This window comes from Sphingobacterium allocomposti (genome assembly GCF_008124885.1).
In the GTDB taxonomy this organism is placed as follows: Bacteria; Bacteroidota; Bacteroidia; order Sphingobacteriales; family Sphingobacteriaceae; genus Sphingobacterium; species Sphingobacterium allocomposti.
The window spans coordinates 1-57671 of record NZ_VNHX01000017.1 but is presented as its reverse complement, the minus strand read 5'-3'; the positions used below and the strand labels follow the sequence as shown (position 1 = coordinate 57671).

The 57671-nt window shown below is 46.9% G+C and carries 50 protein-coding genes and 1 pseudogene (1 of these 51 running past the window's edge); 20 read left to right on the top strand and 31 right to left on the bottom strand.

Annotation, left to right across the window (positions count from 1 at the left end; genetic code table 11):
- The 3 genes from BC792_RS12635 to BC792_RS12625 all read left to right on the top strand — a co-directional run.
- Positions 1-1454: the 3' portion of a RagB/SusD family nutrient uptake outer membrane protein gene (locus BC792_RS12635; RefSeq protein WP_148909380.1), read on the top strand. It extends 235 nt beyond the left edge of the window; only the last 1454 of its 1689 coding nucleotides appear in the window; the start codon falls outside the window, past its left edge; its stop codon occupies positions 1452-1454.
- A 128-nt stretch (positions 1455-1582) separates the two neighbouring features.
- Positions 1583-1873 carry a DUF202 domain-containing protein gene (locus tag BC792_RS12630; RefSeq protein WP_148909379.1) on the top strand — a complete coding sequence of 97 codons (291 nt, stop codon included), beginning with the start codon at positions 1583-1585 and terminating at the stop codon, positions 1871-1873.
- A gap of 42 nt (positions 1874-1915) precedes the next feature.
- Positions 1916-2521, top strand: coding sequence for a GrpB family protein (locus BC792_RS12625; protein ID WP_148909378.1), 606 nt, complete (start codon positions 1916-1918; stop codon positions 2519-2521).
- A gap of 125 nt (positions 2522-2646) precedes the next feature.
- On the opposite strand, the gene BC792_RS12620 is transcribed toward BC792_RS12625, so the two are convergent.
- From BC792_RS12620 to BC792_RS12610, 3 genes are all read right to left on the bottom strand, one after another.
- Positions 2647-3408 (bottom strand): SDR family NAD(P)-dependent oxidoreductase, encoded by a 762-nt coding sequence (locus tag BC792_RS12620; protein WP_148909377.1) that lies wholly within the window; start codon positions 3406-3408, stop codon positions 2647-2649.
- 89 nt (positions 3409-3497) lie between these two features.
- Positions 3498-4436: a helix-turn-helix domain-containing protein gene (locus BC792_RS12615; RefSeq protein ID WP_148909376.1), complete on the bottom strand. Its 939-nt coding sequence runs from the start codon at positions 4434-4436 to the stop codon at positions 3498-3500.
- 37 nt (positions 4437-4473) lie between these two features.
- The gene (locus BC792_RS12610; protein WP_211357537.1) at positions 4474-5562 is read right to left on the bottom strand and encodes an MBL fold metallo-hydrolase; all 1089 of its coding nucleotides are present in this window, start codon (positions 5560-5562) and stop codon (positions 4474-4476) included.
- A gap of 364 nt (positions 5563-5926) precedes the next feature.
- On the opposite strand from BC792_RS12610, the gene BC792_RS12605 reads away from it, so the two are divergent.
- On the top strand, positions 5927-6775 hold the full coding sequence (locus tag BC792_RS12605) for an SMP-30/gluconolactonase/LRE family protein (RefSeq protein WP_148909374.1): 849 nt from the start codon (positions 5927-5929) through the stop codon (positions 6773-6775).
- 37 nt (positions 6776-6812) lie between these two features.
- Here the strand turns inward: BC792_RS12605 and BC792_RS12600 are convergent, their stop codons facing one another.
- Positions 6813-7205: a hypothetical protein gene (locus BC792_RS12600; protein WP_148909373.1), complete on the bottom strand. Its 393-nt coding sequence runs from the start codon at positions 7203-7205 to the stop codon at positions 6813-6815.
- 206 nt (positions 7206-7411) lie between these two features.
- Between BC792_RS12600 and BC792_RS12595 the strand changes: the two genes are divergently transcribed.
- Together BC792_RS12595 and BC792_RS12590 are read left to right on the top strand one after the other, a co-directional pair.
- Positions 7412-8095, top strand: coding sequence for a DUF421 domain-containing protein (locus BC792_RS12595; protein ID WP_148909372.1), 684 nt, complete (start codon positions 7412-7414; stop codon positions 8093-8095).
- A 268-nt stretch (positions 8096-8363) separates the two neighbouring features.
- Positions 8364-10094, top strand: a complete 1731-nt coding sequence (locus BC792_RS12590; protein ID WP_148909371.1) for an MGH1-like glycoside hydrolase domain-containing protein — start codon at positions 8364-8366, stop codon at positions 10092-10094.
- Between the two features lie 604 nt (positions 10095-10698).
- Here the strand turns inward: BC792_RS12590 and BC792_RS12585 are convergent.
- The gene (locus BC792_RS12585) at positions 10699-11967 is read right to left on the bottom strand and encodes an ATP-binding protein (RefSeq protein ID WP_148909370.1); all 1269 of its coding nucleotides are present in this window, start codon (positions 11965-11967) and stop codon (positions 10699-10701) included.
- Between the two features lie 460 nt (positions 11968-12427).
- Between BC792_RS12585 and BC792_RS12580 the strand changes: the two genes are divergently transcribed.
- Both BC792_RS12580 and BC792_RS12575 read left to right on the top strand, forming a co-directional pair.
- Positions 12428-12754 (top strand): hypothetical protein, encoded by a 327-nt coding sequence (locus BC792_RS12580; RefSeq protein WP_148909369.1) that lies wholly within the window; start codon positions 12428-12430, stop codon positions 12752-12754.
- 161 nt (positions 12755-12915) lie between these two features.
- Positions 12916-15351: a TonB-dependent receptor gene (locus BC792_RS12575; protein ID WP_148909368.1), complete on the top strand. Its 2436-nt coding sequence runs from the start codon at positions 12916-12918 to the stop codon at positions 15349-15351.
- A gap of 6 nt (positions 15352-15357) precedes the next feature.
- On the opposite strand, the gene BC792_RS12570 is transcribed toward BC792_RS12575, so the two are convergent.
- A complete protein-coding gene (locus BC792_RS12570; protein ID WP_148909367.1) occupies positions 15358-16161 on the bottom strand; it encodes a helix-turn-helix domain-containing protein in 804 nt (267 codons plus the stop codon).
- 334 nt (positions 16162-16495) lie between these two features.
- On the opposite strand from BC792_RS12570, the gene BC792_RS12565 reads away from it, so the two are divergent.
- Positions 16496-17242 carry an FRG domain-containing protein gene (locus BC792_RS12565; RefSeq protein ID WP_148909366.1) on the top strand — a complete coding sequence of 249 codons (747 nt, stop codon included), beginning with the start codon at positions 16496-16498 and terminating at the stop codon, positions 17240-17242.
- A gap of 28 nt (positions 17243-17270) precedes the next feature.
- On the opposite strand, the gene BC792_RS12560 is transcribed toward BC792_RS12565, so the two are convergent.
- Complete coding sequence (locus BC792_RS12560; protein WP_148909365.1) at positions 17271-17663, bottom strand: tetratricopeptide repeat protein; 393 nt, start codon at positions 17661-17663, stop codon at positions 17271-17273.
- Positions 17664-17918: 255 nt separating this feature from the next.
- Between BC792_RS12560 and BC792_RS12555 the strand changes: the two genes are divergently transcribed.
- The 8 genes from BC792_RS12555 to BC792_RS12520 all read left to right on the top strand — a co-directional run bounded on the left by BC792_RS12555 (position 17919) and on the right by BC792_RS12520 (position 27769).
- Positions 17919-18248 (top strand): ArsR/SmtB family transcription factor, encoded by a 330-nt coding sequence (locus tag BC792_RS12555; RefSeq protein WP_148909364.1) that lies wholly within the window; start codon positions 17919-17921, stop codon positions 18246-18248.
- A gap of 55 nt (positions 18249-18303) precedes the next feature.
- The gene (locus BC792_RS12550; protein WP_148909363.1) at positions 18304-18771 is read left to right on the top strand and encodes a DUF6428 family protein; all 468 of its coding nucleotides are present in this window, start codon (positions 18304-18306) and stop codon (positions 18769-18771) included.
- Between the two features lie 16 nt (positions 18772-18787).
- Positions 18788-19405 (top strand): low molecular weight phosphatase family protein, encoded by a 618-nt coding sequence (locus BC792_RS12545; RefSeq protein WP_148909362.1) that lies wholly within the window; start codon positions 18788-18790, stop codon positions 19403-19405.
- On the top strand, positions 19405-20433 hold the full coding sequence (gene arsB / locus BC792_RS12540) for an ACR3 family arsenite efflux transporter (RefSeq protein ID WP_148909412.1): 1029 nt from the start codon (positions 19405-19407) through the stop codon (positions 20431-20433). Before BC792_RS12545 ends, arsB begins: the two co-directional genes overlap by 1 nt.
- Before the next feature lie 264 nt (positions 20434-20697).
- Entirely contained in the window at positions 20698-21285 is a 588-nt protein-coding gene (locus BC792_RS12535; protein ID WP_148909361.1) for an RNA polymerase sigma factor, read from the top strand.
- A 57-nt stretch (positions 21286-21342) separates the two neighbouring features.
- Positions 21343-22551, top strand: a complete 1209-nt coding sequence (locus BC792_RS12530) for a FecR family protein (protein WP_148909360.1) — start codon at positions 21343-21345, stop codon at positions 22549-22551.
- A gap of 203 nt (positions 22552-22754) precedes the next feature.
- Entirely contained in the window at positions 22755-26090 is a 3336-nt protein-coding gene (locus BC792_RS12525; protein ID WP_246155042.1) for a TonB-dependent receptor, read from the top strand.
- 5 nt (positions 26091-26095) lie between these two features.
- A complete protein-coding gene (locus BC792_RS12520) occupies positions 26096-27769 on the top strand; it encodes a RagB/SusD family nutrient uptake outer membrane protein (RefSeq protein WP_148909358.1) in 1674 nt (557 codons plus the stop codon).
- Between the two features lie 148 nt (positions 27770-27917).
- Here the strand turns inward: BC792_RS12520 and BC792_RS12515 are convergent, their stop codons facing one another.
- The 19 genes and pseudogenes from BC792_RS12515 to BC792_RS12435 all read right to left on the bottom strand — a co-directional run bounded on the left by BC792_RS12515 (position 27918) and on the right by BC792_RS12435 (position 52489).
- The gene (locus BC792_RS12515; protein ID WP_148909357.1) at positions 27918-28805 is read right to left on the bottom strand and encodes a CorA family divalent cation transporter; all 888 of its coding nucleotides are present in this window, start codon (positions 28803-28805) and stop codon (positions 27918-27920) included.
- A 273-nt stretch (positions 28806-29078) separates the two neighbouring features.
- Positions 29079-29228: a hypothetical protein gene (locus BC792_RS18375; RefSeq protein ID WP_170250030.1), complete on the bottom strand. Its 150-nt coding sequence runs from the start codon at positions 29226-29228 to the stop codon at positions 29079-29081.
- 580 nt (positions 29229-29808) lie between these two features.
- Entirely contained in the window at positions 29809-30612 is an 804-nt protein-coding gene (locus tag BC792_RS12510; RefSeq protein WP_148909356.1) for a hypothetical protein, read from the bottom strand.
- Positions 30613-31047: 435 nt separating this feature from the next.
- The gene (locus BC792_RS12505) at positions 31048-31872 is read right to left on the bottom strand and encodes a hypothetical protein (protein WP_148909355.1); all 825 of its coding nucleotides are present in this window, start codon (positions 31870-31872) and stop codon (positions 31048-31050) included.
- Between the two features lie 42 nt (positions 31873-31914).
- Positions 31915-32382: a hypothetical protein gene (locus tag BC792_RS12500; protein WP_148909354.1), complete on the bottom strand. Its 468-nt coding sequence runs from the start codon at positions 32380-32382 to the stop codon at positions 31915-31917.
- Positions 32383-32600: 218 nt separating this feature from the next.
- A complete protein-coding gene (locus BC792_RS12495) occupies positions 32601-33377 on the bottom strand; it encodes a WG repeat-containing protein (RefSeq protein ID WP_148909353.1) in 777 nt (258 codons plus the stop codon).
- An 83-nt stretch (positions 33378-33460) separates the two neighbouring features.
- Positions 33461-33691 (bottom strand): WG repeat-containing protein, encoded by a 231-nt coding sequence (locus tag BC792_RS18615; RefSeq protein WP_246155041.1) that lies wholly within the window; start codon positions 33689-33691, stop codon positions 33461-33463.
- Between the two features lie 126 nt (positions 33692-33817).
- A pseudogene (locus BC792_RS18800) lies at positions 33818-33886 on the bottom strand (hypothetical protein); the annotation flags it as partial.
- A 563-nt stretch (positions 33887-34449) separates the two neighbouring features.
- Positions 34450-35490 (bottom strand): discoidin domain-containing protein, encoded by a 1041-nt coding sequence (locus BC792_RS12485; RefSeq protein WP_148909351.1) that lies wholly within the window; start codon positions 35488-35490, stop codon positions 34450-34452.
- A 26-nt stretch (positions 35491-35516) separates the two neighbouring features.
- Positions 35517-36890, bottom strand: coding sequence for a discoidin domain-containing protein (locus BC792_RS12480; protein ID WP_148909350.1), 1374 nt, complete (start codon positions 36888-36890; stop codon positions 35517-35519).
- A gap of 12 nt (positions 36891-36902) precedes the next feature.
- The gene (locus tag BC792_RS12475) at positions 36903-38627 is read right to left on the bottom strand and encodes a LamG-like jellyroll fold domain-containing protein (protein WP_148909349.1); all 1725 of its coding nucleotides are present in this window, start codon (positions 38625-38627) and stop codon (positions 36903-36905) included.
- 7 nt (positions 38628-38634) lie between these two features.
- Positions 38635-40248, bottom strand: coding sequence for a DUF5008 domain-containing protein (locus BC792_RS12470; RefSeq protein WP_148909348.1), 1614 nt, complete (start codon positions 40246-40248; stop codon positions 38635-38637).
- A 5-nt stretch (positions 40249-40253) separates the two neighbouring features.
- Positions 40254-40988, bottom strand: a complete 735-nt coding sequence (locus BC792_RS12465) for a fasciclin domain-containing protein (RefSeq protein ID WP_170250028.1) — start codon at positions 40986-40988, stop codon at positions 40254-40256.
- 10 nt (positions 40989-40998) lie between these two features.
- Entirely contained in the window at positions 40999-42603 is a 1605-nt protein-coding gene (locus BC792_RS12460) for a RagB/SusD family nutrient uptake outer membrane protein (protein ID WP_148909346.1), read from the bottom strand.
- Positions 42604-42610: 7 nt separating this feature from the next.
- Entirely contained in the window at positions 42611-45751 is a 3141-nt protein-coding gene (locus tag BC792_RS12455) for a SusC/RagA family TonB-linked outer membrane protein (protein ID WP_246155038.1), read from the bottom strand.
- An 11-nt stretch (positions 45752-45762) separates the two neighbouring features.
- On the bottom strand, positions 45763-46854 hold the full coding sequence (locus BC792_RS12450; protein WP_148909344.1) for a DUF5007 domain-containing protein: 1092 nt from the start codon (positions 46852-46854) through the stop codon (positions 45763-45765).
- Between the two features lie 32 nt (positions 46855-46886).
- The gene (locus tag BC792_RS12445) at positions 46887-47984 is read right to left on the bottom strand and encodes a fasciclin domain-containing protein (protein ID WP_148909343.1); all 1098 of its coding nucleotides are present in this window, start codon (positions 47982-47984) and stop codon (positions 46887-46889) included.
- Positions 47985-48006: 22 nt separating this feature from the next.
- Entirely contained in the window at positions 48007-49512 is a 1506-nt protein-coding gene (locus tag BC792_RS12440) for a RagB/SusD family nutrient uptake outer membrane protein (RefSeq protein ID WP_170250027.1), read from the bottom strand.
- 10 nt (positions 49513-49522) lie between these two features.
- Positions 49523-52489, bottom strand: coding sequence for a SusC/RagA family TonB-linked outer membrane protein (locus BC792_RS12435; RefSeq protein WP_170250026.1), 2967 nt, complete (start codon positions 52487-52489; stop codon positions 49523-49525).
- Between the two features lie 590 nt (positions 52490-53079).
- Between BC792_RS12435 and BC792_RS12430 the strand changes: the two genes are divergently transcribed.
- Positions 53080-53361: an SDR family NAD(P)-dependent oxidoreductase gene (locus tag BC792_RS12430; RefSeq protein ID WP_148909341.1), complete on the top strand. Its 282-nt coding sequence runs from the start codon at positions 53080-53082 to the stop codon at positions 53359-53361.
- 51 nt (positions 53362-53412) lie between these two features.
- On the opposite strand, the gene BC792_RS12425 is transcribed toward BC792_RS12430, so the two are convergent.
- The 5 genes from BC792_RS12425 to BC792_RS12405 form a co-directional block, all read right to left on the bottom strand.
- Positions 53413-53889 carry an OsmC family protein gene (locus BC792_RS12425; RefSeq protein WP_148909340.1) on the bottom strand — a complete coding sequence of 159 codons (477 nt, stop codon included), beginning with the start codon at positions 53887-53889 and terminating at the stop codon, positions 53413-53415.
- Between the two features lie 59 nt (positions 53890-53948).
- On the bottom strand, positions 53949-54347 hold the full coding sequence (locus tag BC792_RS12420; RefSeq protein WP_246155036.1) for a cupin domain-containing protein: 399 nt from the start codon (positions 54345-54347) through the stop codon (positions 53949-53951).
- Positions 54348-54491: 144 nt separating this feature from the next.
- A complete protein-coding gene (locus BC792_RS12415) occupies positions 54492-54995 on the bottom strand; it encodes a GNAT family N-acetyltransferase (RefSeq protein ID WP_170250025.1) in 504 nt (167 codons plus the stop codon).
- 135 nt (positions 54996-55130) lie between these two features.
- Positions 55131-55619, bottom strand: a complete 489-nt coding sequence (locus BC792_RS12410; protein ID WP_148909338.1) for a glycosyl-4,4'-diaponeurosporenoate acyltransferase CrtO family protein — start codon at positions 55617-55619, stop codon at positions 55131-55133.
- Between the two features lie 392 nt (positions 55620-56011).
- A complete protein-coding gene (locus BC792_RS12405) occupies positions 56012-56269 on the bottom strand; it encodes a SemiSWEET transporter (protein ID WP_148909337.1) in 258 nt (85 codons plus the stop codon).
- Positions 56270-56426: 157 nt separating this feature from the next.
- Between BC792_RS12405 and BC792_RS12400 the strand changes: the two genes are divergently transcribed.
- On the top strand, positions 56427-56849 hold the full coding sequence (locus tag BC792_RS12400) for a secondary thiamine-phosphate synthase enzyme YjbQ (protein WP_148909336.1): 423 nt from the start codon (positions 56427-56429) through the stop codon (positions 56847-56849).
- A 250-nt stretch (positions 56850-57099) separates the two neighbouring features.
- Positions 57100-57525 carry a GNAT family N-acetyltransferase gene (locus BC792_RS12395; protein WP_148909335.1) on the top strand — a complete coding sequence of 142 codons (426 nt, stop codon included), beginning with the start codon at positions 57100-57102 and terminating at the stop codon, positions 57523-57525.
- The last annotated feature ends 146 nt before the right edge of the window (positions 57526-57671 follow it).

Here is a 57671-nt window from a genome sequence, read left to right as displayed (position 1 = left end):
AAGGTAGGCATTGGTACAATGGAGGTGAAAACGAGCGGTATCATTATCATCGGTGGACTGCTGATGATGGATGGATTTGGGGTAGCTGGCGTGGTACTTTGATGGGAGTTGCCTTGGCATTGGATGCTAAAAGCGATCTATCTAAGCTGGACTACGCTAGGTTTGCATTGACGCAGGACGACCAAGATGCGCATCTCGCGCAACTGGATGCCCTCATTGCGTATTTTTATCTACGGGGGCTGGACTACTTTGGCGGAATGCCCGTATTTGAGTCTTTGGAGGAAGAAGCGCTTCCCCGCAACACTGATGTAGAGCTTTTTAATCATATCGAGCGGCTGTTAAAAGAATCCATTGAGCGATTGCCAGTGAAAGCCGCTGGTGACCGAGAAGAAGGAGCGATTAGAAAAGCAGCCGCAGCAGCGATGTTAGCGCAGTTATATTTCAATGCCGAAGCCTATATCAAGAAGCCCATGTATGCCGAAGCTCGAGAAATTGCCGAAGCTATCATCAATAAAGAATACGGCGATTACACACTGGACGCGACTTGGAACGGTGTCCATGGATTTACAAATAATGCTTCGCCTGAAATTATCTGGTCTATGCCTTCGGAATTCAAAATGTTGGAGTACAACTGGTTTTACGCGGATTTTTATCACTACAATACCAGACAGTATTTTAACCAAGATATGGGAGCAAACAACGGCGCCCATTTGACTCCTTCCCGTAAACCGGACGGGACACTTTATAAAGATGAATTTAAGTTGGGGTCACCTTATGAAAAATTTACGCAGGGAGACTACAGAAAAGCTCCTTATGTCTATCATGGAAGTGGCCGATATGAGGGGATGTTCATTGTTGGGCCGCATCGTACGCCATCCGGTGCGCCGATATTGGGAGGCGAAGAATATAAAGATTTGCCCCTTAACTTTGTTGACCAGGTAGGTCGATTCTCCGAGGTTGGTCCGGGAAAGAAGTACAGCTCTGTCAACCAGTTGCCGTCCAAGATGTCAGAGGGCGAAGAAAACACAGGTGTGAGGTTGGTGAAAGTTCCTATACCAAACTTAAATGATAATACGTTACGTTGGGGCGCCGATATGCCAGTCATACGGCTTGCAGAGCTTTACTATATGGCCGCAGAATGTCGTTTCAGGGATGGGGACGCTGCGGGCGCTGCAGAGCTCATTAATAGCGTAAGAAAACGTAATTTCTCCAACGGAGCAGACCCTAACCCCGTGACAGCACAAAATCTTGATAAATACCGCTTCTTGGACGAATGGAGTATTGAGTTTCTGGGCGAAGGACGACGACGTACGGATCTAATACGTTGGAAAGCGTTCACCACAGAAGAGTGGTGGGATCATACACCGAGTAACTCCGATCATCTGAATAGGTTTCCCGTGCCAAATGAGGCCATTGCAGGTAATAACAACTTGACTCAAAACCCCGGCTATTAGCCAGGAGATTGATCGGCTTAAGTATAAAAGGAATAGAGGTTTCTATTCCTTTTATATTTTTGGTCGGTAGCCACTAAACTTATCCGGCAGGCATTGGTTATCTTTGTGTCACCCAGCTAAAACATGTAATGATGAATAAGGACTTAATCCTGCGAGAGAAACTGGCCGTGCAACGTACGCACCTGGCAAATCAAACGACATTCTTGTCCTTTCTGCGTACTTCGATGTATTTTTTTGTCGCCGGTTTGTCGATAGAGAGCTTTTTCGCATTTAGCAAAACATTACTCGTCATGTGGATTTTTTTCGGTTTAGCTTTTGCGCTTTGTGGGTATGGTGTGTTGAATTTCTTTAAAAACCGCCGGATGATTTTGGAGAACGAAAGGCACATTGGGGGGTATAAAGACGATTTTCTAAAATAACATTGATGGGGAAGCGTCAAGTATTCGTCCCAATAATTACATATGATTTTACCATTCGAGACGTATGATCCGGCCTGGAAATTGGCATTCGAGGACATTAAAGATCAGCTTAGCAGGCTTTTGTCGCCGCTGGAGCCCCGCATTGATCATATCGGTAGTACTGCCGTAGAGGGGCTTTCGGCTAAGCCCATCATCGACGTTCTGGTAGGTGTGCGCGATCAGAGCAGTTTGGATAGGGTGCCCGTTCTACTTAGCGGCGATCACTACGTGTACTATGAAAAATATAATACAGAAATGCCGTACCGCCGCTTTTTCTTATTGCTTCGTGATCGACCTGATAAACTGGGACTACCTTCTTACATTGGTCCCACTGACGAAATTCCGGCGCGGCTGCACGATTATGTCTGGCGGCAGGCCCATATCCATGTGATCCCCATCAGTTCCGTGCACTGGCTGCGGCATATCGCTTTCCGCGATTATTTACGTGCAAATCCCGAGGTTGTAAAAGCTTATCAGGCCCTGAAGGAAAAGCTGGTGAAGTTGCCATGGGAAGATGGTAATGATTACAACGCCGCGAAGGATGCTTTTTTAAAGGTGGAAGAAAGTAAAGCGCTGGACTGGTATCATGCAAACGGGAAGGGGAAGTAGACGTTATACTGGAGGCGTCTGAGCAGGCGATCATACCGAAACGTAAGCATTTTAAAAAGCCCGGCGCTGTCCAGGAGATTGCCCCCATTTCCATGGACCGCGCTGGGCCTGCAGAAGCAATGTGGCTATAACATCATGCCTCCGGACACCTCTATACGCTGTCCGTTAATCCATGAAGCTTCCGGCGAGCATAAGAAGGCCACAACGCCGCCGATGTCTGACGGAAGTCCGGCGCGCCCCAAAGCCGTCACACTAGCGATGTGGGCGTTAATCTCCTTGTTGTCCCGCGTTCTTCCGCCGCCAAAATCGGTCTCAATAGCTCCGGGTGCGACGACATTGGCGCGGATCTTCCGATCACTGAATTCTCTGGCCATATATCGGGTAAGGACTTCCACGGCAGCCTTAGCGGATGCATAAAGAGCCGATCCGGCAAATGTCATGCGTGTGAGTCCCGACGAGATATTCACAATACCTGCCCCATCCTGTAAATAGGGAAGTAGCTTCTGTGTAAGAAACAATACAGCCTTATAGTGTATGGTCAACGCTTCGTCGGCCTGCTCCTCGGTCGCATCATGGAGCGGTTGGTACATAGCTGTTCCAGCATTGTTAACCAGATAATCGATGCGATCGACTCCGAGGTCGTTCTTTAAGGTCGCTATAACACGTTGGATAAAGCTGTCGAAACTACGCAGGTCGACAACGTCTAAAGGAATGGCCCAAGCCTGGACACCGCTTTGTCTGACCAAATCCAGGACTTCTTCAGCTTTGTCTTTGTTGGTATGATAGGTGAAGACGATGTTAACGCCTTTTTTGGCAAGACTTTCGACGATGTCTTTGCCAATACCCCGGCTTCCGCCGGTAACTAATGCAATTTTTCCTGTATTCATTACGCTATCTTTTTTATGTAACAAAGATGGCCGGAAAGGCGGACGATTTATTACAGGAATCAATCCAAAAATTGTAAATTTCAAATAGTTTAGCGTCTAAACAGGTGCGGCGACGATGAAGTATGTTTTTTGAAGAAATTCGAGAAATGTGCACTTTCCTCGAACCCGAGTACGAACGCAATGTCTGAAATAGCCCAATCGGTCTGTCTGAGGAGTATCTTAGCCTCTTGTACAATACGTTGGCTAATAATCTGCGTGGTGGTCGACCCCGTTGTCTCCTTTAGTACTTTGTTGAGGTGGTTCACATGAACCGATAACCGGTCTGCATACTCTTTGGGTGTGCGTAGTTCCAGACGCTGTTGTAGCGACTCGATCGGAAACTGACGTTCTAACAATTCGGCAAAAAAAGAGGAAATGCGGGAAGCGCTGCTGCTTGTGTGTAGGAGCGAGGATGCCGGCTGTAGTTTTTGTCCGTAATGGATCAGCTCAAGAACGTAAGCGCGGATAAGGTCGTATTTAAATGGATAGTCGGACGTGATCTCTTTTTTTATTTTTCCAAAGAGCGTGGTCAATTCGTCCGCGTCGTTGTCGCAAACTTCGAAAACGGGTACCTGTCCGCTCTTAAAAAGAGGGAGCTCGTCCAGATCTACGGCTGTTTTGTTTCTTCCCATAAAGTCGCTCGTGAAAATACAGAACGTTCCGCTCTGTTTCTCGTCGAGGGGAACCCATCGATAGGGGATTTTAGGGGTTGCGAAGAGTAATGCCTGGCGTTCCACTTCAATAACTTTGTCCGCATACTCCGCCCGGTTTCTGCCTTGTATAAGGCTTATTTTATAGTATGCCCGTCGGTTATAGGGCATTGTCTTGGTCTCGTTGTGCTTACGGATGGTCTCGAAGATGTCGAATACATTAAAATGGCCGATTTCTCGCTGTATATCGGGAGGCAGCAGGTCTTGCACCTCCCGTCCGCGCGCAGACGAAGCTTCCTGATAGAAGGTGTGCAGTGAGGTGGGCTTCAGTTTATTCATATGTTTTTTTGCTGAGGATGTCTCCTTAATATATGTATCAGTTCCACCACGGTCGAAACGTCTGTACGGTGTCGCGTAACCGGACGACATCACCGATTTTAGGCGTAACCAGAGGGAAGCCTAGGTTTTCCGCGGCCGACGCTATCTTTTCCATCGGTTCGTTCCAGGCATGCCGCGCCAGCGCATACTTGCTGTGGTGTACGGTCATCAGCCGTCGGGGGCCCAACTCGTTGATTGCTTGGATCAAGTCGTCGGGTACCATATGTATGTACCGCCAATCTTCGTTGTATTGCCCGTTCTCTAAGATAGCAAAATCAATCGTTCCAAATTTCTCTTTGATTGCTTTGATATGCTTTCCGTATCCTGTGTCTCCTGACAACAATATATTGCCGGCGGAGTGCTGCAGCATATATCCTGTCCATAGTGTTTGGTTTGAGGTAAGGCCCCGCCCGGAAAAGTGTCTCGCCGGAACCGAGGTCAACAGGATTTCTTCCGTCAGGTTTGCGGATTCATACCAGTCGAGCTCATGGATTATCTCCGGGGAAAAGCCCCAATAGGCGAAATGCTCTCCAACACCTAAAGGGCATACAATCTGACCGATATTGTTCTTTAGCGCCAGCACGGTGGCGTAGTCCAGATGATCCCAGTGGTCGTGCGTGATGAGTAGAATATCTACGGGGGGCATATCGTCCGGCCTGTAAATGGAGGTGCCTCGAAAAGGCTTGTTTATAAAGGAAACGGGCGAAGCAGACACAAGGACCGGGTCGACAAGTATACGTTTTCCTCCCAGCTGTATGTACAGCGAGGAGTGGCCCATCCAGACGATCAAGTCCTCATTTAAGGAAAGTGCCTTCAGATCGGTTTTCACCGCGGAGACGTCCTGCGACGGCACTAAGTCGTTCACCTTTAGAAAGAAGAACTCCCAGAGGCTCTGCATCCGGGACTTGCCGTTGGTCAGCAGCGTGGTAGGCTCCTGATTCTGAAACTTCCCGTCGCGGTAGTTTGGTGATTGTTTTATGCGTTCTAGTCGTGCTCCACTGGGCAGTTTGCCAAAAGATGGACTATTTAAAAAAATGGCAATGCCTATTGCCGACAGTGCAAATACCGCCAGAAGGAACCATATCATAGTTTTTAGGATTCTTTTTGTTTTTAATTTCATCTATTTATCTTTCTATATGCGCCCGACATCTAAAACAGATAGCGGCGTTGTGCACCGGCCGACACGTATTCCTTGTTGTCATGACAGTACGGCCTTACGTGTAGCGCCATGTACCGCAGTGAAAGCCATGCGGGACGTTTTGTTTTTAAATTAATCTGAACAATAATCACTATATGGTGTTGTCTCTGTAAGTCGATTTTTAACGGCTAAAAGTAGGTATAAATGTGGAAAGGAAATTTCTGTTTCGTGTCAGATTTTTATTTTTCAGGAAACAGTGTATCTTCAGGTCGGCGGAAGGAGAGACCGGCCACTTTTCGAAAAACGATAATAGATGAAATATATATTACTTATTCTGACTTTACAATTTGCAGTAGCCGTGGAAGCACAAAAGAAAGGAGAACTGGTAGAGATCGCAGACCACTTTAGTTTTACGGAAGGGCCGGTAGCAGATGCCCGTGGAGATATTTATTTTACGGACCAGCCAAACAACCGGATATGGAAATACTCGGCATCGGGCGAGCTGATACGCTTTCTGGAACCCTCGGGACGCGCTAATGGTCTGGCCATGGATAACGATGGCTGGCTGGTAGCCTGCGCCGACGAGAACAACGAAATCTGGCGTATCCATCCGGAAACACGGGAGATAGAAGTGCTCGTTGGAACATACGCGGGAAAGCCTCTTAACGGGCCAAACGATTTATGGATTTCCTCTTCGGGGAACTACTACATCACGGACCCCTACTATCAACGTTCCTATTGGTCGAGGACTTCTGCCGAGCTGCCCGAAGCTTTATATATGTATCAGCAGGGGAAACTGCTACAAGTGGATAGCAATTTCGTCCGGCCCAATGGTATTGCGGCATCTCCTGATGAAAGGAAGCTGTACGTTGCCGACATCGGGGACAACAAGACATACGTTTACGATATTGCAGAAAATGGCGCTCTTCACAACAAACGTTTGTTTTGTGACCGCGGCTCTGACGGGATGACAACGGATAAGAAGGGAAACGTGTATCTAACAGGGGATGGTGTCTTTGTCTATACGCCTCAGGGCGCATTGCTTCGCCATATCAAGGTTCCCGTAAAATGGACCGCGAACGTCTGCTTTGGCGGTAAAGAGAGCGAATATCTATTTATCACGGCATCGGAGAAGATATTTAAAATATATCCGGACTGGTAGCGGATTACAACGCAGTTTTAAAGGTGGATGGAAATAGTCATCGTGTGGGGTTTGCCGACCGGCGGCCGAGATACATCTTCTGTATCCATATCAGGTGTTTGCTATCGGCGAGGTATTCCACTTTTTTTCCCTTAAAAGCCATATAGGAGGCTTTTTTCTCGCTTTCAATAACAAACTCCATAAAGGTTTGAAGGTAAATTTCCCGGTCGTCTGAAGGCAGCTCGCTCTTCTTGGAAATATAAGCTACTAAATCTTTATCAATATGGAGCCGGATGGTCTTTCCTGCATCTCGGGCAAACCATAGGAGAGGGGGCTTCAGGCTTTCTACAAAGATACCAGAGCTGACGTCTCCGTCGGGCGTTTCAACCAGATATGCCCTAAAATCGAATCCTCCTAATTCGATATGGTCGATAAGCACAAGCTTTTTCATAATTTACTGCGCTGGTGGATATAACTTTTGAATTATCCATGCCCAAAAACGATTGCTCTAGCTCAACCTGAACAAAGTATCATCAAAAATGTTTTCATAAAGCAACCTTAATCTGACCTGCCTTCGTGGCAGAAGCCCCGGCGTCCGTCTTAAACAAACAATCCCGCTTTTTGTTATCAGATAAATAATGATCTAAGCTTATCGATATGATAGATTTCGAAAAAATATTTATACATGGCGCAGAGTGGGCGTTCGTCATGGAGATTGTCGGACGGACGTTCGTTATGTTTTTGATAATTCTCTTGATATTGCGCCTCTCGGGGCGACGTGGCGTCCGGCAACTGACGCTTTTTGAGGTGGCAATCATTATTGCCTCCGGATCTGCGGCCGGGGACCCTATGTTTCAGGAAGATATTCCCGTGGTCTATTCCTTGGTCGTCTTAATAAGCATCATTATCGTGTACAAGCTGGTTACCTTGTGGGCATCGCGATCTGTCGCCGTGTCCCACCTGTTGGAGGGAAAGGCTATGGTTGTAGTGAAAGATGGTGTCTTCGATGTTAAACATGAGAACGATAACAACTACTCGAAAATGGAGTTTTTCGCAGAGCTGCGTAATCAGTCTGTCGAACATCTCGGGCAGGTGAGGCTTGGAGTGCTCGAGGTTGACGGGACACTGAGCTTATTGTATTATCGCGATGAAGATGTACGGTATGGCCTTCCGCTATTTCCGACTGCTTATAAGGAAATTGAATCCGAGAAGGAGCAGGGGCCGTTCGCCTGTATGTATTGTGGGAGGGTGGAAACGCATCTGTCCGACCGGAGGGCAAAGTGCGCACGATGCCGGCGCGATAAATGGACGAAAGCGATGAATGTACGACGTGTAAGCTGAGCTTACAAGCCGGGCAGCCGACATGTCTGTCGTCGCTACGCATAATGGATTTAGCAGCCGTTTTAGCAGGTAGACGTCTTGGTATTCTGCTGTGTGGATGCTATCTTTATACCGCTGATTGATCAACCATTTGTAAACGATGATAATTAACTATAGGCGGAAGAAGAGGGTAGTGGCACGATACATGGCTTTGCTCGTGTGTATAATCGGATGCGGTTCCTGCTCGGGGAAAAAGCTTTTACAATCATACCAGTCGGAACGAATCCGGATGAAGAGCTTAGCCGAACAGCGGCTGGCCTCGCACGTGGAAGAGTTTAATAGCTATGACGATCGGCCACCATCAGATGGCCCGTTTGACGGGTCGAATAACCTCGGTTTTTTGCGGGCCAATATTCCCTTCTTTATCAGCTCTAACGATACAATTGACAAAATCTACAACTACCGCTGGTGGATGATCAGTAAGCACCTTAAGCATTATAATGACCCGTTGGACAAAAAATCGTATTGGGTAGTCACGGAGTTTTTCGGTGTAAAACCCTGGGCTTCGCTGAGCGGCGCTATAACTTGTCCCGCCGGGCACCAGTTTTACGATGTTCGGTGGCTCCGCGACAGCCAGTACCTGCGCTCTTATGCCGATTATTTTATGCGCGGTTCTGCTTCCAGATTGCAGCAACGCGAGAATGAAAATTTCCTTACATACATGAGCCGCCCCGAAAGCCATCATTTTTCAAGTTGGATGATCGACGGCGTAGACGCGTTTTTAAGGGTTCACCCCGACGAAGCTTGGCGGGAAGACATCCTGCCTTATCTGGAGCAGCACCAGCAGGTTTGGGACAGCCTCTTTACCGTCAAAAGGACAGGAGCAAAAACAGACGGGATGTATAAAATTCTGGATTTGTATGACGGAATGGAGTTTAGTCTTTCCGCGGTGCTAGGGTTGATAGCGAGCGACGGGGCATACGCCAACTATACGGAGGACAGCTGGCGGGATCTCTACCTCGGGTGGGGCACAACCGAACGTGCTGCGGCGTCGGTTCAGGCTTCCGCTTATCCAACGGCTTATCGAAAGGGGTATCCGGATTTTTACCTGGTCCGCCCGTCCGTAAACAGCTATGCCTATGGGAACCTGCAGGCTCTTGCAACGCTCTATGGACGCAGTAACAGCGCATCGCCGGCAAGCCGGACAAAAGCCGCCCTGTACCAGAAAAGGGCCGACGAACTGCGGAATAAGGTGCTGGGCGTACTCTGGAACAACGACGACGTCTTTTTTAATACGTATAGTGCGGGGGATAATGAATTTGGTGTTCGGGATTATGAAGCGCGCGTGCGCGAATCTGTTGGATATACGCCCTGGTATTTCGGTCTGATACCGCGGGATGGCCGCCGTCCCTATGCGTCGGCCTGGGACATGTTTGGCAGCAAAGATGGTTTCTATAACCATAAGGGAATGACCACTGCCGAACGCCTGCATCCCTACTATAACGAGCAGGCCTATGCGTGGAACGGACGCGGCTGGCCGTTCCAGAATTCTGTTGTTTATAAGGCATATGCAAACTATCTCCGTGACTATAAGGAACAAGTGACACACGCCGACCGTTCGCTGCTGTACGACTATATCGAAAAGTTGGCCGTGATGCACGACTTTGCTGAACCTAATATCGGCGAATGGTATATTCCGAGTGATGGGGAGCGCTTTGGAGGCGAAAAAGATTACTTTCATTCCACCTTTCCAGATATCATCATACAGGACCTGTTGGGCTTTATTCCGTCTCATGATGATATATTTATACTCGATCCTTTACTGCCTGACGATACGTGGGAGTACTTCTACCTGGGAAACTTACGTTACCACGGACATGATATTGATATCATCTGGAAGCGGGATTGGGACGTGGGCCGGGACGGCAACCAAAGTAGATTATGTATCTGGGTGGACGGGAAATTGGTTTCCGTCAGCACGGAATTGAACAGACGTCTTGTTATAAGTTTGGGAAGATAATATAGTGGGGCCTAAAGTTGTAATAGCTAATGGCAGATGGCAGATGGCAGATAGCAAATAGCAGATAGCGGATGGCTATAAGCTGTAAAGGTGTTAATTTGTAAAGTCGTAAAACGAGAGGCTAATGGCTAAAGGCTAATGGCAGATAGCAGATAGCAGATAGCAGATGGCAAGCGGCATATGACAGCTAACCTATAGGCTAACAGCTATAAACCTACACTCTCAAATCTCAAATCTCACTTCTGACTTCTCACTTCGTTATACAGATGGCAGATGGCTATAAGCTGTACAGGTGTTAATTTGTAAAGTCGTAAAGCGAGAGGCTAATGGCTAAAGGCTAATGGCAGATAGCAGATGGCTATAAATCGTGAAGTGGTTTTTGATAACAACGAGCGTCATCTAACCATTCTAACCCATCTAACTACTCTAACTCCTAATAATAGCCGTTAAGTCGTGAAGATGTAAATTGAGAGGCTAATGGCTAATGGCAGATGGCAGATAGCAGATAGCAAGCGGCAGATGGCAGCTAACCTATAGGCTAACAGCTATAAACCTACACTCTCAGATCTCACTTCTAACTTCTGACTTCTAACTAAGTGTGTTTTCAGCTTAAAATGTTTCTGATATTCTCCTTCTCCGTATCACCGAGAGGCAGGGTTTGATCAATTACAGCAAGGATCTCTCCCCGCTTGTTGGTCTGAAGCAGAAGGTCAATAAAACCGAGATATGCTTTGAGATAATCGAGCTTCATGCTGACAAATACCCGAGGCTCCGCAATACAAAGTTCCCGAAGTAAACTGATCACCTGTTTTTTTCTTAGCTGTTCCTCTTCCTCCTCGCCATAGTGGGGCAAAATGTTGCGGTTCTGGATATGCAATACGGTGCTCTCGGCTACATGCTCCCGCACGTATCGTTTCTGCTTGCGTTCCAGTAGATTACGAAGCTCTGCTGAAAGCTTTCTGAATATAACGTGATGCTGATGCTCACTAAATAGGTTGTTCTCCTGCCCGCCTGCTAAGGATGCCTGTTCGAATACATTAAAGAAAGCCGATTCCACATATACGCTGTGGTGGAAATTTATAGCGTTGTTATTGAAGCTGGTGAGCTCTTTTGCGACTTCTATCTTCTCCGTATTTAGGAAATAGTAATAATACCGGTCGCCAATGGCCTCGCGCCACCGGACGAACGTCACTTTGAAATTATAGGCGCTATCGGAGGTCCCCGCAATATCCCAATGAACCGTTTCATTTTCCAGAATAAGATGCTCATAGCGGAGACGTCTGCCGTTAATGGTTATCTCATATTGTTGATCCCTGTTCAGAAACAGGAACCATCCGAACTCAAGAGCAAGAAAGTCGAAAAATGCTGCAGATTCCAGAAACCCGGCATTCAGACCGAATATCCCTTCCAACAATACGGTCGTCCCGGTGTCCGTTTTCAGAGAGGCTATTTTAAAGGAGTCTTCGTAGATATGTTTCTGGTCTCCGTCGATGATGATGTCATATTCCTGGATGACATCTCCTTCTCTATAGCGTGTCTTCCATGTCGCCCGTGCGGCGAAAAGCGAAAAAGAGAACCGTCCCTTTCCTTTTCTCCCCCTGACGTAAGACGTCCGTCTCAAGGAGACTTTTTTCATGGAATCGAGGAAATTTCCAAAGGACATGTTCAGGCTGCGGTGGTCGATGCCTTCACCATTATCTTCAATACTGATGCTGTCAATATAGCCCAGTTCGTTGCTTTCGTAGCTGATGGCAATCTTGCTGGCCTTCGCATCGAACCCGTTCCAGATGTATTCGGCAATAGCATACTTCGGATCTTTAGGCAGGCCGACAGCATCTATGCTCGTATTGGTAATATGGGCGCTGTTTTTCATCGGTAGCTGTTTGTTATACTAAGTTACGCAATATCTTTGTTCTAGATGATATTTTGATAGAAAATAGTGTTTCCGGCCGGATGGATATTATCCCAATATAATTTGATATATTTTGTGTGTGGGAAAGCTGCATACAAAGCGGCATCCGTTGTAACGGGCGAAGCTCCATAAGTCATTGCCGGCTGATTTTTTGTGTATGTGATCCCGATCATTTTTTCTTTATCGATATTTAACGAAGTTTACTGTGGTTAAATTTATAGGCTAACAGGCCGTCAATTAAGGGAAACCCGTCCCCTGGGTTTCCCTTCTTTTTGGTAAAAAATGATAGCCTCTTCACGGTAGCAGACCGCAACCTGAGGAGCGCTTATGGCCAATGAAGGGGAAGATACATCGGTTTTAGTTCAGATGATTTTTATATTGCGATTCACAAATACAAAGCATTTTTTACGTAAGTTTGGGTATGTCGTTGACCGTAAGAGAATATCGGGAGCTGATTCTGCCGAGACCAGAAGTTTCAGATGAAGAGGCCAATAAGCTAATTGATCTATATAAAAAAGGGACTAGTGAAACCTCGTCTATCGATAGCGTTCAAAAGTGGATAGTCAGGTTTGACAAACACGATATCGTCAATATTTTGGGAGAAGCTTTTCCGTTTGATAACAGACGTCTTTTTGACGCCCTGATAGTCAGCGAGTACTTTGATAAATTTGAGTACCTCGATTGGCATATTTCTTATTACGGCTATAATGCGGACAAGGAGGAATTTCTGATTAGTCTTGAGAAATAGGTGCCTATCGTTACAGTCCGCTATGTGTGCCGTCGCCTGTCGGTACACGTCTGGACAACCTTCCGCTATGCATGGTATATTTGAAAAAATAATGGTATAATTCACAAAGGACCATTGATAACTCTTTTTTCTACCTAATTTCGGCGTGATTTATTACAATTATGCTGAAGACAATTTTAATCTCGCTTCTACTGTGGTATGGTATCTCAATCGCTGTCGCCCAGCAAGGCGCTGTAAAAGGAACAGTAAAAGACGCTGCGGATAGTCAGCCCATGCGCTATGCAAGTGTCTCCTTAATAGCAGAGGGAGGCAACGTTATCGAAGGACAGTTGACGGACTCCTTGGGAACGTTTTTGTTCAGCCGCATCCGCGCCGGCGTGTACACGGTTTCGTTCAAATTTCTTGGCTACGACCATGCTTATACGGACAGCGTTGTGGTAGGCGCTAAAGTCGTTGACGTAGGCACCGTGTTTTTACGTGCTGCCGATCAGTTTTTGGATACGGTCGAAGTTACGGGGAGGCGGGCACCGCAGGAACATCGTTTGGATAGACAGACTTACAACGCCGCCCAGTTTCAGCAGACTGTCGGCGGAACGGCGCTGGACGTCGTAAAAAACTTACCTGCAATTTCCGTGGATGGCCAGGGGCAGATCAGTTTAAGAGGGGCTTCCGGCGTGCTGGTGCTAATCAACGATAAGCCCGTCGTCCTGGACCCTGTTACTTTTCTTTCGCAGATTGCAGCCAACGATATCCTGGAGGTTGAATTTATTACCAACCCATCCGCCCGTTATGATCCCGACGGAAAAGGGGGAATACTGAATATAAAAACAAAGAAGGCCAGCCAAGCTGGGGTTTCATGGATCGTTAACGTTCAGGGCGGACTTCCAAGTATACACGATTACGGGAATAAAGAGGCCCAACAACGTTACGGTGGTGACCTTTCTGTATTTTACCAAAGGGACAAGGTCGATTTTAGTGTGGCGTTGAACTACCTGCGAAACGATAACGCTGGATTCCGCGACGGCGACGTAAACACGATCATTGACAACCGGCAGACTTTCTTTCCGTCGGCGGGCGAACGGAGCTTCGACAAATATAACTACGGATTACGCATGAATACGGCCTATAAGCTTGCCGCTAACCAAAATATAAGCATAGGCGTCTTAGCTAACCGACGTTACCAAGATCGGTTGGCGGATATTTACTATGATAACCGGACGATAGATCTGACGTCGGGCAGCCAGATAGGGGGCATGTCGTATTTCAACTCAAACCTACAAAATAAGCAAGGTGAGTTTTATCTAATCGACCTAGCATATAAACTGAACGTGGGGATGCATAACCTGGGCCTCGGTGTTGTCTATGAGTACGCGAATATTCACGGTGGCACGGACAACTTAAATATCTTTCAGACGGACACTATACAATACGTTAAAAATACCTATAGAAACCCCTTAAATGGCCTTCGTGTTGATGTCTCTGACGAGGTTTCGTTGGATGGCGGAAAACTGACGTACGGGTATCAGTTCCGGACGGACGAGCAGCGCGGCACATTCCTCTACAAAGAGCAGGAGGGAGGCACTTCTGTGATTATCCCGGCATTCAGCGGCAGACTGAATGCATCGAACCATGTCCAGGGCGTGTATGCGCAGTATGAATTTACCAGAAGGGCGCTGACAGCGAGTATCGGCGCCCGCTACGAGTACTATCGTCGGCTGTTATATCTCAGGGACATAGACACGCACCACCGCTATCAGACGCATCAGATATATCCGTCGCTATCACTTATGTACGATATGGGTAACGACTGGGCATGGAAGGCGTCGGCCGGCCGCCGTGTACAGCGGACGAATAATTTCGAACTTAATCCGATTCCCGAGCGCGAACACTCCGAAACGCTTGAGCAGGGAGATCCTAACCTGCTGCCTGAATTTATAAGCACAGCAGAGACGGGGTTGGTAAAAAATATGGCGAATATGAGCCTGTTTGCCAATATATACTTTCAGCACGTAAAGAACCCGATCCAACGGACCAATAGCGTGTATAACGATACGATTCTGAACCGATTGTTCACCAACGCGGAGCGTGCCACGAGGTGGGGACTTGAGTTGGGTGGACAGGCCAAGCCGCTGACATGGCTACAGCTGAACCTGGGGGGGAACCTCTACCGATATGCCGTCTCGGGGCTGTCTTTCGGAAATCAGAATGAAAGCGGCAATGCCGATCTGGTTTTTTCTTTCAACGCGGGAGCACAGCTGGCGTTTTTGCCTACATGGAACCTCTCAGCAAATATCAACTATTTGTCCAACCGCCCGACCGTTCAGGGATGGGACTCCCGCTTTGTGACACCTCATCTGGCGCTGAAGAAGTCATTTTACAAGAATGCGGTGTATGTTCTACTGCAATGGCAAAACCTCGAATTGGGAAACTGGGGTGTCAACGAGCAGCGTATTACGACGTCCGGCAGCGACTTTTTCACGACAACGAACTACGTATACGAGAAGAATATATTGCTCTTAAACGTCAACTTCAATCTTAACCGGATAAATCAGCTGCTGAAGCTGCCCAAGAGCGAATTCGGCGAAAAAGAGTTTTAGACCCCGTCAGGATCGGCGAAAGCTCAGGGGCGTTGAACCTGTATGGCGTTTGAAATATTTTACAAAGTGCGAACTGTCTTTGAACCCCAGCGCTAAACCGATCTCGGACACCGTGGCAGATGTATAATACAATAGCCGCTTTGCTTCACGTATTATATGTATGGCTAGTACCTGCGCGGCAGTTTTGTCTGCGGCCTTTCTGCAGACGGTATTAAGGTTTTGTGGCGTAGTATGCAAAAGATCGGCGTAGTGGGCCACATTATTTGTCAGCTGTTCCTGCCGGTTCAACAGTGCGCAATATCGGTTGTAGATATTCTCTCCCTCTACGGCGGGCTTCATTTTATTCGTAACGTACCGCTCGTTGACCTTGATCAAAAATATTTTGAACAACGATTCTACAGCTGCCATATTGTTTTCATGCATCAATAAGTCGAGAATGATGTCTAACGTGTGATCAGCCTGCAGGGGGTAATAACTATGCGAACAAAGTGTTTCGAACAGGCGGACCAGTTCGGTGTCTAAGCTGTTCTCGATCAGTTCCTTTTTCAAAAGTAGAACGTAGCCCTCCGGAACCTCCGTTATTGACCAATGATGCACCTGCTCTCTTCTGATGATAAAAAGGCTAGCCGGTGAAATGGGATACTTCACATCGTCTATGACGTGCACACCTGCCCCCTGCGTTAAATAAATCATCTCGCAATAGCCGTGGTGGCGGTGGGGGGAGGTCTCTCTTATTTCTTTTTTAAAAGTGGATACAGCGATCAGCCTGCCGCTATCGCTCTTGTCTTTTACTTCTATATCTTTTTTCATGTGGTAAAGTCGGGGCAGCAATATAATATATTTTTTCTGTGTAAAGCGCTGCCTGGTCAAGACTTTACATAATCTTCATGTTGTCGTACGCTGTTGTTGCTACGTAAAAGGTACTCTACTTGACAGCCGCCCCGATGGGACGGTTTCGAACGTATACGGGTACATTAGGAATACCTGCTGTACTGGAAAAAGTACGGTAATCATCTGTCCGCTGAACCAACCATGTGTAAAGCCGGTTCTACTGCGGCGGGGGCAGAACAAGCGGGAATAGCCTCTCGGGTTTTACCCGCCATCGTGGACTGCGTTGATGCATATCACTTTGTAGAAACAGACTATGAAACACTATTGTATTGATCATCTTACCACTTATCTGTCTATTATTGAGGAAGATCAGCGACGTAACGATATGGGCGATGCGCCGTTGGAGGCATATCTGTTTCGTGGACAATCGGCAGATTACCCCTTAATCCCGAAATTGTGTAGGCATATAAAGCAGGAAATACTTGAGCGGGAAGCACAGATTTTAGCTGAATTCAAACGGGCGAATCCGTTGTTGCTGTATCCGTATCAGCTGTTGGATGATTGGGATTGCCTGACGCTTGGCCAGCACTACGGGTTGCCGACACGGTTTCTCGACTGGTCGACAAACGCGCTCACCGCGCTATGGTTTGCACTGAAGCAGCGCGGCGACACGGCCGATGACGCGATTGTGTGGATCCTTCGGACAAAAAGGGAGCATTATGTGGAAGAACTGACCGGGAAAAGCCCCTTTGAGCTCGAACGGAGCATGTTCTTCCGTCCGCGAATTTTAAAACAGCGTATCAATAATCAGTCGGGCGTTTTCAGTGTACTGTGCGACGAAGATTTGCTGAACGGCGTAAGACTGGACGAGATGCCTCAGTTTAATGCCAACCTCATCAAAGTCAGCATCCCCAACAAGGCGCATAAACAGTTGCTTGCACAACTTCATACGCTCGGCATCCATGCGTTCAGCATATTCCCTGAACTCGACGGACTGTGCGCATACCTCGAGTGGAAGTATACCAGCGGCTTCGAGAAAGATCATACGTCGCCTTTCTGAAGACCGAAGCGGCCCCAGACGGTAACTGTTAAGACATTTTTTTTTGGACCGTACCTGCTCTTTTGATCCATTTGGAAAGGTGATCGGCTTGAAAAACCGGTGCGCCCTTTTCATCGAGGAGACCCAGCTTTTGAGCCAATTCTTTTGTCGCCGATTTTAGTGAGGAAGGATCTCGGTTGCCAGGGTGGTGTGTCTGAACATACTGATAATTCTCGATTGCTCTGTTGATGATCTTTAACTCAGAGCGGTAATCTTTTTGTTTTCGAAAAATGACCATCAGACGGGAATATGCCTGTATGTTCAGCGGATCCTGTTTAAGCGCGCTTCTATAACATTGAATGGCCTCTTCGAACTTTCCATCCTTTTCAGCCCTTTTGGCATCTCGGAGCTTAGCGTGAAGCCCCATCCTGTTTTGTGTCACGATTTTTTATCTTTAAATTACTAAGAAAATGACAGCTCATGCGGTACCGACGTTGTTAGAGAACAATGCCAACAGGTAATGGTTTGATATCCATCACAGGAAACATTGAGCGTCCGCTGACAGGGGTTCGTTAAGCACTCCGCAAGATAACCGACAGCCCTCTCTGACGATGGTGTGTCCAAAGAATCCGGAAAGGACAAAATAAATTTGCATCGTTATTTTTAATATCGTAATATTGCGATATATAAAAAGCACATGGGAATCACGAAGACAGAAATATATAGCACGGAGCACAACAGGCTCGGCACAATTTTGAAAGTATTGGGGCATCCGGCGAGAATTGCGATTCTTCAATATATTATAAACCAAAAAGCATGTATCTGTAATGATCTTGTGGAGGAGCTCGGATTAGCCCAAGCAACCATTTCGCAGCATCTCAAAGAATTGAAGAATATTGGGATTATCAAGGGATCAATTGAAGGAAAGTCTGTTTGCTATTGTATAGACGAGCAGGTGTGGCGGCAGTATCAACAAGATATTAATGCTTTCTTTAATCAGGAGGTGACAGTAACGGATTGCTGTTAAATTTTTTTATGTTTAATATCGTAATATAGCAATATACAGTTAATCAATATATACTATGAAACTATCAGCCATCAAGGAGATTCTCCGCACGTTACAGACGGTAGAATTCCAACTGGAAAACGGTACCCCTGTTCCTGAACACTTTCATGTGACGGAAGTGGGGCAGGTGACCAAGAGCTTTATCGATTGTGGCGGCGTTATCCGTCAGGAGCGCATCGTCAGCTTACAGCTTTGGAACGCAGACGATTATGCACATCGTCTTAAACCGGAGAAGCTGCTGCGTATCATCGCACTTTCAGAAGAAAAGTTAGGAATCGAGGATGGGGAGGTAGAGGTGGAGTACCAAAGCGATACCATAGGCCGGTATGATCTGGCGTTTGACGGACAGCGTTTTCTATTGAAAAATAAAGCAACGGCCTGTCTGGCTCCGGGCGCCTGTTGTGTAGCCGATGAAAAGCCGAAAGTCAATCTCTCCGCATTACCGGTAAATCCGTCCTGTTCTCCGGGATCAGGTTGTTGTTAAATAAGAAGATACGCCTATGAACCCACAACTATTAAAGACGATTCAAGGGATAGTCGAGACTGTCTCTGTTTCCAACGAACGACAGACGGTTCTGCAGCCGTTGATCGATTATGTGCAGGAAAGAGTCGCGCGTCGGGAACCTGTGAGCTTAACGTTCATCTGTACGCATAATTCGCGCCGTAGCCACTTTTCGCAGGTCTGGGCGCAATGTGCCGCGGCTTACTTCAATATCCCGGAAGTGTACTGCTATTCCGGTGGAACGGAAGAGACAGCCTTGTTCCCTGCCGTAGCCGAGACGTTGCTCGCACACGGATTTCATGTCTTTAACATTAGTCATGGACAGAACCCCGTCTACGCCATAAAATATGATGTCAACGCGCAGCCGCTGATAGGTTTTTCAAAAACATACGATAGCCCTTTTAATCCGTCGTCGGCTTTCGCGGCCGTCATGACCTGTTCTCAGGCAGACAGCGGATGTCCCTTTATTGCCGGCGCAGACAGGCGTATACCGCTCACGTTTGAAGACCCCAAGGTGTCTGATGGCACGCCCGACCAAGGACGGGTTTATACGGAGCGAAGCATACAGATAGCAGCCGAGATGCTTTTCGTTTTTTCAAAGGTTAACCTTATATGATGCAGCCAAAACTAAAATTTCTGGATAGCTATTTAACCGTATGGATATTCCTGGCGATGGCCGTGGGCATCGTGTTGGGATATCTGCTTCCTGTGTCGACATGGATGGACGCATTTACGTGGGGCACGACCAACATGCTGCTGGCTGTCGGTCTGATTGTCATGATGTATCCGCCGCTGGCTAAAGTCGACTATTCGTTGCTGCCGCTGGCTGTAAAGGACAAAAAGGCTATTAGCCTGTCCCTGCTGTTGAACTGGATTATTGGTCCCGTGCTGATGTTTCTGCTTGCCATCCTCCTCTTGCGCGATGAGCCGGATTACATGATAGGGCTAATCTTAATCGGCCTTGCCCGTTGTATTGCCATGGTGATCGTCTGGAACGACCTGGCGCGTGGGAATAGAGAATACGCTGCGTTATTGGTCGCACTGAATAGCGTCTTTCAGGTGTTTACCTATAGCTTTTTAGTCTGGCTGTTTATCAACGTATTGCCAGCGAAGCTCGGTCTTGCGGCGTTCGATGTACAGGTGTCTGTGGCTGAGGTGACGCAGAGCGTGCTCGTCTATTTGGGAATTCCTTTTTTAGCAGGCTTCTTAAGCCGGTACTTTTTAATAAAGCGCAGGGGTGAGATGTGGTATACGCGGAAATTCATACCCAAGATCTCTCCGTGGACACTGTATGCCTTGTTATTTACCATTGTCCTGATGTTCAGCCTAAAGGGAGATAAAATCGTGGAGCTACCGATGGATGTGCTGAAGGTGGCTGCGCCCTTGGTTATTTATTTTACGTGCATGTTTTTCCTGAGCTTTTTTATTGGAAAATATGTTGGATTGCCTTATGATAAAAACACTTCGATAGCATTTACCGCTACGGGCAACAATTTCGAGCTGGCGATAGCTGTTGCCATAGCCGTGTTTGGTATTCACTCGCCACAGGCATTCGTCGGCGTAATTGGACCGCTTGTTGAAGTACCTGTACTTATTCTATTGGTAAGAGCTAGCTTGTGGCTGAAGAACCGGTATTATCGGTGATGCCGCCGATCCGGAAACCAGCGGACGCGGGGCTCCGTCAGTGGGGAGATGATGGAACTATACCGTATGTCTTATTTTGTAAAAACCACGTTACCTCATGCGTCCTATGGTCCTTCTGTTGTAACTTAAGACGACTTGTTGTGCCGTAGCGCCGTTGGGAATTTACGTTGCTGACCGTTTATCGAATGTTAACGAAAACTTAATCTTCGGGCCCGCTTTAAAAAAAAGGATAATACTAGTTTTGCAACGCCCGATATACTGACGATGACGTACTTGAGTGAATATAAACAGACGATGCTTTATAAGGCCATCGCCCGCGGTGATCAAAAGGCGTTTGCCGAATTCTACAGATCACGGTTTGACCGGCTGGCAGCAACGGTTTATTATATACTGAAAGACAAACAACAGGCAGAGGAAGTTATCCAGGACGCATTCCATACTATTTGGGACCGCCGTTCGGAGATTCAATCAATTGGCAACGTGGACGCTTATCTATTTGTGCTTGCCAAAAATAAATCTTTAAATTACCTAAGGTCTAATGTGAGACGGAAACAGCTGGAAAGCAGCTTCCGGGAGGAACCCCGGGAGGTGTATGTTGAACAGGGCCCCTCTGAGCCTGACTATTACGTTTGGGTAGACCGGGCGGTCGAGCTGTTGCCCCCACAGCAGAAAAATGTTTATATCCTTAGCCGCGTCAGACGAAAGAAATACCTTGAAATTGCGGAAGAAATGAATATCTCCAGGGAATCGGTAAAAAAATACCTCCGTCTGGCAAACGATTCCATAAAAAGGTACCTCACTGCACATAAGGATTCGATTGTTTCACTCTTTTTGATTTTTTCAGTTTTTTAATACCCCCTTTTTTTTCCATAACGTGTCTTGTATATAAAGCAACGTTGCTATATCAGAATGCAAGACGAAAAAGAACAACTTATTCTCCTGCTGAAAAAGCAGATCGATGGCCAGCTGTCCGCTGAGGAAGGCAGGAGATTACACGACCTGTTATCCCGGATGTCTACCGAGGAACAGGAGGATATTTTTAACAATATATGGTTGGAAACCGTCGAGGACGAAGGGTTGCAACATCCGTTTTCCGAAGAGGAAAGGGAAGCGGTGCTGAGCCGCGTTCTGGAAGGAAGCACGGCAGATCATATACCGCCATCGCGTCCCCGTCGCTTTGGCATACAGGCTTCGCTGTCTGCGGCCGTCGTCCTTGTAATTATTTCCGTCACGGCAATCTTTTTTTTAAGAAGAGAAACAAAAGTACAGCCCGATTTACCTTCACCAGGTAAGATCGCCCAGGTAGCAGACGTAGACCCCGGAAAAGAAAGGGCTGTCTTTGCTACGGAGGACGGAAAAGAGGTGACCTTAGACAGGGAGTTTGTCGGCACCATAGATTCGGGAAACAATTTCCGGATTGTCAGACTTCATACAGGGGAAATCAAGTATCAACATATCGAAGGACACCCCGCAACCCGCCATACGGTGCGCACCCCACGCGGAGGACAGATTAATTTCATTTTGCCGGACGGCACAAAGGTGTGGCTAAATGCAGCGTCTTCCCTGACTTTCTCTTCAAATCTGGCGGATGATGAAAGGCTTGTCGATATGACGGGCGAGATTTATTTCGAGGTAGCCAGAGACCGTGGGCGGGCATTCATTGTAAAAGGCAACTTTGGCGAAATTGACGTGCTCGGCACGAAGTTCAATGTAAACACATATGATAGGCGGCGGAGCTATGCGGCTCTGGTTGAGGGGAGTATACGGCTGAGAACAGGAGCAGCTACTGTAAAGATGCGTCCTAATCAGTTAACTACAATAGCAGGGGATGGATCGTTAAAAACGTCGGTGAAGACAAATCTGAAGGATCTGATCGGCTGGAAAGACGGACTGTTTTTCTTTGAGGATGCTGATATTCAAACAGTAGCGGATCAGTTGTCGCGATGGTATAACATCGATGTCGAGATTATAGGGAATAAACGCCGTAACGAGATCAACGGTACAATCTCGCGGGACGTCAAGCTGTCAAAGATGATAGACATGCTTGCTTACCTGGGGTTAACCTGTGAATTTTCCAACAATAAACTAATAATTAAAAACGGGAGGAAGAGCCTATGATATAAAACTGTCTAGAAAAAAACGGAGAAGACAGACTGTAAAGTCAGGAAGTGCGGGAACACTCCCTGACAAATGCGATCTGTTCATTCAAACATTGTAGATTCATCAATCATTTAACGAACTAAAATCAGTTTAAAATTATGCATTTTGATTTAAAAGTTTATGGAGGAAAACGAAATAAACTTTATCGATTACTAGGAATTATGAAATTCACGGTAGCCATTCTTCTACTGTCACTTACCACCGTAAGTGCATCTACCTACGGACAACGGTTCTCACTTCATGAGCCAATCGCCGAATTAACGACTTTAATGAAGAAAATTGAACGTCAGATACCCTATCGGTTCGTATATGATAAGTCCGAAATCGGGGACATCTATGTTAAAGATGCCTACCTGAACGACGCTCCTCTCGAGGAGGGGCTGGATCTTGTCTTACGCAAACAAGGTCTCGACTACAAGATTTTTGACGGATACATCGTTGTCCGCCGGAGTAATACGTCTATAGCAGCACCGTTGAAGCCTCTTCAAGTCTCTGTGAGGGGCACGGTACGCGACGAGTCGGGGCAGGCCATCGAGGCGGTAACGGTTTCCGTGAAGGGAGCGCCCGAAAAACGCACGATTACCAACACAGAGGGTGTCTTCAGCCTGGCGCTCGACCGACCTGTCGCCAAGCTCGTCTTTGAGCATCTTGGCTATGTGAGTAAAGAGATTGATGTCAACGGGCAGCCTAATCTAAACGTCGTATTACAAGCTAAAACCGACGATATAGAAGAAGTTGTCGTCGTGGGCTATGGCACGCAAAGGAAGGCCAATCTTACGGGCGCCGTCAGCGCTATTTCCGGTAAGGAATTGGAAAATAGGCCTATTGCCAATATCGGGCAGGGACTACAGGGGCAACTGCCGGGGTTGACCGTACGTAGCACGGGCAATACGGCTCCCGGAAACCGTGCGCCGCAGATTCGGATCCGGGGCGTAGGGACGTGGGGCGACGCAAATCCGCTAATCGTAATAGACGGTATTCCAGGCGGAAACTTAAATATTCTGAATCCAGATGATATAGAAAGCATTTCCGTTTTAAAGGATGCGGCTTCGTCCTCTATCTACGGTGTGCGTGGAGCCAACGGCGTCATCATGGTCACGACAAAAACAGGAAAATCGGGCCAAACGAATGTTAGCCTTAATAGCTACGTCGGATTCCAGACGCCTACGGCGTTGCCGAAGTTTTTAGGCTCGGCCGACTACATGATGCTACAAAATGAGGCTAATGTCAACGCTGGACAAAACCCAACTTATACCGACGAACAGATTGAGATTGCCCGAAACGGGAGCGACCCCAATTATTTTGCGAATACCGATTGGATTGAAGAAGTGTACCGGAAAAGTGCTCCGCAGCAAAACCATAACCTGAGTTTAAACGGAGGAAACGACAAGACACAGTATTACGCGTCGTACGGCTACTTAAACGAAGGCGGACTGGTTGTCGGCGACAACTTTAAGGCACACCGGCACAATGCCCGTCTACGCCTGAACACGCAAATACTTGACCGGCTCAAGGTAGATGGCAACCTGGGCTATGTAGACCGATCATACGACGGGAGTGCTTCGGGCACTGGAGCCTTGTCGGCAGCAACCAGTATCCGTCCATTGGTACCTGTTCGTTTTACGAATGGTAGCTGGGGTTATCATGGGGGGCAAAGCAACCCCGTTGCGATCGCAACCGACGGCGGAACCAACAGCTTTACGTCGCAGGAAATTACGGCAAATGTGGCGGCTACTTTAACGTTGGCTAAGGGATTGGATTTAAAAGGACAGTACGGGCTGGTCAAATACAATTCGAAAAGAACGACATTGCTGAAAACGATCAACTACTATAGCCCCGACGATAATGCATTGATTTATCAAACAAACAATCCCAACCGGATAGAGATGGATCATTATTCGGGTACTTACCAAACTTTTATAGGTACAGCCAATTATACCACGACTATTCAGGATAAGCACCACATCAAGGCCTTGCTAGGCTACTCTTTGGAAGAAAATGTCGGTAGCGACTTTGGTGCGTCGCGTACGCACCTGCCGGTATATCTCCCTTCGTTGGCCATAGGAACAGATAACCAGCTTAATAGTAGCGCAAGCCGTCAGAATGCTTTAATGTCGTTTTTTGGACGGGTGAATTATGACTTTAATGACAAGTATCTTCTGGAAGGTAACTTCCGTCGGGACGGGTCATCGCGGTTCCATCCGGATATACGTTGGGACTGGTTTGGATCATTCTCAGCGGGCTGGGTGTTCAGTGAAGAGCAATTCTTCGAGAATCTTAAGGGGTTCTGGAACTTCGGTAAACTGCGCTTCTCGTATGGAACCCAAGGAAATGATAAAGTCTGGGATACAGGTGCCAATTCGGTGATGGATTTCGGTTATCTACCGTTGCTGAGCCCCGTGCAGGTAACCGGCAACAATCCCATCGGTAATGTCGGAAGAGTAGGTTTTAGGCAAACCTTTATTCCTAACCAAGGGGTAACGTGGGAATCGTCTGAAAAGATGAATATAGGCGTGGATCTATCCTTTCTGTCACGGCGATTAAATGTTACAGGGGAGTATTTTGTGAACAACACCAATGATATCTTACTTAATCCGCCCTTGCCGGATGTCATAGGAGTTGGAACAGGCTACCCGCCGCGTAACCTAGGATCTGTACAAAACAAAGGCTGGGAGGTGGTTCTCGGTTGGCAGGACAATATCGGAGATTTCAGCTACCGGGCCAACTTCAATCTTTCTGATGTGCGCAACAAGATTACACGTTTAGAAAACCACGCAATGAACTTAGGAGATCGCGTCCGTCTTGAAGGGCACCCCCTAGATGCGTACTACGGTTTTATAGTCGATCGAATAGCGCAGGAAAGTGACTTCGACATTGTGAATGGCGAATATGTGCCCAAATTCCCATTCCAACGCGGCGACCTGGTGGCCCCGGGCGATTTGATTTACGTTCCTACTGATCCGAATGCTACAGAAATCACCGTAGGGGCAGACCGTCATATTCTAGGCAGTGATATCCCTCGATACACGTACGGATTCCGTGGAGATTTCTCTTATAAAAGAATAGATTTTAGCTTCTTTTTACAAGGCGTAGGCAAAGCTGACGGCTTTTTGGCCGGAAACGCCAGACACCCGTTTATTAACAATAGTGCCATGCCGCAAGAAGTACATTTAGACCGGTGGACGCCCGAAAATACCGACGCATCGTACCCCCGTTTTGTCTACATGAGAACGCACAACACCAGAATGTCTTCTAAATGGATCGAAGATGCTTCCTACCTGAGACTGAAAAATATTCAGGTCGGCTATACATTTTCGCCTACATGGACACGGGGATTGCACATCGATCGGTTAAGAATCTACGCCTCTGCAGATAACCTGTTTACAAAGACGGATTTCTTCTATGGGTATGATCCAGAGGTGCCGTCTGGAAACTCCGGGGGATACTATCCGCAGGTAAAGACTTTTGTTGTTGGTTTGAACTTAAATTTAAAGTGATTGTAATGAAATTTCGATATAAGCATAAAAATAAGCTGTATGCAAGTGTGCTTTTAGGTGCCTTGATTTTCTCGTCGTGCAGCGACTTTTTGGATAGGTTTCCGCAAGATCAGATTAGTGATGAAACCTATTGGCAGACGCAGGAACAATTGGAAATGGCCGTAACTGCGATCTATTCACGGGTAAAGGCTAAAAATTTCGTCGATATGGAAAACCTGGGCGAAAATACGATGTGGCCGAGTACCAACCAATATAAAGATATTGGGTCGGGCGTATTTCCGACGACACAGCCAACCGTCAATGACGAATGGAGAAACATGTACCGCGACATCCGGGAATGCAACGCGTTTTTGGAAAATTATGGAAAAGCTCAGGAAGATCAGCCCGGGGCGAAAGAAAGACTGGCTGCCGAAGTGCGTGTAATACGGGCCCTGGGGTATAGCTTCTTAACATCTTTTTATGGGGATATACCCTTAATCACGAAGACGCTCAATCCGGACGACCCCGAGGTGTATGCGGGTCGGGATCCGCAAAGCGAGGTGGTGGATTTTCTGTTGAAGGAGTTGGATGAAGCCGCAGAAGTGTTGCCTGCAGCCATTCCCTCCGGCGAGAACCTCGGAAGGGTGAGCAAGGGTACCGCCTTGGCATTAAAGTCGCGTATCGCCCTGGCTTATGGGCGCTACGAGGTCGCCGAAGCCGCGGCTAAAGCGGTTATGGATCTCGGGGTATACGAACTATATAGTAACGGGGATCCCAGTACTTCCTATTGGGAGCTTTTTACGCGGGCTGGAAAGTTGGCGGGAGGCCGAAACAAAGAAACCATCTTCGCCCGTCTGCATCTGACAGATGTTATCATGCATAACCTTAGTCGGGAAATACAGGTACCCGACCAGTTTGCCCGATTTGTTCCCACGCGCTCCCTCGTAGAGTCGTACCTCTGTTCGGATGGGCTACCTATAGATAAATCGCCCCTATACAGTGATCAAAGCTATGAAGACGTCTTTAAGAACAGAGATCCCCGCATGACACAGACCATTTTAGTTCCGGGAGATACATGGGGGGGACGCTATGATGGACGGCCGACTAACGAAAATCCAGACCCTTCCATTTTTATGGTGCCTAAATTCAGTCAGGACGGCCGGGGATCAGTGACGACAACCGGATATTACTATAAAAAGTATGTCGAGCCCACGGCTGTGCCCAACTATAACCGCGACGACAATGATATTCATCATATCCGTTATGCAGAAGTGCTCCTGAACTACGCCGAAGCGCGTCTAGAACAGAACAAACTGACGCAGGCCGATCTGGATATCTCCATCAATCTTCTGAGAGATCGTGTGGGCATGAAGCGTATGGATCTTAATTTCCTTGCGCAGCACGGTATGGATGTCAGGACGGAAATCCGTCGGGAGCGGAGGATAGAATTGGCGCTTGAGGGACATCGATATTTTGACGTGAGACGTTGGAAAGAAGGAGAAAGACTGGGACGCGACATTGAAGGCGTGAAAGCATCCTGGTTCCCTCAGCTTAGTTCAGCGACTTATCGGAAAAGTCCTGACGGGTACCTTTCGGTGCAATGGAATAGAGCATTTGAGGATCCTAAGAACTATCTTTGGCCTGTACCGGAGGTCCAACGCGAAAGGAATCCTGCCCTAGGACAGAACCCAGGCTGGTAATAAGCCGTATTCGCCGTAAGATGGCCTGAGTAGGCCTCTACGGCGAATACGTTTTTATGCACGTACTTCTTATATATTTCATTGTTTTTGCGTCTCCTGGCTTAGCCGTTCGCCTTAAGGTCAAACTTATTATTTGGCGGAAATGTGGTTATATGATTTTTTTCCGTTTAAACCAGATAAAGATGATCACGGACACCAGCAGCATCAGGGCCAAGGTGAGAAAATAACCCCAATGCCACTCGAGTTCCGGCATATTTTCGAAGTTCATGCCATATATACCGGCGATAAACGTCAACGGAAGGAAGAAGGCCGAAAAGATCGTAAGCAGTTTCATCACGTCGTTGTTTTTCTGGGCGTTGACAGAATGGTACGAATTGAGCAGGTTATTGGCATCCTCCAGAACTTCGTCGTAGTTCAGAATCATGCTAAGCAGATGATCTTTTATATTCTGCAGGGCCGTTTTCTGTTGCGGTTTTACTTCCATCTGGTTGATGACATTCTGAAAAAACTGAAGAAGCTTCTTCGTGATTCTGGCCTGTGCTTTCAGAAAGTAAAGGTTCTCTACCGAAACCTTGGAATAGTCTTTAAGAAAGATCGTTTTCTCAAAATCTCCTATTTTTTTATCCAGTTCATCGAACGGTTCCTGATAGGTGTCTACCATTTTGTAGATGATATGGAGCAGGAGCTCCTCCGCATGCTTAAATTTTTTGTTGCCCAGCTCCAGGAAATCGAATGGCGTGGCATGTATTGTGATAAGCTTCTTATTGTTAAAAAAGAACGCTATTTTGTTGGAAAGCTCGGGAACTGTCGTTGCCCCCATCGTTAAATCGGCAGTGAAAGCTCTTAAAACGATAAATGTATAATTGTCCTGCTTTTCGATTTTGGGCAGGTGGCCGGGCTGTACGCTGTCGCGGATCTGGAAATAATCCAACTGGTATAAGGCTGCTATTTTTTCAAGCTCGGTCTTGTCCGGCTTGCATATGTCGGTCCACTCATAATTTTCGAACGTAACTGTCCGCTGGTACTGATTTTCCATCGTCTACAACTGTTGCCAACTAGGGCGAAATTAGAAGATTCCTGTTGATAGGGCATTGCAAATCGATATACAATGCTCCCGGTTTTCATAAGCAAGTTAGCCATTTTATGTTAATAGTAGATAAGCGATTTAAAAACTCCCCGATATTATGCAGGGCACTTTAAAGCGGCGGCTTCCCGATCTCGTTGAAAGATTCGGACCGTATTAGTTTTGAGCGTAATAGTGGTAAAGCTGCTTTTGCTGTAACAAACCCACAAGCATTCACTATCTGGACTACTTCACGACATGCCGAAGAACAAGATCAACGTGACAATAAAACAGACAGAATGATACGTTCGGCAATGTGTTGGGCATGCGTTCGATAATATCGGTAACTTTCTCCGTGCCGTCTTTCGGAACGATTCCTTGGTTCTTTCTTCTCATGGCTTAGTTGGCTAGTATGTTTATCTATTATTGGCTTTCCACCAATTCGAAATGCCGGCCTTTGTTGTCCCGTTGAACACCTCATCCAGCGCGGGCGTTATTTTCTGTTCGTTGATCGTGTCCCGTGCATTGTTTGAAGCGCAGGCTAACGATAGAGATAATATAAAAACATAATGATGTTCTACGTAGATCCTCTTTTTACCCTCATCAGTGCTTCTGTTGAGCTTTGAAAAGCTGATAGCCAGCTTGACTCTTTTAACTTTCTTTTGCTAATTCTAATTTTTTAGTAATGCCGGCAAGGAAAAGGGATAATGCTCTGCGATACTCCTTCAGCATGTCATCGTTCCAATATCAAAGGCGCGGTTCTCCAAAAGCCTACGAGGACTTTAGGCAAATCTGCGCAAGTCTAGACGGTTCCTGCCGACAATTTGATGTATCAGTTGTGGTACCATGTTCTTTTCGTTTTAGTGAAAACGGGTGGAAGCAGAATAGCGTTGTTTCATAAAATGCAGGTGCTCGCAGACGAGCGCCTGCCCATCTTGAGCCAACCCTTCGGGCAGGAAGGGACTAAGTTTTAAAATCAATCACCGGTGAAATTACCTAACATTCTTGGAAGTTTGAGGGTCACACTCCCATCTGTATTTAAACGCACATACACTTTGATTTTAGTCTCCATAGGCCTCCCGCTGCTACCCTGTATCGCAGGACTCCACTTCGGTTTGCCATCTTTATAAAAATTTGTTTCGTTTGCCCGCAGGTTTTTTTCGGCTATATCAGAAAAAACTGAAGTCTGCCCGTAAAGTAAGCGTTGCAATTCAAATTTTGCAGGTTGTGTATTACTAAAACCAAGAGGAGAGTAGGAGACAATGGCTTCATAGATGAGGACGGAATCAATGGAGGTTTTCAAGTTTGTAGACATAACATCTCTACTAATTCGAGTTTCTATCTCTTTCAAATCTCCCAGATATTTTGCTGGAACTCCGAAATAAGATTTTTTGTTGCTTTGTTCGGACATGTTAGTGTATACAATTCTAACACCTGGAAAAGCCGACAACTGCATGTGCGGATATTTTTGTTTAAAAATAATCCTATCCGCTATAAACCCAAAGTCAAAGAAAAAGAATTTCTGTTTAAAGGCTCCTTCCAAAAAGGTCACTTTTAGATAAGATGTATCTGCTATAGGTTGTATAGAAACGGAAGAAATAGTATCGCCGTCTATTGCGAAAGCAATTCTTTCCACATATTTGTTGTTAAAGTAGTTCTTGGAAGGAAGAGTTACTAATAACCGATGTTTTAAATCAGTATTCCCATTATCTTCTTTATGTTGCCCTTGAAGTATGTTCAACGAACAAAGAAAAATTATTCCTATGATATATTGCTTCATAATGACTACGATCTTTTATACTATACGATTTGACCAGGGTTAGTAGGTGTATAATCCAATTGTTTTCCGCCAGAGTCCGGAGGGTAGGGTTTATAAAACTCAGCCTCAGACATTCCAGTTCTAATATAGAAATCGCCCCCACCACCTTTAGCACTGTAAGTACCATCGGCATTGATAATTCCAGCATGGGCAATATCTGACGTATATGTAGTGCCACCGTAGATTACTACCATACTGGATTCTTCCTTTGAACATCCACATAATTAGAAGGTTTTCATAAATCTGATTTGCGTTTTACGAATCACGTGGCCAAAGAAGAAGATATTCGGTATGCCGAGGTAGATAACGCCACTTACGAATTGAACTGCCCCAACAAACGTCATTCCATCCTAACATCTAGATTCTTACAACATAAAAGACAAGCTAATGACAATATCAGTCACCTGTATGGTTGTATAGCTTATTTGGCAATTTCACGACAATTTCTCCATCTTGACATAATTCTACATAGATTCTCATTTTCACCCTCATCAGTGCTCCCGTTGAGCTTTGAAAGGCTGGCACCCACCTTGCCTTTTTTAAACTCTCCTCTACTAATTTGGAAAATTTTGAAGAGCGTCCAATGATAAGTTTTATATCATCCAGTTCTCCTTTTTTTGATACCACCGTCTCATACACCAGTGCAGAGTCTAAGTCTTTAATAGGTTCTATTCTTTTTGTAGATTTTTTCAAGCCATCTCTAAATCCTTGAAAATCGCCATTAAACTTGGCAGGTAGCCCAGAACTGAAACCATGTCCTATTTCCGTTCCTCTAAAGTAGGTATAAATTGTGCTATCTCGATGCATATCTATTCTGTACATACTGAACTTCATTGTAGTGTCTTGGGCACCAAGGTATGTTTGATTCATTGCTCTCGGCATTTGAGGAATGACCAAATCAGGAAATTGATTGTACATCAGCATAACGTCTCCTTTGATGGTTAAATCAAAACCTCTGTTGAGAGCCACGGTATTAGTATCCGGGTCAAAATTCAAATCCTGTATCGGTTTCTCAAAATTAAAAACAATATCAGTCAGTTTACTATTGCGATAATAAAAACCAATATATTTTATATTTTCACCAAGAAAAACTGGACAAGTATTTGGAACGACAACGCTAATTCTCCCTTTATCCTGAACGGATATTAATTCGGTTTTAGGTTGAGCTGATGCATTACCAGATATCCATAGCAATAAAAAAATCAAAAATATTTGTCTCATAGAATCAAAGAAACTATTTTTTTGCCCTATTATTTTATTTTTTTAATATCCTGCAAAAGTATGAAGTCCCATAGGTGTTTTGATAGTTACACTGCCATCATCGTTTAAACGTGCCAATACACGGATAAATGTATCGTGTCTCAATCCAGAAGTTTCCAATACCGCCGCTTGCCATGATCTGCTGTTTTTTCGAAACTCTTGAGTAATGATATCCGACAATAATGATGGTTTACCAACAATTTGCTCAATATCGGCCAAGCTGTCATTACGTAGCACCATGCACTTGAACACATAAATAGAATCTGTCTTTTCTTTCGTGTCTTTTTCTTTTTCATACCTTAAGCGAATATGATTCTCCAGATCTTTTATTTCTCCCCTATATGATGCCGGCCATCCCAAAGTCTTTTGTTGTGTATCGGCCAGAAAAAAATTGTCCTTTGCAAATCTATATACAATTGAATCTGTAAATATCACCGTACTGTAGAGATGACGTTCTTGGATTTCCGGCATTGATATACATAGTTATTGTGAGAAATAAACTTATTCGGTTTTTTTATAAAATGGAGGAATCTGCTTACAAATGTTTTGAACATAGTTACTTTAGTTTATAATATTTCACAGTTCCAGGGTAAAATCCGGTGTACCAGCTGGCGCTTCGCCTCTTTTAAATGTATTTGTCTTTTATTTACGATCCTCTTTTCCATACCATCCTAATTGTGTTTTTTGTGTCAATCTATATATTTTACTCGATCATACGCTCGAATCCAATTAGGGTTGAACGAAGGATGTTTTTGAATGTCAGGAGTAACCTGGTTGCCTTTCTTATCAATACAATAAGCCGATCCGTCTTTGAAAACGACAGCGGTGCCATCCACAAAAGGGCCGGCACGATCATAGACAGCTTGTAATACCGTGTCTCCACTGCGGTTTATATATCCATATGCCTGTTTGCGGTTGATGATAATCTCATTGCCTTCCCACTGATATTCATCTCCCTTTTTCCGAGCGGTTTCTTCCTTGTCGTTGATATAGGTCCTCTGAGGACAGCCTGCACAGAAAGAGGCCAATCCATCCATAAACCTGTCGACATATGCATATCTCGGCTGAATCACTATCTCACCATCCATATTGGCAAATCCGATTAGCCCTTGTTCGTCCACGATTCTGAACAATCCCTCCTCCACTATATCTACACCATTGTCAAAAGGATAAACCTGAAACAGTATTTCGTCATTTCTGTTGATAGCATAGTAACCTTTAACCTGCGACAAGCCTTGATGTCTTACAGCGACGAAGCCGATCGTTTTGATGGTGTCGGTAAAAACTCTGGGATATTTGCCAAACGGAATGACTATTTTTCCCTTTGAATCTGCATATCCGTATTTTTCTGATTTGTCAGAAGTATCTACTTTAAGATACAAATAATACTCAGAGGAAAAATGCTTCGGTTGGGAACAGCTAAGAAAGAGTAAAGTACCCAACAATAATATAAATCTGAATAACATGGCGTTCTATTTAATTTGTTCTTACAAAGTATATTGTTACGCAATATAACTGATACAGTTTCCGGATATGACGAAATTGAATCTCAATCCTTCAATAGGCTTTCCCAACTATCAATGTATTTTATCCGTTTGCTGATATGCGGATCCAACGGTTTTTGGTTCGGATGTTTTTTCGGGTCATATGCCACCTCATTGCCTTGACGGTCGATGTAAAAAGCTCTGCCATCTTTGTATACCAATGCTATACTATCCTTAAAATCATCAATCCTATCGTAGATAGGTTGTAATACGGTGTCGCCTTTAGTGTTAATCATCCCATATCTTACTTTCCGTTGTATAATGACTGTATCCTGTAGTCTCCCAATTATTTGGAGTAGCTCCCCTCGTGCATTTTCATCATGGAACTTAAGGTAAGATCCAACTTTGCAACCTTGGCAAAAAATGGCCCTTCCATCTCTAAATGAGTTTACTTGTGTAAATCTTTGGGAAACAATCACTTTACCATTCATATTGGCAAATCCGATCAATCCGTCCTCGTCGAGGATACGAAAGAGTCCCTCGCTCACTTTGTAATCTTACCCGACATAGGGACGCCATTTAAAAATGGTATTCGAATAGAGTCAATATCTTGATGAGAATTAAAAATTTCATGGATAGAACTTTCTAACTCTTCGTTCTTAAAGTCGACCTTTACCTGCGCTTTTAAAAAGATTGAATATCCCTGGAGAATCAGAAAAGTAAGAAAAATAGAAAAGTGTTTTAAGATTTTCATGATATCTATATACGGTAAGCGTTGTAGTGGTCGTGAGTTGCTTTTCCGGCTCGTGAAAGGCAAGTTTGAACCCACTTTTTATTTTTTTTAGCCGGTGAAGAAATAGTTGATTACGGAAACCACAATTGTGAGGTACGAAATAAATGTGACTCCTACTTTGACCGGATAAAGATGTATTTCCTCCAAACGTTTGATTCCGGTAATTAAACATATCAGCTGTGATTACCGTAACAGCTAAAATTCCAGCTATATGGAACGTAGTAGCGCCATATAGCTGGAATAGCCGCGGAATTTATTGCCTTATTGCGCGGTAGGCAGTTTCAACATGCGGAATTCAGACATCTGGAACGCACTGCTGGACTTCCTTGCTTTGATGTGAATGCGATAGAACGTGTAAGGCGTAGCGTTATCAAACGAGAATATTCTGGTCAACCGGCGCGAACTAAAGTTTTCATTCGTTCTTGAATCGAGCACAGTCCAATTTTGTCCGTCGTTGGATCCCAAAATATCCCAATCTCTAGGGTCGCGGTCGTCCGCGTCGTTTCCTGAAGTCATCGAATAGCCGTTGACCACCTGCGGTTGGTAGTATTCGAACTGCCAATAGAAATACGAATCGTTTATGCCGCCTACAAACCATTTCGTGGTAATGTTATTATCGATCAGTTTGGACGAACCCTCGCCGGCGTCTCTGCCGCCGCCGTTTTCATGAGATACCGTAAACTCATTGTCCAGTGTCGTGAGATCTCTCACTATTCCCAGGCTCGCCAAAAGCATGTTCATTGACATGACGGAACCTTTTGGCGTGGTTAGCACGACGTAAGCATTTACAAACTGTCCATCAGGTATGTCTAATTTCATGTCAGGCTCTTCCGACTCCAGGTGTGAGGTCTGTTCGTTTTCACGGATAAACCATTGCGTTTTCGCGACGTTCACGTCCGTTTCATAGCTCATACGGAGACCGTCAGCAGAGGGGGACGCGACGAGCTGCATCAACTCCGAAGGCACTATCCTCACCGTCTCTTCCCGTTGCGCCCAAAAACCCTCGTCGTTCACGGTTACGAGCTTTACCACAAAGCTGCCTGTTTTGAGAAACGTATGGGTAGGAGAGGCCTCAGACGACGTGCTGTCATCATCAAACGACCAACGCGTAGCTCCGTAGTTGGTCGAAGTGTTGGTGAACTTGATAGTAAACGGATCCTTCGGATCGACTACCTCATAGGTGAAGGACGCTGTGGGCTTCGGCAGTAATGGCTCATCGTCGATGATAGGGTCTTCCTTATCTGAACAGGACGTCAGTGCTATTAGGAGGGCTATCATAAAATATAAAGGATTTCTGGTCATATTTGTTGCTTTTTAGGGTCTGAAAATTAACGTACTTTAATCATCCTCCATTCGGTAATCTGGAACAGGTTCGTGCCGCCTACGATAGACGTGATATTTAGCCTGTAGTGGGTATAAGCGACAGGGTAGGCGATATTAAACCGTCTCGTCATTAACCGGTTGGCAAATGTTTCATTTCTGCGGCTGTCAATCGTAGTCCAGTTTACGCCATCGTTGGAAGCCTGTAGTTCCCATTCATTTGGATCCCGCTGCTGGGCGTCGTTCCCCGATGTCAGCGTATAAGCTCCGATCTTTTGAGGTTCGGGGAACACCAACATACATACAAGGTCTCCCGTGAAGTCCGGTTGGAGGAACTTCGACGTGAAATTATTATCAACCATTTTTTTAGACCCTTCTGCAGCATCAGGCCCTCCGCCGTTGTCTCTATTAACGGAGAAGACGCCGAGGTTGGTTACATCCTCCTCGAGCACGTTGTCGCAGTCGATTAAGATGGTGGTAAAGCTTTTGGCCGGGTCGACAATATGCAGGCTTGGGTTTCTGAGACGGACAACGACCGCCAGCAGCTTCCCTTCGTTTTCATTGATTGTAGACCAAGGGACATCCACGGCAAATGTTGCCTGGCTTGCGTTGCTCCGGAAACTGAGTTTGTCATCCACTGTGAACCGGTCCTCCGGCAGCGCTACCGTATTCGGGGGCAGCGTTCCGGCCGTAACCATGCGCTGTACTGTGTCCAGATCGGTGACAATGTCGATAGAAAAAGCGTTTCCCGGAAAGCTGGCCAAATTGACGGTTAACGGGATGGAAATACCGCCCGAAGAGCTGTTATAGTTTTGTCGGTCGCGCGCGGTTACAATATCTCCGCCGGTTTGGAAGGAAAGATAATGAATATCCTCCACCGTTAACAGCTCTGCCGTGTTAAGGATAATAATACCAACACTGTTTTTCTCGTCAATATTATTTTCCTTGCTGGCGTCATTGAGCGAATAGCCAATCGCTATTTTTTTGCCAAAGTGCCGCTCGACTTCCGTCCGTGTGATCGCTATACGGAACTCTGCAACATCGGACCCATAGCTTACTTTCGCCACGTTATCGATCTGTACAGCTGCAGCCGATACCGCGGAGACGTCTTTTAGTGTTCCCGCCTCCAGCTGCTTTAACACGGTGTCCTGGTTGACACGCAGCCCCACTTCGAAGGCTTTCGAAGCGTGGCCGCTCAATGTTAGTCCTACGGTAACCGTCAGCGACTCGTTGGTTTTTGTTACATTTTTTATAGTGGTGCCCGCTGAGACCTGCACGGCCGATGTTTCCACGGGTCTAAAGTCTTCCAGCGCCGTTTCCCGACACGCAGCAAAGGCGCAGAGTAGCGTTATGATAAAGCCGATATTTTTTACTGTCTTCATAGTCTTATAGATTTATTTGTCTAACCAAACCCGACCATCCATTTGCCAACTAAGTTGACGGGGCACCTTCAACCAGCTGATGATTTGCGCGGAAACATCGTATGTACGTGGAACGAGCAGTCCAAGCTGTTCTGTAGAGGGTGAGCAAATGAAATCGTTGAGCATGGTGGTAGGATAGGCGGGATCCCCCAATTTTAGGTGGGCGCCGTAAGGCCCTTCGTCGAAGATCATTCCTTCTGTATTTGTCCCCATAATGGGCCAGTAACCGGCCAGGTAGTTATAATAAGGATGGTTCGGATCGACACCAATGTCGCAGCTGTACTGTCTGACCATATCGTCCGGCATTGCCGTCTTCCAGATCTTAACATCGGCTAAGTAGGCGTCTGATCGCCAATTTTCCCGCGTGGGCAAGAAGCCGATTCGCAGCGGCCACCTGGTGTCCAGGTTACCCCATCCGGTAATGTTACCCTCGCGGTTGAATACCCCATTGGTATACAGCCGGACAAACCGCTCGCCATCCCGACGTACACCGACAAGTGTTATGGTATTCCAGGTTGCGTTGTTTAAGCGTTGGTTTTGATCGGATTTAACCTCGCCATACCCCTTGTCGCCCCGCCCATTAAACACCCAGAAGTCGTCCGAGAGATGGATCACCCACCCGAACATCTGTTCTCTGTCCCATCCTCCCTGCCATGTCTCCCGCTTGCCGATGATGGAGGGATGGCTAAACCGATAGTTGTTGTTGGGGCCTCTATTCTTTTTGATTTTTATCTCTATGGTGAAGTCGCCGTCACCCAGGTCGAATAAATCGTTCTCGCTCTGCAGTTCGGCATACTTAACGTCATTGAAACGCATAAACTCGCCGGATAGCCTATTGCCGATGTAGGGCTTACCGATGAATTTAGAATTGTACCGCGGCGAATACATGATCGTGAACGTGTTTACAGAAGGATTACTAAACACGGTATTGTCGTTTTCCTCCTGCGGAATTTCGAAATATCCGCCCTGACTCGATGTGATGATGACCAACCAGTCTTCCCGCTGGTATTTTTCCCGTTTTTCGAGTGCTGCTAAGATTTCGCCGACACGGCTATCGAAGCCGTCTATGGCTTCCTTATATTTACTAAAGGAGATATCAAACCCACTTTCCAGCCCGGCCCGCTGTACGTCCTCAAAATGAGCGGTTATTAGGGTTTGATCTTCCGCGCCTAGACTGGCTATAACCTTGTTTTTGACATCTTCGTCGCTGCTTGCCAGTCTTGTTGTCGCGCGCTCTCCATAATGGTCGATAAACTGCTGGTTTGCACTGATAAGTTCTATTTTTGCCCCCGGATCGAAATCGACAATTCTTTCGAAAACCGACGGGTATATGTCGAGTTTGTTCGTTGAGAAATCGTTATCGACGACGCCGTGTTTAGCGATTCCTACCCCTGTAAAGATGCCCGTCCAGTTGGCAGCGATACCCTGTGCATTTTCCTCACTAAGCCCAACCCACGTATGTATTGCATTGGGCAACAATCCGCTTATGGTGGGCGATTTAGAGTCCCGCACAGACTGTCCGCGCGCCCCATCCACGACAAGCAGCAAAACTTTTCTGGCGCCGTAGGCGACGTCAATTTCTTCATCTTCCGACACGGGAATCACTTTGCTAAAGTCTTCTTTACAGTCGCTGAAGAGGCTCAGCACCAAGAACGACATGAGCAGGTGTTTGAGTGTATTTAAATTAATCTTTTTCATGGCTTTATTATTCAATAGTCACTCTAATCAGGTTAGAAACGTCTTCATTATTAAATTTAGAGAAGCTACCCATCAGCAATAAGGCCCGTTTTCCGTCCTCAGAAGTGGTCTCCACGACGTGGAATAGGGTGCCCGAGAACTGGCCGGTAGCGTTAAAGGCCGGATCTGCCAGGGCGCCGTTGGGATTCAGTATCATAAAACGATTCCGTGTAACGCCATCATAAGTCATGAAGGTCCCCGACACGACGATCAGGCCGTCGCTGAGCTGCTTGGCATAGTTCGGGAATCCTCCTACAAATGCCCTCGCCCGGAAGTTCTCGTCTAATGTGCCGTCGGCATTCAGCAACGCAACATTTGCTGCGGGCTGGCCGTTATACGACCTAAACTGGCCGACCAGCACATATTTCTGCGTTTGTTCGTTGAATGTAGCATTGGCAATAACAAAGTCGGCGCCGGTACCTCCCGGATTGAATGTCTCGTCGACGGTGCCGTCTGCGTTTAACCTCGTAACGTAACCCGTGGGTCTGTTGTCGAACCGTGTAAAGCTACCGTAGACCAATATTTTGCCCTGTAGAGGGCCCGATTCATGCCGCAAGGTAGCGATATTACCGTTTCCGCCCGGCAAAGGGGTATTGCCATTAAATCGGAAGCTTTTGTCCAGGGAGCCATCGAGATTTAAACGGGCGATCTGCCGTATTTCGATACTATCGACAATGGTGGTATCCCGTGTTTCCCGCTCGTTAGGCTGGTCATATCTCCGGCTTACATAGTACCTGAAGTTACCTGCAGCGATCAGCTTGTCGCCTTGCGCATATAGCTTCGCAACAGCAGCGTTAAACCCGCCGTTGAACCGCGGTACATATTTGGTGGTGTCCGACTGATCGGGTCTCCTAAAGGGTTTTACACCTACCGAATCCAATCCACCGGTTAGATGTAGACTAGTGATGTTGGAAATGTTCTCGTTTTTCTGATTATAGCCCGAAAAAGCACCTGCTATATAGTAGCGGTCGTTAATCTGGACGATACTGTTTACCGATCCATTGGCTCCCGTTCCGGTTCTCCAGCTCACATCGTATACGCCGTTGGCGTACGTCCGCACCAGCCGGTTGATCGGACGGACGAGCCCCCTGCGGTTGTAATCGGTAAAGTTACCAACGTATATTACTTTACCGTCGGGCATCACAAAGCGGTCATTAACGTAGTTGTTTGTCCCTTGCCTCGCTTCCCAGGTCGGGTCGATTTTTATCTTTCCTTCGACCTCAAACTCGGGCCCGAAGACGATAATATCGTCAATGGTCACCGAGGTGACGCCTGTACTGGCATAGGGTGGGACGCGTACTTCTACTTGGTCGCCGGATATATTGATAATTTCGGCGTCTTGACCGTTAAATTTAAAAACAGCTTTGTCCCGGAATTCAGCAAGTCCTACGATTTTTGCCTTGACGACGGTACCGACCCCGCCACTGGCAGGAGATAGCGTCTGCGACCTGTCATACGTCACCGGCAGGGGAGGCCGGCCTTCTTCGTATGGCTCAGAGAAAAACGTCGCTTCTTTCGCGCATCCTGCTATCAGGACGCACAAGAATAGCACCAGGAGCTTATATGTTGTAGTTGTTTTCATCGGTTTTACCTTTTACTTTGAATAATATCTGTCTGTATATCTCCATCGCGGAATCCAAAGACCCCTTGTGTATAATCCAGCACATGTACAACGCCGTTGCGGGGCTGAATGTCGGAAGAAGCAACCGGCACCGCATTGAATGTATTCGGGGTGGCGAGGTCAGCGATGTAACCTATGTGCAGCTGTCTGTAACCCATATACCGTAATACCGAGGTGCCGTCGGAGCTCACGGCATCGTGGTATACCACACCGATATTAAAGATGCCGTCTCCTTGCGAGTAATAGTTCTGCCCTCCGTAAACGTTCATGAGACCATAATCTACCTGCGGGTAGTCGGCTAGTTTATTTTTCCCGTTAAATATATGCCGGTGCAGATAGAAGTTCCAGATGGCAGGATCTACGTCGCTCAATACTTGTACGGTATCCAATCCTAAAAGGTAGAGTTGCCTATTCAAGCCACCTACTGTCAACGAACCAATCAGGCTTTTGATATCTTCGTCGCGTGGTGCAAAAAATGTGAATTCCTCGTTTTTGAACTTATCCTCCAGCCCCGCCAGCCGCACAATTTGCGCGATGGTATCGAACTCTCTTGGTTTGGAATCCAGGTAATCCATAATAGAACCGTCAAACTCGGCCTGTGCCCGTCCCCCGTCGGTATAGTAGTCGTCCTTGGCACAAGACCAAAGGCAAAGGGCCGCCATTAATAGTAGCGCCGCGCTCCTTAGTGTCGATTTTGTCATCACTTTCATATTATCTCCCTATTGTAGTCCAGTACTCATTTAATACAATCTGTGGATTATAAATCCGCGCACTTTCGTGCAAAGGCCATGTCCAGGCTCGCCGGTTATATTGATCGATATTCATAGGGGTTCTGGTCCACTCTGAATTCATAATCCTCCGCGTACGTATCAGGTCGAAGTAGCGATGCGCTTCACCGATAAGCTCACGGCATCTTTCGGAGAAAATGAAATTCTTAAGCGGGCCGCCGCCATCTCCGGAATATGGTGTGGCGTGCGCCCGGCGGCGGACCATATTCAAAGCCGTTATAGCCTCCGTTGTTCGATCTAACTCTGCGAGGGACTCGGCGTACAGCAAGATGGCGTCCGAGTATCGGAAGATGATAATGGAATTGTCTGGATACCCTTGTTCGTTGCCGGAAGTATACACGTTTGTTGCAAACTTTTTCAATACAAATTGACCGTTATCCGCCGTAATATCTTCGATCCACAAGTCACGCCGCCTATCGGCATCGCCCTCGGGATAGATTTTGTTCATATAATCCGAGATAAAGTAACAAGGGCTGATAGACTTATCATGACGCGGAAAAAGATAGGGCCACCGTAAAAAATGACTCCAAAACTGGTAATGGTTTCTTACATCGAAGTTGTCCCACGTCTCCGGAAATAGGGTAACATCGCCATAGTTTACACTCCGATAAAATTCGAATAAGGATTCTTCCGTTCTTCCTTTGGCCACCTGAGCCCAGGATTCCTCGGTCATTTCGTATAGGCGATGGGCTTTGCTATCGATCAGCTCTTTGCCGAGTGCGGCCACTTTATTATGGTAGCTTTGGCTGTTCGCCCGATCAAAGGATGCGTTCCAGGCGTTCATATGCATTAGCAGGGCAACGATGGCTCCTCTCGCTGGACGCGCGCCGCGTTGCGCCGGGTCGGTCAACGTCCAGACGATCTTGTCTTTCTCCGGTTCCAAGTCTGCAATACACTTGTTTAATACAGACACCATATCTTCCCGTGGCAGAGAGGAGGAAAAATACGGTTCTGTGTAATACACCACATCGCCGTATAACCGTACCATCCAAAAATAGGTAAAGCTACGGATGAATTTTGCTTCCGCTACATACCGGTCTTTGTCTGCTCCGCTCACGCCGGGAATACCTTCCTCAAGCTTCGAAAGCAGAATATTGACGCTTTGAATGACCTGGTAGTAGCCATCCCAGCGAGTGATGTTTTCGAATTTATAGTCTAAGAATCGGGGATTGTAGATGGCGTCGAGCAGGTTGTTACGGCCCAGCACCTGGACTACTTGTCGTTCGTCTGGATCTATCGGCCGCGTACGGGCATCGCCCGACTGTGGAGACGGAAAAATCTCCCCTGATCTTGCTTCGCCGATGGCTCCCATTACCCAGCTTTCCTGAATCTTCTGGAAAAACCTAGAGTAGATAAAAGCTAAATTAGATTCGACGTCGGCCTTTGATAGGTAAAAATTGTTCCCCGTCAGGCGGTCTATCGGATCGATAGTTAGATATTTTTGGCAGCCCGTGCCTGTTAATAGGAGGGCAGTAATCAGCAGCGTTCTGACTAGTTTATAGGTTTGTATGTGATGCTTTTGCTCCATGACTTGATTAAAATGAAAGATTTAAACCTAAATTATATGTCCTCGGTACCGGATATCCATTGGAAAGGTCGCGGCCCATGCTCGTCACGTTTTCAGGGTTCGGACCGCTATACTCCGAGAACGTGACCACGTTGTCGAGCGAGCCGTAGACGCGCAGACGTTGTAGGCCGTACCTGCTTAAGAAGCTGCGGTTGAAATTGTACGCCAGAATGATGTTGTTGATCTTGAAATACGTTCCATTTTCTTCCCAGAGCGTCTGATCGTATCGGAACGGCTGTATGGTATTGCTCCGCGTGTAGGCGTAGGCATACGGATACTTGGCAACGTCGCCGGGCTGACGCCACATATCATAGCCATCTAGTGGAACAACCACCTTGTTGTCGCCCCCTTGGCCAAATGGGTTAGCCATTAAGGCCATACGTTCTGCAAGCGCGTTGTTTAAAATTGTCCTTTTCGCCGTGAAGGAGGCATAGATGCTCAGCTGAATGTTTTTGTAGTTGAACGTGTTCTGCATACCTCCGGTAATAAGCGGTTGGGAGTTCCCTGTTCGCGCATAGTCGCGGTCGTCCAGGATGTAGTCGCCGTTTCGGTCGGCCCAGATGGGGTCGCCGGCCTCGAAAAATACGCCGCTGCTGGCCCGATACCGTAAACCTGTAGCGGGGTCAATCGGCACGTCCTCGTCGCGGCTATAGACCCCTTCGTTCAGAAGCAGATAGTTAGACAGTGTCGATGTTCCGACGCGGAATACCACATGCTGTCCGTTGTTGTCCCCGTCCCACCGGATAAATTGTCCACCATAATGGGCCGGGAGCTTTAGCAGTACGTCCCTATTCAGGGCTCCGTTTATTGAGAATGTCCAGTTGAAGTCGCCTCTATTTATCGGGCGGATGTTCAACGCAAGCTCATGTCCATAGTTTGCTATGGCCGCATCGTTGGAGGCCAATACATGGAAACCTACCGAGCTGTTCAGGAATTGATCGAACAGGAGATTGTCTACTTTCTTGTAGTACGTGTCGTAGACAAGATCCACCTTGTTATTGAACAACGCGAGATCGATCCCCAGGTTATACTGCGAAGAGGTCGTCGGCTTCAGGTTCGGGTTAGGAATCTGACCGAAATCTATTCCGATACCCTGTTGCTGATTATAGTTCCCCCAGATATTATAGCGTCCGTAGACACGTTCCAGTGTGCTGTTCGGCATCACGTTTATTCCCCAGCTGGCACGTACGGAGCCTAGATTCAACCAAGGCGCCCTTTCCTTGATCCACTCTTCGTGGTGGGCATTCCAACGGAAACCAATAGCTGGGTTCCGCGTGTATAGGTTACCGAAACCGTTGCCCGAGGAGCCATCCATCCGATAAGATAGATCCACCACATATGTTCGTTTAAAGTCGTAGGAAGTCGACAAAGCGAAAGACACGGCCCGCTCGTCTTTAAAGTTATTCAATAGACCACCGCCGCGCGAGAAATATCCATCAAAGCCCAGGGGGCCCTGAAAAATATCGTTTGGCGTGCGGTGCTGGTGGATGACCGAGTTTTGTCGCGTGACGTTTCTGACCTCGTTAAACAAGTTGATGAAGATGTTATGTTCCTCGTTGAACGACTTCATGTAATTGAGGGAGCTCCGGCTGTAAAGCTGCGTCTCGCGTCCGGCAAAGGAGTATACTTTTGAGAACTGGTTGCTGGCGGCGGCCGGCGTGAACGTGTCCTCCGTGCTGGACGAAAATTCGTAGCTTAATGCCGACGTCAGACGTAGCCCCGTTAAGATCTCGTATGATCCCTCAATATAAGGACGTATTACCCGGACGTTATTCGTGTTTTTCGTACTAATCGACGAGATATAGTCCGACGATGCCAGATAGAAGGATGGCGGCGGTAATAGGGTAGAAGAGAGCCCTCCTCTGGCCACGCCTGTTTGTAGGATCCCCGTACCATCACCTTTATTTACTTTGCCTAGCTGTGCGAAGACCTGTCCGGTAAAGCGTATCTTGCTGTCCGGACTGTAATCCATGCGCAGGTTGGTAGAGTAGCGGTCAAAGCCCGTATTCCGTATAATGCCGGTCTCGGTGTAGTAACCGATATTGGCTTTATACGAGAGTATTCTGTTACCGCCGTCTACGCTAAGGTTGTGGCTCTGGTTCAATGTTGTCTGAAAATACAGGTCCTGCCAGTTTGTGGAATTGTTAAAGTACGCGTTCAAGCTATCCGACAGGTGCGGCGTACGCTGTATTCTGTCGATATCTTCCTGGGTCAGCGCATTGCCGTAGATCTGCTGTAGTTTCAGTCTTCTTTCCAGGTTTCCGCCCAGCGTTTCTCTTAGTTTGGGCGGCGTCTTGATAAACGTATTGTTGGTATAATTGATGCGCGGTATTTCCGAGTTTCCTCTTTTGGTATTGATAATGATCACCCCGTAGGCAGCAAGCGAACCGTACAATGAGGTTGCCTGTGCGTCTTTGAGTATTTCGATGCTTTCTACATCTTCCGGAGGGATCATGGACAACGGACTGATACCGGGGCCTTGTTGCTGCAGCCCCATTTCGGACGCGCGGTCGGCGTCGAGCGGAACACCATCGATCACATACAGAGGTGATGTCGGCATCAGGATAGACTCGCTTCCTGATCCTGTGATGGTCAGTGTAGAAAGTCCCCTGATCTGTGTGGTTCCCCGGTATCCGGGAGCACCGGTGTTTACTTGGATGTTCATGCCGGGCACCTTTCCCTGCAGCAACGATTCCAACGGTCCCGGTACGTCGCGGATGTCGTCTGCCGTTAAGATATTCGAAGCCCCTGTCGAGGTCTCTTTGGGCCGCTTCGCGTAGCCACGGGTTACGACGACTTCTTCAATACCTTGGTCTGAGGCAGCCAACGTAACGGTAAGGCTTGTCTGGCCACGCTGTACGTTAACACGTTTGTCGGTATACCCTACCAGCTTAAAGAGCAATGTCGTGTTGCTGGTAATAGATACAGAAAAAGATCCATTGGGTTCGGTAGCCACGAGTGCCCGGCCTGTCGACGTATTGATTACCGTGACACCTCCCAGCCCTTTACCGTCAGTATCCAGTACCCTGCCCCGTAAAGTTTGTGCTGTAGCGTGGAAAGAGAAACCTATCCAAAGCAACAGTACGCTATATATAATTTTATTTTTCATAGAGAGCCACATTAGTCGTTATCAAATTTTGGATTGTCGTTCTGGAAGTGGAAAACAATTTCCCAATCGCCTTTCTTAAATATTCTGAAGTCAAGCCCAAAGGTGGCCAGCTGACGTACGCCTCCCCAACCCATACGGGAATAACTAAACAGAGCACGTGCACGGCCCCCCATTGTATAGACGGTATTGAAAGAAGTGAGCGGGATGGGATAAGCCACATCATATTGTACATATTCGGACGTGGTTTCCCGATTAAACCCGTGTACCAGGTTATCCCATCTTGTCTCGTTAAATTCCGCCGGATTGATGGGGTTCCCTTTTTTATCCAGAAACTTGAAACGCAGTTTGTGTCCGTTTCCTCCTTGAAATTGCCGGATGTAAACCACGAGATCTTTCTTCTGATCGTTATTTATTAGATTAACATCTGTGCTATCTCCGACGAGACCAACCATTATGCTGGGCAAAATATAAGCTCTTTTTCTGGGGTCCTTCGGATTAGCGGGATCCGGTGCAATCTCTCCCGTGTACGGGTTCAGGTCTGTCGGATCGTAGTCCATTTCGCGCCAGGGGATAAGCTGGAAATCTTTCACGTACCGTACCCCTCCCGAATTGCTCAGCTTCAGATCGAAAAAGCGGATGTCCTGCGTTTTCAGTACCGAGTCTGTAGGTCTGGGCAGGATACGATCGCTCGTAGCCGAAGCATGTAAGATAAACCGTCCGCCCGAATCCACCTCAAACATGGGTTTACTGACCAGCCGGCGTTTGCTTTCTATCTCCTGAAGGGAGGTCTCTCTGCCGTCGTATTCATCGATCCATTCATAGGTTTCGGCGTTTTCCAGAAAGTCGGTCGCCGGCGTACCATCGCCAAAACGGGCGTTTACAATCTCGAATTGAAGCGGGAGCGTAGAGTTGTCTACGTTCAGCGGCGTGAACACAGTCGTCCGCCCTAGGATTGGTTCTAAAACTTTTGTATTATATGTTAAATTCTCACTGATAAAATCTTGATCAGTTGGCAAATTATACATGTTGTCACAGGAGAATAAAGTGAGGAGCGACAGTGCTGCCATACTTCCCTGAACTTTATATTTAATATAACTCATCATGTTGGGTTATCCTTAAGTTTCTATTATACTTGTTAACGTTCTAGCTCTTCGTAGTTTACGGACCAATCAGCCAACTGAAAGGTTGATCCGCTACGTATCCTCGTGATTGTCAGTCTGTAGAAGGTGTATGCCGTCGTGTTACGGAATCTAAACACACGTTGCATGAACCGGTCGACAAACTCTTCTGATGATCTCGAGTCAAGCTGTGTCCAGTTTGTTCCATCATGCGAACCTTCCAGCCTCCAGTCTATTGGGTCCCTTTCCTGCGCATCATTGGCTGATGTCAGCGTATAGGCGTTCGCAACGGAAGGCTCGTTTAGCTCGGCCTGCAACCATAATGAGTTGGGGAAGCCTAGAAGGAACTTGGTCTGTGGGTTACCGTCAAATACATATTTGGAAGCTTCTACGGCATTCGGGCCGCCGCTATGTTCATGAGACGCTGTAAACGTACCGCCCACGGTGAAAAACAAGTTCGGTGGAGGAGGAATAAAGGTCAGTCTCTTCACAAAGTCGTTAAATCCGAAGACATGATCTGGCGCGAGCACATGCACAATGCCGTTATCCGCTTCGATGTTGATTGATGCGGTGCTGGTTGTTACCCAATTTCGGAGGAACGGACTGTTTTTTGTATCGCTGAATTCAATGACTGATGGGCCACCCCCTATATATCCGGAAGAATACGATTGCGTTAGCTTGCCATGCATGCGGTAGCCGTGGCGGAAGTCATATATAAATGAGCCGTCCTGGTTTGTTAGTGAGTCGCCGGCATAGCGGCCGCGTATAATATACTGCGACATCATCGTGTCCAGATGTTCGTATTCTACGTTGGCCAAAAATTCGGTGGCCTGCCCTGCACGGCGACGGATATTGTTCAGGTTTTCGATAGCCAGTCTGAAGCTTTCGTTAGTGGGAGCAAACACCGTAATGTTGCTATCCGACATGATGCCCTCTAAGCCCACGCGGTCAATTACCTTTATCAGTGAATCATAGACACCCGGTTTGCTTTTTAGGTAGGCATAGACACTGCCATCAAAGCGCGGTTTGTCTAGCTCGTGTTTGTAGTAGCCACCATCTTTGCTGCACGAGAGTGCTAAAAAGCAGCATAAAATAAATATTATTCGGAGTTTCATCTTCGTACTTGCTTTAAATAGGTTATTTCCAATAGTTGTTCTGTTCCAGGAGGTTGTTGTTTTGCAGCACCAGTTCCGATATCGGCCAGTATATGCCCCCCTCGCGGATCAACCGCACAAATGTGGGATCGTTGTTTTTGATCTTATGATAGCGAACCAGGTCGTACCAGCGGTGTCCTTCGCCCATAAGCTCCCGATGGCGTTCCCTGAAAATAGCATCCACCAGATCACCGTTCGTCTCGCGCGAATAGTCTATAAGCCCCCTGTTCTCACGGATTCTGTTTAGCAGATCTGTTGCACCGGCTTCTTCACCTAGTACGGCGAGTGCCTCTGCGCGTAACAGCGTAATATCTTCGAGACGTGAAAAAACAAGCGCGCTTGAGAAAATCTGAAAATAAGGATCGGTGTTTCCCCCCTGTATACATTTGATCTTACTGAATATCGGATATCGTCCGTTGAAGTTGCGGAAGTAGCCTTCATTTAGCGGGTTTCCCAGCGTGTCAATGCTAAAGCGTTGATCTTTCGGCTCGTTAAAGATGTTGATGATCCTTTCCTTGTTTAGATAGATGTCGGGTGCGCTCTTATTGACGACCGGAGCCGCCAAGGTCAGCTCTTCAATATGCCCTGTGAATGCTCCTTCAAGATGTGCCCATACGCCCGGAAAGGAAAACATCTGGCTGCTATGCTTATCAAAGAAGAAGCCGTTGGGCGATGTGAGGCTATTTGTCGCTACGTAACTTATATTGGCCCGCCCATAGTTATCCATGATGTAAGCAGTATAAGCCGCTACATCGGGATAATTTTCCTGCCAGGCCGCAAGATGGGCAAGAACAGCGTAAGCAGCAATCTTTGTCGCAAGCGCCCCATCCCAGCGGGAGGGGGCCTCGTTATAATAGTTCCCCAGCTGCTCGGGCTCGTTTACACTATACCGTAGTGGCAGGTCGGGGATGGCAGCGAGCAGTTCCTGCTCAACCCAGGCCATAATCTTCTCTTGCTCTTCCCGCGGTTTAGCCGCGAAAGTGCTTTCGGAAGAAGCCGTTATAAGGGGCACATCTCCCCATATTCTGGTCATGTAAAAGTAGGCGAACGCCCTTAAGAGCCGTGCCTGCGCCACGTCAACCCTGAGATTGGCCTCGTTGTACCGGTCGTCTTTAACAAGCACTTCGGGCGCCCTTTCTATAAATACGTTAGCTGCGTTAATCACAGCATACCACCGGCGCCAGTTACGGAGGGCTTCCAGGGTTTCGTCATTAGCGGTCAGCTGATTAGCTGCAATAGCCATTAAATCTCTTCGTACGGGAACGGAATACTCGCCCGACCGCACTTCACCATAAACCCAAAAGGCGTTCCGGTCGACGAGGGCCGATTTAGTTAATGCGTATACGCCCAATAAGGCAGCGCGTGTGTCCTCCATTTTCTCCCACATATGCTCTTCAGAGACCACTCTCGTGGAATCAATGTCCAACATCTTGCTGCAGCCAACGAGAGAAAGCGAGAAAAGAACAAAAACGTATAATATCTTTTTCATATGGCAGCTATTAAAAGTTTAGTTTGAAACCCATTAAAAATGTTCTGGGAATTAGCATATTATATCCTTCATCATATCCGAGGTAGTTGGCAATTTCCGGATCACGGCCGGAATAGTTGGAAACCGTGAAGAGGTTGTTGGCCGTTACGTATGCGTAGAGTTTGCCTCCATCCAGAGACGATGCCAGTATATTGGAGAAATCATAACCCAGTGATACCTGTCTCAGCTTTAAAAACGATCCGTTTTCCAGAAAGAGATCCTGGTTTGCCTGATAGGCATTCACGGTGCTCCATGGATTATATAGCGGGTACTTTGCGTAATCGCCGCGTTTTTCCCAATAGGTTATTTCTTTTACCGCGTTGATATTACCGGAGTTCTCGTTGTTGATGAAGTCGAACCGTCTCGACATTTCCTGGTTGATGATCTCCCGACCCAGGTTGAAATAGAAGTTCAGCTTGAGGTCGAAATTTCTATAGAAGAAGTTGTGCTGCCAGGAACCTGCCACTTTCGGGATATAATTGCCCCGCAGCACACGGTCTTGCGCCGTGATCCGGTTGTCGCCGTTTTGATCTCTCCAGATTGGATCGCCCGCTTTGAAAGCTGTTCCGTTATAGTTCATTTTTATCCCGTCCACTTCGGGAATGTCGGCGTCCGATTGATATATGCCTTCGTTCTCGAGAATCCAGAAGGCGTCGATGCGCTCACCGACTTTTAACATGCGATTTTGGACGATCACCTCTTCGCGGCCCCCCGGCAATGCTGTCAACCTGTTGTTGTTGAACCCGACATTGATACCGGAGTTCCAACGGAACTGCCCTGCGCTTATGAAGTCTCCACCTAAGGCTAACTCCACACCCGTATTCCGGACGTCCATGCCCGGTTCCAGTGTGTATTCATAGCCGTATTCCGCATAGGCAGGCATGGTGAGCGCCTGGTTTTTGTTATGCTTCACGTAAGCGTCCAGTGAGAAGTATATGTTCCGTTTAGAAAGCTGAAAGTCAAGGCCGACGTTGACCTGATCGGTATACGCCCATGGCATGTCGTAGCCGATCCAGCCATCTGCATAGGGCCTTACCAGGGCCGCCATGCCGTTGTATCCCGGAACAATTACATTGCCGGTATAACCGATTTGAGCCGTATAGTTAGGTCCTTGCGCGATATGATCATAGATGTTCAGAATACCCAATCGGCCTGCGCTGGCCCGTATTTTGAAGCTTTCGTAGAGTGGATTATCCTGCAGGAACTCGTTCTTGATGTTCCAGCCGAGGGCAACAGAAGGGGTAAACAGCCACCTGCTGGTGGGCTGCGCGTTTGATGAGCCATCATAGCGCAGCAGTACGCTCGCCGTGTATTTGTCGAGCAGATTGTACGTGCCCCGGCCGTAGAACGACACCAGGTTATGCCGTGTCCTATCGAGAAATTTGAAAACAAGCTGGCGGGGAAAGGCGGTAGGATTTAGGTAATTGCCATTATTAGGGTCAGACTCCAGGAGATTGATCTTTATAAAATCATTGACGCCTTTATAGGCGTAAGCGTAGTTGTACTTATGTTGGTCCCACTGAAGTATATTGGCGGCGTCCAGCTGTAGATTGCTGTGTTTGTTAAGCCGCCAATCAAACGAGGCTACGTTATCGAAGATTAGCCGCTGGTTGTATCCATAATAATTGGACGCAAAATTGTTGTTCTCCATCAGCGTGCTGGGATAGAATAGATCCCTAAATCCCTCATTGTAGTCGACCATCAATCGAGACTGGAGTTTGAACGATGAGAACTGTATGTTTACCATCATGTTGCCCTCCAGAATGTTCGAATAGTTGTCGTCAAAACTTTTGTTGTATTCGTTGCGGTAGGCGTCATAAGCCTCACGATTAGGAGCCAGCGGCGCACTCAGATCCGGTATATACGACATCATAGCGTACCTGTTTCTTAGGTTTTTGTTGCGGTCCCGTGCCAACCGCGTCCCGTTAATACTGGTATGAAAAAAGAGCCATTTTAGCGGTTGTAGATCAAGCTGAAAGCGGGCGCCGTACTTTCGGAATTTTGTGTCTTCGGCTATTCCGGCATTCTGTAGGTGGCCTAAGGAAAACTGGAAATTTGAACGGCTTCCTCCTCCGGAGATGGCAGCGTTGATGCCGTAATTCATCCCGTTGTTGTAATAGCTGTCCGACCAGTTTGACGGCCCGTAGTACCGGCTGTTCAGCGAGTCACTGAGATAAATCGGATAGCTTTCGTCCTCATCGTAACGGCCGTTTGTGGTATACAGATCATAAAACTGCTGGCGGAAGCGATTTTCGAAGCTACCGTTGATTGTGTTTACGTGCGGTCGTTGGGACATGCCGATGAAACTGTTTACACCGATCCTTTTTTTATCGTTTTTAGCACTTTTTTTGGATGTTATTTTAATGACACCGTTTGCTGCCATAGGTCCGTAGACGGCTATGGTGGCCGGATCTTTCAGTACTTCGATCGACGCGATATTGTCTATCTCTATATTGCTAAGTAGGTTGTTTTCGGGCCCTATCCGATCGATGTCGTAGGCCTGTATAGCATACGAAAACGGATGGGGACTGATCAGGGGGATCCCGTCCAGGACTACCAACGGCTGGTTAAGGTAAACATCCTTGTGACTGAAAATAGGCGTGGATATGCCTCTGACAAACATGTAGTTAGGTGTTCCGGGTTCGCCGCTATGCTCCGTTACGTACAGCCCCGCCGCCTCTCCCTTTAATGACTGCGGGATGGTAGCGTAGCCGTATAGCGCAATGTCTGCCGCGCTCTTGTGAACGGACGATGGACGGATATTTTTGAAATTCAGCTCGAAAACCGAATCCAGAAGTTGCGGGACGGTGTCTTGAACTGTTACAAACGCGCCTACATGATTTCCCGTTCTGTTATGCCCAAAAAGTTGAATTTGTGAGAGTAATATGGATACGACAAGTACACCGATATTACATGTATACGGAAATTTCTCCTTCATATACATTTAGGTTTAAAGTTTAATGGATAGTCTGATTTAACAAATAGCTTAATTTTCGGGGCAGATTAAGGATGCCACCATTTTTTAAGTATCAACATAGGTCAGGAATTTCAAATTCTGGTTCATAATCTTATAAATTCAATTAAATAAATAATTTGTCTGGTTAGTACGAAAGAACACGCTTTCCCTATTTTTCCAACAAAACGTTTGCGCTGGTTACTGCACACAAAAGTCTATCGGTAAATTGTTGTCTTTTATTAGTTTACTTTCTCTGGTTAATAGCAATCTTATACGCCCAATTTTTTACTTATTTGTTAAAAATGAGTGATAATTTTGTTTATGAGGCTAATATAAATACATAAAAACGTTTTAGCAAATTTTTTTTATTTTTTTTAAAAATGAGCAGAATGCCTGTTTAATTGGAATAATTATAAAGAAAAATACGTTGTTACCGCATGCCTTCTGGCGATAAAAATGCCGTTGCAAAGACCAGGGGGACGGTTGGCTGGCAGCCGTTAAACAAATTGAACCGTATAACAAACCAGAGGTGACGTCGATTGCAGAACTTTGCGCTATCAAAACGACAAACTATGTGGACAAGACAAAACACGCCCGATCTATCCGGTAAGACGGCTATCATCACGACGGCTAACACCGGGATCGGTTTCGAAATGGCAAAAGCACTGTATGCAAGCGGCGCGGATGTTATTATTGCCGTGCGCGACCGGCGAAGGGGGATGGATGCCGTAGACCGTATACGGAAGCCGGAAACAAGAGCAGGGAGCAGCGTGTCTGATCAACTGCTAAATTTGGCCAGCCTCGATCAGATCAGGATGCCTTTTGCGGATGCGACGGCGACAACGAATATATAGGGGAGAGAACAACCAATATCGCCGCATCCCACAGAGCAATGGTGCTTTTCGTCAGGGTACAGGCAGCTGCACGACCGGTTGATGTCTGACTGGAAAGTTTACGGAGTTGGCAATAAAACAAAGCTCATTGGCTTTCTTGTGAAGATCATAAGCCCGCTCCACCATAGATGAATCGGCAACAGTTACGACGGGGTTTAGGTTTGCTTCAACGAAACGCCCGCCACCATCGTCAGTTTCAACCATCGTTGCCTCAGCCCCGTCGACGTAGTCGAGGACGATCACACCTGCTGCAGAACAGAGGTGCAAGTACCACAGCATGTGACAGGAGGATAAGGAAGCGAGTAAAAGATCTTCCGGATTGTGTCTCGTAGCATCTCCGCGGAAGGCTGGATCTGATGATCCGGAAATCACGGCCTTATGCTGAATACTTATTTCATGGCTTCGGTCGTAGCTTGTATAGCTCTCGGTGCCTCTTCCTTTGTTCCCTGTCCACGTTATTGTCACGTGATAACGATGATCGCTGCTCATGTTACGAAAGTAATTATTTGTGCTGTCAGTTTGTTCACACCTCGAACAACGAAGCCCGTTTAGCGGGGTGCGTCTGCTTTCATATCCTGTCCAATGAAAAAGACCCATGTGACGAAGTCGGCCGAGAAATCAATAAACCGATGGTCGGCATAGGCCGGGACGAATAAAAGATCGCCGGCTTTGAAAGATGTTGTCTCTCCGTTCATCTCGAACCGCCCATGGCCGGATATCACCAGATAAAACTCATCCCTGTCATGGGGCTGCTGGTTATCGACCAGAGCCGGTTTATATATTTCGACAGCAAGTTGGTTGATGGCGAGCAAAGGGATAAATTCCTTTCCCGACCGTTTAAGTTTTTCAAGGGCCTGTTGTTCTTCAATTTTTATCACGGTCATGTATGCTAAAGGGTTCTGAAGGATATATACCGTCAAGATAACAATGACAATCTTTTTTTCCAAGGACTTTCATAATAATTCGGGAAAGTCATCAGTTTTCTGCGGCAGGGCGCGCCGTTCCGCTATACCGCTGTGTACTCCTGGCAACAGATTTTCGCCGTTTGGGCAGAGGGCGGCCCTAAACTTCAAATCCGGCCGATAGAATGACTAGCGTCGTCCAGCGGCTGTGTCGCCGCCGAACGGCTTACACATTTTATAGTTTTTAATGTGCACACCTTTCCGCTCGACCAGCTGTTCGCGCAGGATAGTAAACCCCATCTTTTCGAAAAAACGCCGCGCCGTAATACTTGCGTCGACAGTGATTTCCTTAGCGCCGGCGCGGCGCGACTCCAGTTCGATGTGGAGATATAATGCCCTTGCTATTCCCCCTCTCTGTGCCGTCGGACTGACAAACAGCATGTCGAGATATGTGCCGTCCTTCAGCGTGCAGAAACCCTGGAGCGCCGTGTCCACTTCGCACACCATTACATACTGGCTGTTTATTATAGATTCCCAGCGACGTGTATCCTCCACTCCGGACACCCAGGCGAGCAGCTGTCCCTCTTCGTAATCGTTGTTGCACGTTCTAAGGATGCTGTCGACAAACAGCTGCTGCATAGCGGGCAGATCTGCCATCGTCGCACGCCGGTAAGCAGGCCCGGGATTGTTCATTATAACGTTCATGTAAGTTATTGTCGCTGTTTTTAAAAATCGTGAAAAGGCGGCGTGTTTTCCGTCACCTGTCGGGATTTACCTCCTCCGGCAAGACGGAAGCCTCCCGCCAGGTAGGTGCCAGGATTGCCTGCCTCACGGCGCAACAGGCGTTCTCCGGTAAAAGGATAGCGAACGCGCTAGCCTGTCTATCCGCTTTTTGTTTTCCTGTTGTAATAATGAAGGATATAGATTCATCAGAATATTCACGGCCATCATTATCGTCCCGGCTGCGTAATTGCCCTGGACAACCTTCACTAGCGCGAACACCGCGACGAGTCCAAATGCGATTAAATGACTTATTTCAGAAAAGGTCATTTCTGTCCGTAACGCATGTAGCTCGGGCAATCCAGCTTGGTTCCGCAAAACGAGTTTCTGGTTGAAGTATTTAAAAAACGTGTTTTTTACCACCCATTTAAAAGCTCCAAGCCCAATTCTTTTGTTGATGGTGTCGCTTTTTATAAACTGAAGATCCGTAAGCTTTTCGTAGAACGCTCCTTTCTGTAATACGACGTTCACAGCTGCTCCTAAAAGCCAAGAACCAAAGGTTATGGAAATACTGTAGAAAAATTGTTGAATAATCATGGCCTTCGAAAGATCTGTCAATAATTCGTCTCCTGCCGTTTGACGGGATGTTGTCCGTTGTGGACTGCGTTAAAAATACAAAAAAATACAAAGCTGTCTACTTCATGGATAAAAAAATCCTGAGGCGGGGAACCTCAGGATTTCAAACTAACTAACCAATTATAAACCTAATTATGAAGTACTGAAAACAGACCAATTTCTATGCCGGTCGTTCGCCTTTTCCTGCTGTTTTAACACCTCTTAACAATATTAGGTTGCTTTTGCAGCAGATTGATTGCGTTAATGACGACGCTTTGACATTCCGCTGCCAAGCGTGTTTCACCGCCTGCCAGAATAACCGCATAAACGACAGAATAGCAGATCCTGTCCATGTTGGCAGTACCTTCTATTATTTACGTGTTCGGCCGGAATAAAAAATAGCACATCAATAGCGTGGCGTTCACGAATACGGAAAAGGCGTTCGACACGATTATGGGCAGGTCGCCGAGCATCACACCGTATACAACCCACATCGACACGCCGGTTAGCAAAATGCCCACCATCAGCGGGGAAAGATTTTCCACTTCTTTTTCTTTCAGTACCTTAATTAATTGAGGTACCATCGAAACAGATGTTAATATCCCCGCTGCGATTCCGATTATTGTTTCCATATTTTTTACCTTATTGTAATACAACAAACAGAAGCGCGTACCGTTCACGTGAGGGATACTTATTTTGCATTCCGCTGTGGAAAACAGCCTAGGCCTGGGGGACAGAACGTGGAACCGACCGTAAAAAATGCTATATTGTTTTGCTAAAAGAAGATCTATGCATGTTTTTCAGACAACACTTCAGCTGCCGCCGAAGTCGCGGGGCTTTCATCTGATAACCTCGGAAGTCGTTCGATCCTTACCGGAGATGGGTGCCATAAAAAAGGGAATATGTCAGATTTTTATCCAGCATACGTCCGCTTCGTTAACCATTAACGAAAACGCAGATCACACCGTGCGGCTGGATTTCGAAACCTTTTTCAATAAGGCGGTGCCCGAGAACGATCCGGATTACCTCCACGACTACGAAGGTTCGGACGATATGCCGGCACATCTAAAGAGCTCCCTGCTGGGCAGCTCCGTCACCATACCCATCACTGATGGACGGTTCAATTTAGGAACATGGCAGGGGATTTACCTCTGTGAACATCGGAACCGTGGCGGAAGCAGGCGGTTGGTTGTCACGGCGTGGGGCGTATAATGGACGCGAAACTTGGATCAATGCTGTGAACACTCACATTGGGAAGATTCGCCGGCGTGCAACGACTGATGTCAGTCAGCTCTTGTCAATTTTGCTATGTACGGTGTCGCATCGTACTTGACCCTTGGTGCTAAGTCCGCTTGTTGTAGGGGTTCAAGGCTGAAAAGCGGAATTAGGAGTCTAGTTGTACCCCAAATGAGTTATATTTGCATATAACGGTTTGTTTTGAGAAACCTAAACCAAGAACTTTATGGAAACAAAGGTTTTAGGTCGTTCAGATATCAATGCGGCCATAGCAGAACGGGTTAGCGAGTTATACCGGCAACTAAGTCCGACGAAAAAACAGCAGGACCTTCGTCATGTCCTGGACGAGGATAATCCTGTATACGTCGTAGGCAGCTTTGAAGATGAGAAGCTGACAGGTATAGCTTCGATGGCGGTATATAAAGTGGTGTCCGGTCATAAAGGCTGGATAGAAGACGTCGTTGTCGACGCCACATATAGAGGAAAGGGAATCGGTAGGAAGTTAATCGAACGGCTGCTCGAGCTCGCTCGGGACATGCAGCTGACCGAGGTGCTTCTATTCACGGAAGACCATCGTATTGCCGCCCGGACGCTGTATGAAAGTCTCGGTTTCAAAACCAAGGATAGTACCATCTATATACGTCGCACATAAGGCGGAATGCCAGAACGCAAGTCTGTTCATAAAAAATCCGGAGCGGGGAGCAAGGGCACTGAAAAAGTCCCCTTAGAAAAAAGGCTAAAAAAAGGAGTGGAAAACAGCAGTTTTCTGCTCCTTTTTTCGTATCTTAATGTAGGCTT

What these genes read in the sequence shown, in the direction of transcription:
- BC792_RS12630 (WP_148909379.1), top strand. Translation starts at nt 1,583, where the DNA reads ATGATGAATAAGGACTTAATCCTGCGAGAGAAACTGGCCGTGCAACGT.
- BC792_RS12625 (WP_148909378.1), top strand. Translation starts at nt 1,916, where the DNA reads ATGATTTTACCATTCGAGACGTATGATCCGGCCTGGAAATTGGCATTC.
- BC792_RS12620 (WP_148909377.1), bottom strand. Translation starts at nt 3,408, where the DNA reads ATGAATACAGGAAAAATTGCATTAGTTACCGGCGGAAGCCGGGGTATT.
- BC792_RS12615 (WP_148909376.1), bottom strand. Translation starts at nt 4,436, where the DNA reads ATGAATAAACTGAAGCCCACCTCACTGCACACCTTCTATCAGGAAGCT.
- BC792_RS12610 (WP_211357537.1), bottom strand. Translation starts at nt 5,562, where the DNA reads ATGATATGGTTCCTTCTGGCGGTATTTGCACTGTCGGCAATAGGCATT.
- BC792_RS12605 (WP_148909374.1), top strand. Translation starts at nt 5,927, where the DNA reads ATGAAATATATATTACTTATTCTGACTTTACAATTTGCAGTAGCCGTG.
- BC792_RS12600 (WP_148909373.1), bottom strand. Translation starts at nt 7,205, where the DNA reads ATGAAAAAGCTTGTGCTTATCGACCATATCGAATTAGGAGGATTCGAT.
- BC792_RS12595 (WP_148909372.1), top strand. Translation starts at nt 7,412, where the DNA reads ATGATAGATTTCGAAAAAATATTTATACATGGCGCAGAGTGGGCGTTC.
- BC792_RS12590 (WP_148909371.1), top strand. Translation starts at nt 8,364, where the DNA reads ATGAAGAGCTTAGCCGAACAGCGGCTGGCCTCGCACGTGGAAGAGTTT.
- BC792_RS12585 (WP_148909370.1), bottom strand. Translation starts at nt 11,967, where the DNA reads ATGAAAAACAGCGCCCATATTACCAATACGAGCATAGATGCTGTCGGC.
- BC792_RS12580 (WP_148909369.1), top strand. Translation starts at nt 12,428, where the DNA reads ATGTCGTTGACCGTAAGAGAATATCGGGAGCTGATTCTGCCGAGACCA.
- BC792_RS12575 (WP_148909368.1), top strand. Translation starts at nt 12,916, where the DNA reads ATGCTGAAGACAATTTTAATCTCGCTTCTACTGTGGTATGGTATCTCA.
- BC792_RS12570 (WP_148909367.1), bottom strand. Translation starts at nt 16,161, where the DNA reads ATGAAAAAAGATATAGAAGTAAAAGACAAGAGCGATAGCGGCAGGCTG.
- BC792_RS12565 (WP_148909366.1), top strand. Translation starts at nt 16,496, where the DNA reads ATGAAACACTATTGTATTGATCATCTTACCACTTATCTGTCTATTATT.
- BC792_RS12555 (WP_148909364.1), top strand. Translation starts at nt 17,919, where the DNA reads ATGGGAATCACGAAGACAGAAATATATAGCACGGAGCACAACAGGCTC.
- BC792_RS12550 (WP_148909363.1), top strand. Translation starts at nt 18,304, where the DNA reads ATGAAACTATCAGCCATCAAGGAGATTCTCCGCACGTTACAGACGGTA.
- BC792_RS12545 (WP_148909362.1), top strand. Translation starts at nt 18,788, where the DNA reads ATGAACCCACAACTATTAAAGACGATTCAAGGGATAGTCGAGACTGTC.
- arsB (WP_148909412.1), top strand. Translation starts at nt 19,405, where the DNA reads ATGCAGCCAAAACTAAAATTTCTGGATAGCTATTTAACCGTATGGATA.
- BC792_RS12535 (WP_148909361.1), top strand. Translation starts at nt 20,698, where the DNA reads ATGACGTACTTGAGTGAATATAAACAGACGATGCTTTATAAGGCCATC.
- BC792_RS12530 (WP_148909360.1), top strand. Translation starts at nt 21,343, where the DNA reads ATGCAAGACGAAAAAGAACAACTTATTCTCCTGCTGAAAAAGCAGATC.
- BC792_RS12525 (WP_246155042.1), top strand. Translation starts at nt 22,755, where the DNA reads ATGAAATTCACGGTAGCCATTCTTCTACTGTCACTTACCACCGTAAGT.
- BC792_RS12520 (WP_148909358.1), top strand. Translation starts at nt 26,096, where the DNA reads ATGAAATTTCGATATAAGCATAAAAATAAGCTGTATGCAAGTGTGCTT.
- BC792_RS12515 (WP_148909357.1), bottom strand. Translation starts at nt 28,805, where the DNA reads ATGGAAAATCAGTACCAGCGGACAGTTACGTTCGAAAATTATGAGTGG.
- BC792_RS18375 (WP_170250030.1), bottom strand. Translation starts at nt 29,228, where the DNA reads ATGAGAAGAAAGAACCAAGGAATCGTTCCGAAAGACGGCACGGAGAAA.
- BC792_RS12510 (WP_148909356.1), bottom strand. Translation starts at nt 30,612, where the DNA reads ATGAAGCAATATATCATAGGAATAATTTTTCTTTGTTCGTTGAACATA.
- BC792_RS12505 (WP_148909355.1), bottom strand. Translation starts at nt 31,872, where the DNA reads ATGAGACAAATATTTTTGATTTTTTTATTGCTATGGATATCTGGTAAT.
- BC792_RS12500 (WP_148909354.1), bottom strand. Translation starts at nt 32,382, where the DNA reads ATGCCGGAAATCCAAGAACGTCATCTCTACAGTACGGTGATATTTACA.
- BC792_RS12495 (WP_148909353.1), bottom strand. Translation starts at nt 33,377, where the DNA reads ATGTTATTCAGATTTATATTATTGTTGGGTACTTTACTCTTTCTTAGC.
- BC792_RS18615 (WP_246155041.1), bottom strand. Translation starts at nt 33,691, where the DNA reads ATGATTAACACTAAAGGCGACACCGTATTACAACCTATCTACGATAGG.
- BC792_RS12485 (WP_148909351.1), bottom strand. Translation starts at nt 35,490, where the DNA reads ATGACCAGAAATCCTTTATATTTTATGATAGCCCTCCTAATAGCACTG.
- BC792_RS12480 (WP_148909350.1), bottom strand. Translation starts at nt 36,890, where the DNA reads ATGAAGACAGTAAAAAATATCGGCTTTATCATAACGCTACTCTGCGCC.
- BC792_RS12475 (WP_148909349.1), bottom strand. Translation starts at nt 38,627, where the DNA reads ATGAAAAAGATTAATTTAAATACACTCAAACACCTGCTCATGTCGTTC.
- BC792_RS12470 (WP_148909348.1), bottom strand. Translation starts at nt 40,248, where the DNA reads ATGAAAACAACTACAACATATAAGCTCCTGGTGCTATTCTTGTGCGTC.
- BC792_RS12465 (WP_170250028.1), bottom strand. Translation starts at nt 40,988, where the DNA reads ATGACAAAATCGACACTAAGGAGCGCGGCGCTACTATTAATGGCGGCC.
- BC792_RS12460 (WP_148909346.1), bottom strand. Translation starts at nt 42,603, where the DNA reads ATGGAGCAAAAGCATCACATACAAACCTATAAACTAGTCAGAACGCTG.
- BC792_RS12455 (WP_246155038.1), bottom strand. Translation starts at nt 45,751, where the DNA reads ATGAAAAATAAAATTATATATAGCGTACTGTTGCTTTGGATAGGTTTC.
- BC792_RS12450 (WP_148909344.1), bottom strand. Translation starts at nt 46,854, where the DNA reads ATGATGAGTTATATTAAATATAAAGTTCAGGGAAGTATGGCAGCACTG.
- BC792_RS12445 (WP_148909343.1), bottom strand. Translation starts at nt 47,984, where the DNA reads ATGAAACTCCGAATAATATTTATTTTATGCTGCTTTTTAGCACTCTCG.
- BC792_RS12440 (WP_170250027.1), bottom strand. Translation starts at nt 49,512, where the DNA reads ATGAAAAAGATATTATACGTTTTTGTTCTTTTCTCGCTTTCTCTCGTT.
- BC792_RS12435 (WP_170250026.1), bottom strand. Translation starts at nt 52,489, where the DNA reads ATGAAGGAGAAATTTCCGTATACATGTAATATCGGTGTACTTGTCGTA.
- BC792_RS12430 (WP_148909341.1), top strand. Translation starts at nt 53,080, where the DNA reads ATGTGGACAAGACAAAACACGCCCGATCTATCCGGTAAGACGGCTATC.
- BC792_RS12425 (WP_148909340.1), bottom strand. Translation starts at nt 53,889, where the DNA reads ATGAGCAGCGATCATCGTTATCACGTGACAATAACGTGGACAGGGAAC.
- BC792_RS12415 (WP_170250025.1), bottom strand. Translation starts at nt 54,995, where the DNA reads ATGAACAATCCCGGGCCTGCTTACCGGCGTGCGACGATGGCAGATCTG.
- BC792_RS12410 (WP_148909338.1), bottom strand. Translation starts at nt 55,619, where the DNA reads ATGATTATTCAACAATTTTTCTACAGTATTTCCATAACCTTTGGTTCT.
- BC792_RS12405 (WP_148909337.1), bottom strand. Translation starts at nt 56,269, where the DNA reads ATGGAAACAATAATCGGAATCGCAGCGGGGATATTAACATCTGTTTCG.
- BC792_RS12400 (WP_148909336.1), top strand. Translation starts at nt 56,427, where the DNA reads ATGCATGTTTTTCAGACAACACTTCAGCTGCCGCCGAAGTCGCGGGGC.
- BC792_RS12395 (WP_148909335.1), top strand. Translation starts at nt 57,100, where the DNA reads ATGGAAACAAAGGTTTTAGGTCGTTCAGATATCAATGCGGCCATAGCA.